Annotated in this window: 46 protein-coding genes (1 of these 46 running past the window's edge); 34 read left to right on the top strand and 12 right to left on the bottom strand. The window is 44.6% G+C overall.

What is annotated here, in order from left to right; all coding sequences use genetic code 11:
* Positions 1 to 218, bottom strand: partial view of a tRNA dihydrouridine(20/20a) synthase DusA gene (gene dusA, locus Q1B11_RS13725; protein ID WP_299733641.1) — the beginning only. Its footprint begins 778 nt before the window's first position; 218 of the gene's 996 nt are visible here — the first part of the coding sequence; it begins with the start codon at positions 216 to 218; its stop codon lies beyond the left edge, outside the window.
* 179 nt (positions 219 to 397) lie between these two features.
* Here dusA and Q1B11_RS13720 point away from each other — a divergent pair, with 179 nt between their 5' ends.
* On the top strand, positions 398 to 1474 hold the full coding sequence (locus Q1B11_RS13720) for a site-specific integrase (RefSeq protein ID WP_299733640.1): 1077 nt from the start codon (positions 398 to 400) through the stop codon (positions 1472 to 1474).
* Between the two features lie 69 nt (positions 1475 to 1543).
* On the opposite strand, the gene Q1B11_RS13715 is transcribed toward Q1B11_RS13720, so the two are convergent.
* Positions 1544 to 1822 (bottom strand): pyocin activator PrtN family protein, encoded by a 279-nt coding sequence (locus Q1B11_RS13715; RefSeq protein ID WP_299733638.1) that lies wholly within the window; start codon positions 1820 to 1822, stop codon positions 1544 to 1546.
* Between the two features lie 298 nt (positions 1823 to 2120).
* On the opposite strand from Q1B11_RS13715, the gene Q1B11_RS13710 reads away from it, so the two are divergent.
* From Q1B11_RS13710 to Q1B11_RS13690, 5 genes are all read left to right on the top strand, one after another.
* On the top strand, positions 2121 to 2609 hold the full coding sequence (locus Q1B11_RS13710; protein ID WP_299733636.1) for a hypothetical protein: 489 nt from the start codon (positions 2121 to 2123) through the stop codon (positions 2607 to 2609).
* Positions 2610 to 2758: 149 nt separating this feature from the next.
* Positions 2759 to 5101, top strand: coding sequence for a class I SAM-dependent DNA methyltransferase (locus Q1B11_RS13705; RefSeq protein ID WP_299733634.1), 2343 nt, complete (start codon positions 2759 to 2761; stop codon positions 5099 to 5101).
* A complete protein-coding gene (locus Q1B11_RS13700) occupies positions 5101 to 6423 on the top strand; it encodes a hypothetical protein (RefSeq protein ID WP_299733632.1) in 1323 nt (440 codons plus the stop codon). Before Q1B11_RS13705 ends, Q1B11_RS13700 begins: the two co-directional genes overlap by 1 nt.
* Before the next feature lie 13 nt (positions 6424 to 6436).
* Positions 6437 to 9490, top strand: a complete 3054-nt coding sequence (locus Q1B11_RS13695) for a DEAD/DEAH box helicase family protein (RefSeq protein ID WP_299733630.1) — start codon at positions 6437 to 6439, stop codon at positions 9488 to 9490.
* Positions 9491 to 9561: 71 nt separating this feature from the next.
* Complete coding sequence (locus tag Q1B11_RS13690; protein ID WP_299733628.1) at positions 9562 to 11775, top strand: AAA family ATPase; 2214 nt, start codon at positions 9562 to 9564, stop codon at positions 11773 to 11775.
* Between the two features lie 420 nt (positions 11776 to 12195).
* Here the strand turns inward: Q1B11_RS13690 and Q1B11_RS13685 are convergent, their stop codons facing one another.
* Positions 12196 to 13764: a plasmid recombination protein gene (locus tag Q1B11_RS13685; protein ID WP_299733626.1), complete on the bottom strand. Its 1569-nt coding sequence runs from the start codon at positions 13762 to 13764 to the stop codon at positions 12196 to 12198.
* A 209-nt stretch (positions 13765 to 13973) separates the two neighbouring features.
* Between Q1B11_RS13685 and Q1B11_RS13680 the strand changes: the two genes are divergently transcribed.
* The gene (locus tag Q1B11_RS13680) at positions 13974 to 14882 is read left to right on the top strand and encodes an AAA family ATPase (protein ID WP_299733624.1); all 909 of its coding nucleotides are present in this window, start codon (positions 13974 to 13976) and stop codon (positions 14880 to 14882) included.
* Positions 14857 to 15789: a replication protein C, IncQ-type gene (gene repC, locus Q1B11_RS13675; RefSeq protein WP_299733622.1), complete on the top strand. Its 933-nt coding sequence runs from the start codon at positions 14857 to 14859 to the stop codon at positions 15787 to 15789. The genes Q1B11_RS13680 and repC overlap by 26 nt, the downstream gene beginning before the upstream one ends.
* A gap of 608 nt (positions 15790 to 16397) precedes the next feature.
* Here repC and Q1B11_RS13670 read toward each other — a convergent pair.
* Positions 16398 to 17246 (bottom strand): helix-turn-helix domain-containing protein, encoded by an 849-nt coding sequence (locus Q1B11_RS13670; protein WP_299733620.1) that lies wholly within the window; start codon positions 17244 to 17246, stop codon positions 16398 to 16400.
* Between the two features lie 902 nt (positions 17247 to 18148).
* Between Q1B11_RS13670 and Q1B11_RS13665 the strand changes: the two genes are divergently transcribed.
* From Q1B11_RS13665 to Q1B11_RS13650, 4 genes are all read left to right on the top strand, one after another.
* Entirely contained in the window at positions 18149 to 18481 is a 333-nt protein-coding gene (locus Q1B11_RS13665) for a metalloregulator ArsR/SmtB family transcription factor (protein ID WP_299733618.1), read from the top strand.
* 21 nt (positions 18482 to 18502) lie between these two features.
* Positions 18503 to 19513: an ArsJ-associated glyceraldehyde-3-phosphate dehydrogenase gene (locus Q1B11_RS13660; RefSeq protein WP_299733616.1), complete on the top strand. Its 1011-nt coding sequence runs from the start codon at positions 18503 to 18505 to the stop codon at positions 19511 to 19513.
* Positions 19514 to 19577: 64 nt separating this feature from the next.
* On the top strand, positions 19578 to 20819 hold the full coding sequence (arsJ, locus tag Q1B11_RS13655; RefSeq protein ID WP_299733614.1) for an organoarsenical effux MFS transporter ArsJ: 1242 nt from the start codon (positions 19578 to 19580) through the stop codon (positions 20817 to 20819).
* A 55-nt stretch (positions 20820 to 20874) separates the two neighbouring features.
* The gene (locus tag Q1B11_RS13650) at positions 20875 to 21363 is read left to right on the top strand and encodes a hypothetical protein (protein ID WP_299733612.1); all 489 of its coding nucleotides are present in this window, start codon (positions 20875 to 20877) and stop codon (positions 21361 to 21363) included.
* A 16-nt stretch (positions 21364 to 21379) separates the two neighbouring features.
* On the opposite strand, the gene Q1B11_RS13645 is transcribed toward Q1B11_RS13650, so the two are convergent.
* On the bottom strand, positions 21380 to 22366 hold the full coding sequence (locus Q1B11_RS13645; protein ID WP_299733610.1) for an AraC family transcriptional regulator: 987 nt from the start codon (positions 22364 to 22366) through the stop codon (positions 21380 to 21382).
* Positions 22367 to 22505: 139 nt separating this feature from the next.
* On the opposite strand from Q1B11_RS13645, the gene Q1B11_RS13640 reads away from it, so the two are divergent.
* The 9 genes from Q1B11_RS13640 (at position 22506) to Q1B11_RS13600 (ending at position 32368) form a co-directional block, all read left to right on the top strand.
* The gene (locus Q1B11_RS13640) at positions 22506 to 23849 is read left to right on the top strand and encodes an NAD(P)-binding domain-containing protein (RefSeq protein ID WP_299733608.1); all 1344 of its coding nucleotides are present in this window, start codon (positions 22506 to 22508) and stop codon (positions 23847 to 23849) included.
* Entirely contained in the window at positions 23839 to 24759 is a 921-nt protein-coding gene (locus tag Q1B11_RS13635; RefSeq protein WP_299733606.1) for a bile acid:sodium symporter family protein, read from the top strand. The genes Q1B11_RS13640 and Q1B11_RS13635 overlap by 11 nt, the downstream gene beginning before the upstream one ends.
* Positions 24746 to 25690 (top strand): SDR family oxidoreductase, encoded by a 945-nt coding sequence (locus tag Q1B11_RS13630; RefSeq protein ID WP_299733604.1) that lies wholly within the window; start codon positions 24746 to 24748, stop codon positions 25688 to 25690. Before Q1B11_RS13635 ends, Q1B11_RS13630 begins: the two co-directional genes overlap by 14 nt.
* The gene (locus Q1B11_RS13625) at positions 25687 to 26508 is read left to right on the top strand and encodes an SDR family NAD(P)-dependent oxidoreductase (protein WP_299733602.1); all 822 of its coding nucleotides are present in this window, start codon (positions 25687 to 25689) and stop codon (positions 26506 to 26508) included. Before Q1B11_RS13630 ends, Q1B11_RS13625 begins: the two co-directional genes overlap by 4 nt.
* A 248-nt stretch (positions 26509 to 26756) precedes the next feature.
* Positions 26757 to 27365, top strand: coding sequence for a type IV pilus modification protein PilV (gene pilV, locus Q1B11_RS13620; RefSeq protein ID WP_299733600.1), 609 nt, complete (start codon positions 26757 to 26759; stop codon positions 27363 to 27365).
* 14 nt (positions 27366 to 27379) lie between these two features.
* Positions 27380 to 28168, top strand: a complete 789-nt coding sequence (locus Q1B11_RS13615) for a PilW family protein (protein ID WP_299733598.1) — start codon at positions 27380 to 27382, stop codon at positions 28166 to 28168.
* 2 nt (positions 28169 to 28170) lie between these two features.
* The gene (locus Q1B11_RS13610; protein WP_299733596.1) at positions 28171 to 28641 is read left to right on the top strand and encodes a hypothetical protein; all 471 of its coding nucleotides are present in this window, start codon (positions 28171 to 28173) and stop codon (positions 28639 to 28641) included.
* Positions 28642 to 28823: 182 nt separating this feature from the next.
* Positions 28824 to 31973, top strand: coding sequence for a PilC/PilY family type IV pilus protein (locus tag Q1B11_RS13605; RefSeq protein ID WP_299733594.1), 3150 nt, complete (start codon positions 28824 to 28826; stop codon positions 31971 to 31973).
* Positions 31973 to 32368, top strand: a complete 396-nt coding sequence (locus tag Q1B11_RS13600) for a type IV pilin protein (protein ID WP_299733592.1) — start codon at positions 31973 to 31975, stop codon at positions 32366 to 32368. Before Q1B11_RS13605 ends, Q1B11_RS13600 begins: the two co-directional genes overlap by 1 nt.
* A gap of 125 nt (positions 32369 to 32493) precedes the next feature.
* Here the strand turns inward: Q1B11_RS13600 and Q1B11_RS13595 are convergent, their stop codons facing one another.
* Positions 32494 to 33081 carry a DUF502 domain-containing protein gene (locus tag Q1B11_RS13595; protein ID WP_299733590.1) on the bottom strand — a complete coding sequence of 196 codons (588 nt, stop codon included), beginning with the start codon at positions 33079 to 33081 and terminating at the stop codon, positions 32494 to 32496.
* Between the two features lie 271 nt (positions 33082 to 33352).
* Between Q1B11_RS13595 and Q1B11_RS13590 the strand changes: the two genes are divergently transcribed.
* Positions 33353 to 34528 (top strand): hypothetical protein, encoded by a 1176-nt coding sequence (locus Q1B11_RS13590; RefSeq protein ID WP_299733588.1) that lies wholly within the window; start codon positions 33353 to 33355, stop codon positions 34526 to 34528.
* Between the two features lie 56 nt (positions 34529 to 34584).
* Positions 34585 to 35175 carry a DUF4329 domain-containing protein gene (locus Q1B11_RS13585; RefSeq protein ID WP_299733587.1) on the top strand — a complete coding sequence of 197 codons (591 nt, stop codon included), beginning with the start codon at positions 34585 to 34587 and terminating at the stop codon, positions 35173 to 35175.
* A gap of 156 nt (positions 35176 to 35331) precedes the next feature.
* Here the strand turns inward: Q1B11_RS13585 and Q1B11_RS13580 are convergent, their stop codons facing one another.
* From Q1B11_RS13580 to Q1B11_RS13565, 4 genes are all read right to left on the bottom strand, one after another.
* Complete coding sequence (locus Q1B11_RS13580; protein WP_299733586.1) at positions 35332 to 37356, bottom strand: ATP-binding cassette domain-containing protein; 2025 nt, start codon at positions 37354 to 37356, stop codon at positions 35332 to 35334.
* 72 nt (positions 37357 to 37428) lie between these two features.
* Positions 37429 to 40173, bottom strand: a complete 2745-nt coding sequence (locus tag Q1B11_RS13575) for a VCBS domain-containing protein (protein ID WP_299733585.1) — start codon at positions 40171 to 40173, stop codon at positions 37429 to 37431.
* Positions 40174 to 40184: 11 nt separating this feature from the next.
* Positions 40185 to 41315, bottom strand: a complete 1131-nt coding sequence (locus Q1B11_RS13570) for an HlyD family efflux transporter periplasmic adaptor subunit (RefSeq protein WP_299733584.1) — start codon at positions 41313 to 41315, stop codon at positions 40185 to 40187.
* A gap of 148 nt (positions 41316 to 41463) precedes the next feature.
* Positions 41464 to 41892, bottom strand: a complete 429-nt coding sequence (locus tag Q1B11_RS13565) for a hypothetical protein (RefSeq protein ID WP_299733583.1) — start codon at positions 41890 to 41892, stop codon at positions 41464 to 41466.
* A gap of 435 nt (positions 41893 to 42327) precedes the next feature.
* On the opposite strand from Q1B11_RS13565, the gene rpsP reads away from it, so the two are divergent.
* From rpsP to rplS, 4 genes are all read left to right on the top strand, one after another.
* Positions 42328 to 42576 (top strand): 30S ribosomal protein S16, encoded by a 249-nt coding sequence (rpsP, locus tag Q1B11_RS13560; protein WP_299733582.1) that lies wholly within the window; start codon positions 42328 to 42330, stop codon positions 42574 to 42576.
* Positions 42577 to 42598: 22 nt separating this feature from the next.
* On the top strand, positions 42599 to 43150 hold the full coding sequence (rimM, locus tag Q1B11_RS13555; protein WP_299733581.1) for a ribosome maturation factor RimM: 552 nt from the start codon (positions 42599 to 42601) through the stop codon (positions 43148 to 43150).
* Between the two features lie 68 nt (positions 43151 to 43218).
* Entirely contained in the window at positions 43219 to 43962 is a 744-nt protein-coding gene (trmD, locus tag Q1B11_RS13550) for a tRNA (guanosine(37)-N1)-methyltransferase TrmD (protein ID WP_299733677.1), read from the top strand.
* 16 nt (positions 43963 to 43978) lie between these two features.
* Positions 43979 to 44332, top strand: a complete 354-nt coding sequence (rplS, locus tag Q1B11_RS13545; RefSeq protein ID WP_299733580.1) for a 50S ribosomal protein L19 — start codon at positions 43979 to 43981, stop codon at positions 44330 to 44332.
* 500 nt (positions 44333 to 44832) lie between these two features.
* Here the strand turns inward: rplS and Q1B11_RS13540 are convergent, their stop codons facing one another.
* Positions 44833 to 45345, bottom strand: a complete 513-nt coding sequence (locus Q1B11_RS13540; RefSeq protein WP_299733579.1) for a cupredoxin family protein — start codon at positions 45343 to 45345, stop codon at positions 44833 to 44835.
* Between the two features lie 131 nt (positions 45346 to 45476).
* On the opposite strand from Q1B11_RS13540, the gene Q1B11_RS13535 reads away from it, so the two are divergent.
* From Q1B11_RS13535 to Q1B11_RS13510, 6 genes are all read left to right on the top strand, one after another.
* Positions 45477 to 45944, top strand: coding sequence for a hypothetical protein (locus Q1B11_RS13535; RefSeq protein ID WP_299733578.1), 468 nt, complete (start codon positions 45477 to 45479; stop codon positions 45942 to 45944).
* Between the two features lie 116 nt (positions 45945 to 46060).
* Positions 46061 to 47353: a TolC family protein gene (locus Q1B11_RS13530; protein WP_299733577.1), complete on the top strand. Its 1293-nt coding sequence runs from the start codon at positions 46061 to 46063 to the stop codon at positions 47351 to 47353.
* Positions 47353 to 49008, top strand: a complete 1656-nt coding sequence (locus Q1B11_RS13525; protein ID WP_299733576.1) for an efflux RND transporter periplasmic adaptor subunit — start codon at positions 47353 to 47355, stop codon at positions 49006 to 49008. Before Q1B11_RS13530 ends, Q1B11_RS13525 begins: the two co-directional genes overlap by 1 nt.
* 11 nt (positions 49009 to 49019) lie before the next feature.
* Entirely contained in the window at positions 49020 to 49355 is a 336-nt protein-coding gene (locus Q1B11_RS13520) for a hypothetical protein (protein WP_299733574.1), read from the top strand.
* A gap of 11 nt (positions 49356 to 49366) precedes the next feature.
* Positions 49367 to 52492 (top strand): CusA/CzcA family heavy metal efflux RND transporter, encoded by a 3126-nt coding sequence (locus Q1B11_RS13515; protein ID WP_299733572.1) that lies wholly within the window; start codon positions 49367 to 49369, stop codon positions 52490 to 52492.
* A 76-nt stretch (positions 52493 to 52568) separates the two neighbouring features.
* Positions 52569 to 53015: a DUF411 domain-containing protein gene (locus Q1B11_RS13510; protein WP_299733570.1), complete on the top strand. Its 447-nt coding sequence runs from the start codon at positions 52569 to 52571 to the stop codon at positions 53013 to 53015.
* Positions 53016 to 53297: 282 nt separating this feature from the next.
* Here Q1B11_RS13510 and Q1B11_RS13505 read toward each other — a convergent pair whose 3' ends face one another.
* Positions 53298 to 55670 (bottom strand): exonuclease domain-containing protein, encoded by a 2373-nt coding sequence (locus tag Q1B11_RS13505; protein WP_299733567.1) that lies wholly within the window; start codon positions 55668 to 55670, stop codon positions 53298 to 53300.
* A gap of 1144 nt (positions 55671 to 56814) precedes the next feature.
* Here Q1B11_RS13505 and Q1B11_RS13500 point away from each other — a divergent pair.
* Complete coding sequence (locus tag Q1B11_RS13500) at positions 56815 to 57606, top strand: hypothetical protein (RefSeq protein WP_299733565.1); 792 nt, start codon at positions 56815 to 56817, stop codon at positions 57604 to 57606.
* Positions 57607 to 57671: the final 65 nt, after the last annotated feature.

The following is a 57671-nucleotide window of genomic DNA, read 5'->3' as shown; positions in this document are numbered from 1 at the left end:
TGGCCGCCTAACTGAAGCGCGAGAGGGTACTCGAAAGCATTGTGTTTTAAAAATCGGTCTTTATCGCCGTGCACAAGTGCACCGGACGTCACCATCTCGGTGTACAGTAGAGCGTGCTCAGACAAAAGACGATGAAAGTAACGGCAATGTCGATCGGTCCAATCCATCATCGGTGCGACACTAAATCTTCGATCCAAGGTTTTATCTACATTATTCATAAAATCCAATATGTTATCCCGAATATCAAATAATCTTAATTCGCTTTATTTGGCCTTTTAATGCCGAATAATGCCTAATAAACCGTTTTGTTGCATTCATGTTGCACCATTCCAATTTGTTGCATTATACTTTCAATTAATATAATAGACTATTCATATAACAAACAAAGGACTTAAAAGTGATACGATCATACAAGAAAAAAAACGGTAAAATCCGCTATACAGCTACGGCAAGAATCAAAATCAATGGGGAGCCATACAAAGACACAAAGACATTCAATAGTGAAAAGCTTGCTAGTAAGTGGATAGAAAAAAGAAAAAAAGAATTTATAGATCTCGCCAAACAAGGAAAAACTCAATCCGCATCAGGCCATAAGGAACCCGACAGACTACTAGTTCCAGAGCTCATAGAGCTTTACATAAAAAAATGGCATGACGAACCAAAATTAAACATTGGTGGAAGCAAACTTAGTGCGCTTAAGTGCATCAAGCATCACCCACTACTCAGCAGGCTCAGAGTCACTCGGCTTAATAAAGATATCATTATCAAATACGCTGAAGAACGTAACAAGCAAGCCAAACCTCAAACTGTTGCTCAAGATATTTCATACCTGAGACAACCATTCAAGAACGCAAGGGAATATTTAAACATAGATATTGATGACATCGAATTCAAAAAAGCCTCTCCAAGTTTAAAAGCGAGAAGGCTGATCGATGACTCAATACCCCGCAGTAGAAAAGCCACACCCAAAGAACTCGACGATGTAATTGAGTACTTAAAATCATCTCCAAGGCGTAAAATTCCTACTCATGATATTGCAGAATTCGCTTATCGTTCTTGCATGAGATTGAGTGAAATATGCAACCTAAAATGGTCTGACATCGACGAGCACTTCCGTATAATTTTTATAAAACAGCGAAAAGACCCCTCGAACAAACACAGAAATGATCAAACCGTACCTTTCTCACCCAAGGCGCTAGAAATAATCAAAAGACAAAAAAGAAATAATGCACGAGTTTTTCCATATAATAAGGATTCAGTAAGAGCAGCATGGTCTAGAGCTTGTGAAAAGCTGGAAATTGATGACCTGCACTTCCATGACCTTAGGCGTACTGGCTTAAGCCAATTAGTAGAAAGTGGATTGACCTTCGAGCAGGCCATGGTTATTTCAGGACACAAAGACTACGATCAGCTAAAGCGCTACGTAAACCAAGATCCTCAAAAAATCTCTAAACGCCTAGCAGAAATAACCTAGGATTAGATTAGATACACGATGGCAGTGAAATAAAAACACTGCTACTTATCTTTAAGCGTAAATCATTCATCACAAATCATTATCGAATGTATCGAAGTCTTCTCTTACGTCACCAAAACACTCATCCATATATTTAGCCAAATCTTTCACATCAACAATATATGGTGATTTGCGATTATTAGGATGAAGTTTAGCCACAGGGAATGGCCAACTACCATTGCGTATCTGTTCGCAGGCTCTTTTATAACCCACTCCCGTTAACTCCTTACAACAATCTTCTAGGGGGATAAAATATCCTCCATATTGCTTAAATAGTCTATCTTCTGTTTGGCTTCCTGTTCTATTCATTTTTTCCTCGCACTTTACAAGGACTTAATGAATAAAAAAACAATCGTCAATATTTTTTTAACAAAAATTCAAGCCTGCTCTTAGAGCTAAAATAAGCCTTAAAATTTACAATATTTCTAAAAGCTGTAGCCCTACACACCAAAACCAAAAAACCAATATTTTTAAGGAAAAATTTAACGAGAACACATACTTCAAAAATCCTTAATTTTATCAAAAAATAAACAAAATTAATCCTTGCCATTGATTAAAAAAAACAATAAAACAATAAAACCCAATCAAAATAAAAAAGGAAATCACCATGGAATTCACTTTCGCAAAAGAACCTACAATCACTGAAGAAAAAGTCGGAAAAGAACAAAAAGAATTAATCAATAGCCTATTTAAAGATTTAGTTGATTCTAAAGAAGATGATTTTTATATACACACTATAAGAAGCAAAATATTTAACAAAGAATTATTCACAATAGGCTTCGAAGAAAATGATACCAGCCCATCAAACAAATTACTTCTTACAGCCATCTTCGAAATAGAAGCATCCCCTGACAAAAATGAATTCTATATAAAAGGTGTAATTTTCAAAGCGGAGAGTAATATAATTTCAAAAATACTCAAGACTCGCATTGATAAGGCTATTCTAATACAGTTAGCAATAGTTGTACTGAACACACACACTTTACATCAATACAACTACAATCTTTCTTTCGACAGATATGCCATGGTTCAATATGACTCTTACTCCGAAACCATAGCTTATGATCTATTAATGAATTACTTGCGTCTAAATTAATCGGGTTCTTATTCCCCCTCCGCCATCCGGCTGAAGGAACTCTACAGTAACCTCCTTCAGCTTGACTTGTACTTGCTGTACTTAACACCTCCCTCCCCTTAGAATCTCCCTATATTTATAGCATTTCGTCTTGTATCGTCAGGAATTCCATGGATCACTCAGTCCACAACAAAATCGTTAACTTCATCTGGTCAATAGCCGACGACTGCCTTCGGGATGTTTATGTTCGAGGGAAGTACCGTGATGTGATCTTGCCAATGTTCGTCCTTCGTCGTCTGGACTGCCTGCTGGAAGAAACCAAAGAGCAGGTGCAGGAAGAAGTCACCTTCCAGATGGAAGAATTTGGCGTTCCCGACCAAGATCCGGATGCCCTGAGAGAAGCTTCTGGCTATGTGTTCTACAACACTTCAGAACTAACACTTAAAGACATGACCGGCAACCCATCCCAGTTGGTCAGTAACTTCAAGCACTATCTGGATAGCTTTTCTGAAAATGTAAAGGAGATCATCCAGAAGTTTGACCTATACAACCAGATCAACAAACTGGCAGGAGCCGATAAGCTCCATGACGTGATTGAAAAGTTTGTCTCCCCAAACATCAATCTCAGCGCCAATCCAGCGAAAGACGCTGATGGTCGCACTTTACCTGCTCTTACCAACCTTGGCATGGGTTATGTCTTTGAAGAACTGATTCGTAAGTTCAACGAAGAGAACAACGAAGAGGCTGGTGAGCACTTTACCCCTCGTGAAGTGATCAAGTTGATGACTCACTTCTTGTTTCTGGAAGTGAAAGACCAGCTTCCACCGGTTATCACCATTTATGACCCAGCTTGCGGTTCTGGCGGTATGCTCACAGAATCCCAGAACTTCATCAAAGACTCGGAGGGGCAAATCGCTTCAAAATCGGCAGTGCATCTCTATGGCAAGGAGATAAATGGTGAGACCTATGCCATCTGTAAATCCGATATGATGATCAAGGGCAACAACCCGGAAAATATCCGGTTTGGCTCGACCATTGCCAGTAATGAGTTTGAAGGAACCCGCTTTGACTTTGCTCTTTCCAATCCTCCATATGGTAAAAGCTGGAGTACTGAGCAGAAGTTTGTGCTTGAGGGTAAAGAAATCCTTCAACCTCGTTTTGAAGTAAACCTACCTGATTTCAAAGGCATCCACAGCTTTCAGAAAGCCACACCCTCTTCATCTGATGGACAGCTTTTGTTCCTGATGGAAATGGTGGATAAAATGAAGACCGTTGGTCAAAACAACATGGGGGCTCGTGTTGCTTCCGTTCATAACGGTTCCTCCTTGTTTACTGGTCAAGCAGGCAGTGGTGAGAGCAATATTCGTCGCTACATTGTTGAGAATGACTTTCTGGAAGCCATTATCCAACTACCGAACAATCTGTTCTATAACACTGGAATCACCACCTATATCTGGATTCTGAACAACAATAAGCCTGACCACCGTAAGGGCAAAGTCCAGCTACTTAATGCTCAAAATATGTACCAAAAGCTTCGTAAGAATTTTGGCGATAAAAACTGTGAATTGACCGACGACCATATTGATGAGTTGACTAATCTCTATCACAAAATGGCTGGGGCTGATGAAAGCGATATTACAAAAGTCTTCGATAACAAAGATTTTGGCTACTACAAGGTTACGGTTGAGCGCCCTTTACGTAAATCTGCCCAGTTTACCGAAGAGCGTGTGAGTGAGCTTCGCTTCTTACCGGCTCTGCGGGATGAAATGAAGTGGATCTACCAAGAGTTTGGTGATGCTGTCTATAGCAACGAAACCCTCAAGGAACACCGACAAGCCATTATCCAGCACTTTGAAGATCAGGGTGAAAACCTGACCAAGAAAAACAGAGATAAGTTGCTGGCTCAAAAGACGTGGGATGACCAGAAAGAACTGATCAACTCTGCCCAACAACTGATGGCAGAGATTGGAACAGAGCAAACGAACGACTTCAACCAGTTCAAGGATGAGTTCATTAAAGCGTTGAAATCTCTTGGCCTCAAGCTTTCAGCCGGTGATAAAAACCAGATCTTAAACGCTGTAAGTTGGCGTGATGAAAATGCTGTACCAGTCATCAAGAAGGTTCATTCGTTGGCGCAGGTATCAGGTATTTTGTCTAAGACCCTTGAGCATCTGGAAGATGATAACGGCAATCTTCAGGATTATGGTTTCTGGCGCTTAAAGGGAAGCCAGTTCACTGAGTATGAACCCGATTCTGAGCTACGTGACACAGAAAACGTACCTCTGAAAGAAGATATTCATCAATACTTTGTTGATGAAGTTCGCCCCCATGTGGACGATGCTTGGATTGCTCTGGATAAAACGCTGATAGGCTGTGAAATCAGCTTTAACAAATACTTCTATCAGCACAAGCCACAACGCTCTCTGGAAGAAGTGACGGCTGATATTCTGAGATTGGAGAGTGAAACGGAAGGCTTACTGAAGAAGCTGGTCAGCTTCGGGGAGGCTAAGTAATGGAAGCTTCTATAGAGTTCCCAAAATACGAGAAATACAAGGCATCTGGAGTTGAGTGGCTGGGCGAGATTCCTAGCCACTGGTCAGTAACTAGGAATCTTGGTCTTTTTGATGAGCGGAAAGAAGTTAACCAACCTGAGATGGAGTTGCTTGCTGTCACCATTAAGAAAGGGGTTATCAAACAGTCCGAGATAACCACAAAAAAAGACTCTTCGAACGAAGACAAGTCAAAGTACAAGGTTGTTCGTAAAGGCGATTTGGCTTACAACAAAATGCGAATGTGGCAGGGAGCGATAGGGGAGTCGAAATATGATGGCATTGTCAGTCCAGCCTATATCATTCTCAATACAAGGAACAGGCTGTATTCACGTTACTTCCATTACCTGTATCGCACTGAGCAGTTCATCAAAGAAGCCAACAGGAATTCCTATGGGCTTTGTGATGACATGAATAGCCTACGATATGAGGATTTTAAGACGATTTACTCTCCTACTCCTCCAGCGAAGGATGTGTCACGAATTATTGATTTCCTCGACCACAAAACTGCCGAGATAGATACTGCCATTGTAAAAAAGCAGGAACTGATCCAGCTACTGAACGAGCAGAAAGCAATTCTGATCAACCGAGCTGTCACCAAAGGTGTTAACCCCAACGTTACACTAAAAGACAGTGGATTGGCATGGATTGGTGAGATCCCTGAGCATTGGAGTATTATTGCAAACAGGAGAATTCTGAAAAACATTGAGCAGGGAAGCAGCCCTTCAATCAAAAATGTAGCATACGAGTCTGGCTTTTCAGTGGTAAAACTCAGCGCTATAAAACAAGGGAAATTTATCAATGGGGAAGGCAAACCAATAAGTGTAAATGAGTTTGAACCAGCCTATGAGATAAAGCGTGGCGACCTTCTGATGACAAGAGGGAATACACCAGAGTTGGTTGCAGATGTTGCATACGTTTCATGCGAACCTGATAAGGGAATGATGATGCCAGACTTGGTTTACAGGCTGGCTTATGACCAAACAAAGGTATCTCACTCTTATCTTAGTTACCTACTGCAAGCCTCTTTCATGCGCCAGCAAGTTAAGGTGTCAGCAAGAGGCTCAAGTCATACAATGGTGAAAGTGTCACAAGATCATATTAAATCTTGGCTGATTCCAATCCCACCGACAAAGCAAGAGTGTGAGGAAATCAATCAGTATCTTGACGAAAAATGCAACGATATTTACAACGTTATTGATGCTATTAACAGAGAGATAGAGGCTTTAAAAGAGTTCAAACAAGTCACCATTACTAACGTCACTACCGGAAAGATAAGAGTCTAGGGAAGGAGTCAGCATGGTTAGCAATACCGGCGAAGATGCACTGGAACAGGCCATTGAAGCTGCGCTGACAGGCGACTGTCGTGAAAATCGTGGTTCAGCAGCACAGCCTCCTGCTTCCTACGGTCAGGCAAAGCACCGTGGTCAAGGTTATGTTGCAGGCAACCCTGCGGATTTTGACCGGCGGTTTGCTATCGATAAAACCCTGTTCTGGCATTTCCTGAAAACTACCCAAGCCGAAGAGCTGGCAAAGCTGAAAAACCAGCCTAACTGGGAACAACTTGTACTGGAGCGGCTGAGTAATAAAATCCGTAAAGATGGTGTGATTACGGTGCTAAAGAAAGGGTTGTCTATTAATGATGCCCATCTTAACTTGCTGCATAAAGGGGTTTACAACAGCCTGAACCCCAACCAGAAGACCCTGTTTGAACAGAATATCTTCTCCATTACCCGACAGGTGCATTACTCCGAAACGGAACCGGGTAAATCGGTGGATATGGTGCTGTTTATAAACGGCTTGCCGCTGGCGACTTTCGAGTTGAAGAAGCCTCAGACCAAGCAAACCGTTCACAACGCCATGAAACAGTACAGGGAAACCCGTGACCCAAAAACGACACTGTTCCGCTTCGGGCAGTGTCTGGTGCATTTTGCGGTAGACACTGACGAAGTGTTTATGACTACCCATGTGAATGGTCAGAGCACTTTCTTCCTGCCGTTCAATAAGGGGGTAAACCACGGAAAAGGGAATCCCGCTAACCCCGGTGGTTACAAGACTGCCTATCTCTGGAAAGAGGTTTTGGAGCCGCACTCGCTGGTTCAGATTATTGAACACTTTGCCAAGATGGTGGAGGAGAAAGACCCTAAAGGCAAAATCAAGAGAATCCTGTACTTCCCCCGCTATCATCAGATGGAAGTGGTACGCCGTATTCTCTCAGATGCCAAGACCAATGGTGCTGGACAGCGTTACCTGATTCAACACTCGGCGGGTTCTGGCAAGTCCAACTCCATTACTTGGCTGGCCTTCCAGCTTATCGAACTGTATGACCCTGCTGGACGGGAGAATGTGTTTGATTCCGTGGTAGTGGTGACAGACCGGAAGATTCTGGATCAGCAGCTTCGTAACAATATTCGCCAGTTCTCAGAAGTGAAAAATATTGTCGCTGCGGCTGAGAAGTCTGCCGAGCTAAAATCCCATCTGGAACAGGGTAAACGGCTGATTATAACCACCATCCAGAAATTCCCGTTTATTGTGGATGGTATTGGCGATCTCTCGGAGAAACGCTTTGCGGTGATTATCGATGAGGCTCACTCCTCCCAGAGTGGTAAGAGTGCTGACAAACTGAATATGTCCCTCGGAATGGAAGACGAGCAGACAGAAGACGTTATGCAGGACAAAATCCTGAAAGCGATGGAGGGGCGTAAGATGAGCAGTAATGCTTCGTTCTTCGCCTTCACTGCTACACCCAAGAAAGAGACTTTAGAGAAGTTTGGCAGGGAATCACCAAAAGACGGGAGATTCTACCCATTTCATCTCTACTCCATGAAGCAAGCCATTGAAGAGAACTTTATCCTCGATGTGTTGCAGAACTACACCACCTATCAAAGCTTTTATGAGATCCAGAAGCAGGTGGCAGATAATCCCGCCTTCAACAGCAAAAAGGCTCAGGCTACGTTGAAAGCATATGTGGAGAGTCATCCGGATACTATTGAGAAGAAAGCGTCTGTGATGGTAAACCACTTTATTGAGAGTGTGGTGAAAGGCAGAAAGCTCAAGGGTAAAGCTAGGGCAATGGTGGTGGCATCCAGCATTCCACGAGCCTACGAATATTATGTGGTGATCTCCCGCCTACTGAAAGAGGCCAATATGCCCTTTGGGGCGATTGTCGCCTTTTCTCAGAAAGAAGGGTTTGAGCACACTGAAGAATCCGTTAATGGCTTTGCCGGTAAGGATATTCCAGATCGATTTAAAACTGATGACTACCGGATTCTGGTGGTGGCGAAGAAATATACCACCGGCTTTGATGAACCATTACTGCACACCATGTATGTGGACAGAAAGCTGCAAACGGTTCAAGCAGTACAGACGTTATCCCGCCTGAATCGCTGTAACCAGAAGATGGAGAAGAACGACACCTTTGTACTGGACTTTGCTAATACCAGCACAGAGATCAAGGCGGCGTTTGATCCCTTCTACACCAGTGCTGTTCTGGAGGGTAAGACAGACGTTAATGCACTGCACGACTGGAAAGATGAGTTGGATAAGGTGGGTGTCTACGAGTGGAAGGAGGTTGACGAGTTTAACCAACTTTTCTGGAATAACCGCCCTGATGAAGAGCTTCATGTTATCGCTGACCCGGTTGCCGAACGCTTTGACAAACTGGGCGCAGAGCTGGGTGATGAGGATGAAGCCGACAAGCTGAAGATCGACTTCAAAATCAAGGCCAAACAGTTTGTGAAAGTATATGCCCAGCTTGCCTGTATCATGCCGTTCAACAATGTTGAGTGGGAAATGCTGCACTGGTTCCTGTTGTTCCTGATTCCCAAATTGAAGGTTAAAACTCCGGAAAAGGAAGATCTGAAAGAACTTCTGGAAAGTGTAGACATGAACACTTACGCCATGGCGAGGGTGAAGCTCAACGAGCGCATTGAACTGGATAGTAACGAAACCGTTGTAGAGCCGCAGAACCCAAACCAGAGAGGCTATCACGGAGAGGAAGATAAAGATCCATTGGATGTTATTGTCGAGAGCTTTAATGAACGGCACTTTAATGGCTGGGAAGCCACTCCTGAAGAAAAGAAGGTGAAGTTCAAGAGCATTGTGAAGCTTGTGCAAGGTAGCCCGGACTACGAGGCGCAGGTTCTCAATAACAAGGATGAGCAGAATCGTCGGATTGCTCTGGAGTCATTAATTCAACGGGCAGTGATGCTTCAGCGTAGGCAGGAACTGGATCTTTATAAGTTGTATGTGAAGGATGAGGACTTCCGCAGGACATTTGAGGGGACTATTGAGCAGATATTAACCGTGGAAGCTGCGAACACTCTCAAGCACGACACACAGAGACCTATTTAGTTTTCCAATTCAGACAATATGCTGCCTAACTTGTACTCAGGCAGCATTAAACCCTATAGAGCCAGAAAAGAATGCAAAACCAACATATCAGGATGAAAAATGTTGCCAGCTATCATGCCACAGAAGAGCAAGTACTGGACATATCAAAGCAAAACACGATTGTTTATGGAATGAATGGCGCAGGCAAGTCTACCATTTCAAACTTCCTTTATAGTCTGCAAAACGATCAGGCAGCTACAAATGGCGACTTTCGCTCATGCTCTATTCAGATTGATGGGGAAGCTCAATACTTCGTTTATAACCAAAAATTTATTGATGATGTCTTTGCTGATAAGGATCATCAACAAGGAGTGTTCACACTCAGCAAAGATAATGTAGATATTGAAAATAAGAAAAAACATTTCGAGTCGAGAAAAGACAAGTTTTCAGATCTATACAGCAAAACCAGATCAGATTGTAAGCAGCTTAATAAAGATATAAGCGATGCTAAGTCTATGATTGAAGAAGAAGTATTCAAAGTAAAAAGATCCGTAGAGCAGACTATTCTTTCCGAATTTCTTACTGGCTACAAATATAAAAATTCTTTTTACCAAAAAGTAGTATCAGTAGAACCTCTTTCAGACGTAACCTTAGATGAACTTATTACAGAAATTAAAAAACTAAATCAATACAAAGGCAATAAGATAGGAAAAATCAACTTACCTACTTTTCCTGCTATTCCAGAAAATATCCTTAAAATATTACGAGAGCCGTTCCTTACCTCAGACAACACCCAGTTTTCTGAATTCGTAAACCGTTTGGATAATCTAGCTTGGGTAATAAAAGGCAAGTCCAATTATTTAAATGAAGGCCAAACCACTTGCCCTTTTTGTCAGAAAGAGACTATCGATGATCAGCTTCGTCATGACATAGAGAGACTGTTTGATGACACATATAAGGACAACCTTAAGCTACTTGATGGGTTATTACAAAGTTATAGCGAACAGACAAGTACATATATTGGAAAAATCAAAACCGAATTTCAAAACTGCCCTGTAGATAAAACAGATATTGGAGAAATAGCGCCCAACCTAGAGGCGCTTACCATGTACTACAGAAGCAATCTAACTAAAATTAGAGAGAAGATAGATAACCCAAGCAGAGAAGTAGAGATTGAAGGCTCAGAACAATGGCTTGATCCAATTATAAAAAAATTCTCTCTTATTAATCATATCATTGATGAAATTAATGATAACATTAACCGTGTTGACGAGGTTAAGGGTAATATAGCTAATAAAATGTGGCGTGTTATCCATGCACAAACACATCATGCGATAAATTTATACAATACTCAAAATGATAAGTTAGCTACATCATTGAGGGACAATGAAGATAGACTAAAAAAGATTGAGCGTATTGGTAAAAAATTAAAAGTCAAGATTGAACTCTTGATAGGAATGACAACAAATATTGATGACACAATCAAAAGAATCAATCAAGACCTAGAAAAACTTGGTATAACAGGCTTTACTATCGAAAAAAACTCAGAAAATGATAGCTATTTCAGGCTATGTAGAGGTCAAACAAACCATAACTCAAAAATCTTCAAAAGTCTGAGCGAAGGTGAAAAAACACTAATTACATTTTTATATTTCGTTGAGATGTGCAGAGGTAGCACCAGTAGAGATAGAGCTGTACACGACAAAGAAAAAATCATTTTAATTGATGATCCTATCTCTAGCCTCTCGCAAAATTATATTTATGAAATAGCATCACTTATTCAGGCGAAATTGATTCTCGGAAAACCATTTAGGAAGGTTATTATTTTAACACACAGCTTGTTCTTCTATCAGGAGATGATTAAGCTTGCCTCAGGAGGAGATGAGAAATTTGAGAAAAACTATAATCTTTATCGCATAACAAAAAATAAGACAACAATTATTAAAAAAATCACAAAAAATGAAATGCAAAACGACTATGAGTCTCTATGGCAGATAGTGAAAGATGTTGTACAGCATGACTCAAACCCTGTCGTGTTACCCAATATAATGAGAAACATTCTGGAATACTACTTTGGATTCTTGAAAAAAAGTTCCAAACTGCATGAAGAAATAAACAAACTAGCCAGCCAAGAATCAGACCATGGATTCAAGGCTTTTTATAGATATATCAACCGAGAGTCTCATTCTGACCCAATAAATACTGGTTTTATGGTTGATGTCGCTCCTGATAGGTACATTGAGAAGTTTGAGGAACTTTTCAAGAAGCTTGATCAGCATGAGCATTTTGAAGCAATGTACCGGTAAGATTGAGAGGATGTTACCACCGCAGCATTTATGAATTACCGTCTAGGCAGTGACCGAAAGTGTTGACACACTGTTTCGAGCCTGCCGAGACGAAAGCGAACGTACTGACGTACGTAAACATCTTTCCGAATCATGCGCAAATCTCCATGATAAGTCCATGCTTGCCATGGACAACCCTCATTACCCAATGTAATAAGCTACTTTGGTCACTCAGGCGGAGAGTTACTTTGGTGGTAACACGACAATGTTACCTTACTAATTCTTTGCTTGTAAATATGCTGTTTATTTTACATTTCTGGAACTCTACAACCAAACCTACGTAAAAGCTCAACATCAAAAGCCAAAAGAATAGTACAGAAGATCACATAATTTATCAAAATACCACATATGACCTGAATAATATTCATTTTTACATTTCAATCAGATTGATAAATCGGATACCTTTTTTAAAAACTTCTGCAACTTTCCATATTTCTTATCGAAGTAGTCTTTACCACTTTCATACAAGAAATTGAATTTATCCACTAGTGCATTATATGTTTTTTCAAGTCTGGAAAATCGTAAATTAAGATCTTTGTTTTTTTGCTTTTCAACATTTAATTCTTTACGAGTATTAGATAGCTCAACCCCCTTTCTTCTATCCTTCATCATAAGATCAACATTTTCTTTCTCCAATTCATCTATATGCTTATTTTGAAGATGAAGAACACGCTTGGTTTCACTAAAAATAAACACGTTATTATTGATAGAATATGATAACTCTTTTAACTCATGCAAATTCTCTTCTCGTAATTCATCTTCAATTTCTAATTCAATCTCTGATTTTCTTTCTTTCCGATAGTTGGATAAGTGCTGATTGATTTTATTGACTTTTTCTTTCTTTAAAGCTTCCGCTTTTTTATTAAAATTACGCAATCTAGTATTAGCTGTCACCAAGTTCTCACTAGCCATCTTAAGCTCTTTCCTTCTACTTGATAATTCAGACTTAAGCTTTTCTACAGTCATAGATCGGACATGATCTTTAGCTTTCTGAACAAACAGCGTATTTTCATAAGACTCCTGATCATTTAACCACTCGAAATATTCAGCCCTACTACCAAACCTTTTTCTACCGGGGCCTAATCTTTGATGCCCATGAGAAGAAGAAACAGCATCATAATACCGGTCTTGGACTTTTTGCATAGCAGATTTATAAGCATTCTGTTTTAAGAGAATTTTATCTTTACCCTTAAGCATTTTTGCCTGCATCTCAACCTGCTTTTCTGCTCTTTTTCCATCATGGATCGTATCAATACCTCTGACCAAAGAGACAGTGTGTCCATCAATAGTTGCCTCATACACTTCAGGAAGGCAATAAAAGTGTATGTGGGGATGATTTTCATCAAGATGAACAACAGCAGTTTGCAATCGATCACCATATTCATTTTTAAGAAACTCTAAGCAGTCTAAAATCCACAAATCAACCATTTTCTTTGTCGATGGATTAGAGAAATAATCCGCCGAAAGCCTTGGGTTACTGGCAACCCCTGCTAATAATAATTTTTGATCCTCTCTGATTTTTCTAGTTGCTAAATCGCCATCTTTTTTTGCAACAAGATTTTTTGCCGATGAATAAATTTTATCAATCTTTTCTTCTAATTTAGGCAAGTCTATACCAAATATAAGCAATGGAGGCTGGGGAGCTAAGACATGATCACAATACCCATGAGATCGTTCCGCTTCATTTATAATTCCTCGGACTGTGCGCTGTTTTGATACTTTATCAGCCAGTCTGTTTCTTTTATTGGCATTTAAAGCACGACTAATATCTTTTGAGGTAGGACGACCACGCTTACTTTTTCTCTTACTCGTATTAATTGCAGAATTTTTATTTACTTTCTTTCCATACAGCTCGACATGGAAAAACTGTTGCCCTGTTGTCGTTTTTATGTTATTGATGGTCACTATAATTATTAAAAATTGATCGAAGAGAAATTTTTGGGGATTCAAGGGGCTTCCCCTTGACCGACGATTAGCTTGCTAATCATAGTCGGTTGCTATGTATTAACTACATAAATACTTATACACTCTAATAAATCTTCGAACAATTAATATCCTTTGATTTAATTATATCATGAATTAAAAAATATAAAAATTTAACATTAATCATTGACGATGAGGTGAAAATAATTATGTTCTTAATATAACGAAGGAAAAGTATGAATAAAAAAACAAACCAAATAGCAGACAATTCTGAATTTGATCTAACCAAGATAGACCTCACGAAGAAAAGAAATCACTACAAAGATAGTTCGAAAGAAATCATCCCCGGTCTAGACACCGGCACTTTTTCACTATTTTCAGGAAAAACGGGAACTGGCAAAACAAAAGCTGCAATACATGTTGCTTTGATTGTGTGTGGTATGGATCAGGAATTTGGATTTGAAATTTCCAGAAGCGAAAGTCATAGCGCTGTAATTATTGGCTGTGAAGATACAGTGCGCCAACTTCATGAACAAACCCTGACAATAAAAGAAAATAATATGGTTGATGATGATGAATGGTTAGAAATTGCAAAAAGAGTTGAAATATACTCTGCAACTGAGAAAGAAATTAACATCCTATCGCCAACATGGGAGATAAAATTAATCGAATTATTTAAAGGTAAGACCTTAGGCGTTATTGATGGTGTTTCAAATATATCTCTTCTAGATGAAAGCAATGAATCTTTGAAAATAATCTCGAACAAGGTAAGAAAAATTGCGAGCATTACCGGGTGTGCCATTATCCTAATCCACCATAACAAAAAACCAACTAAGGAAAGCCTAGAATTTGATCCCATCCATGACGTAAGAGGTGGAGGCTCTTTAGTTGCAGCAGCTAGAAGTACCTTTATTTTTTTGGATTATGACGATAATAGAAAAATATTTTCATCTCATGGGGGCAAGGAAGGCCAGATAGCCCATATAATGCCTCAAATCAACAACGGAGAAAAACGACTAGCACCAGTTTTTCTAGATAGAATTCCAGCGAAAAATAATCAAGAGGGCTATTCATTCATGATCTCAAAAAATCAAAAACCAAACATAAAAGGGTGTTCTCGTGGGAAAAGAAAGAAAATCAAATAATGTTGCTTTAGTTTCCGGTGACATATTTTTAGACACAGCATTCTCCTTGAATGAAATATTTAAGCCTAAACAGCGAAATAATAATAATCACCAATTGATAGAAATAAAGAAACAGATCGGTGATACTGAGATAAGAATCATATCTCCATATAGATTATCAAGCCCTGAACTACGAGTTTATCTTGCCCTGTTAGCTTTATGTTGTGACTTTAATTCTAGCTATGAGATAGAAAATTCCATTAAAGATGAGAACTATCTTAAAATCAGAGAAAGCCTTTACATCAACAAGATTGATAATGAGGAAACACTCATTGCATCAGAATGCTATATGTCAGATATTCTTAAAATCTCTGGGCTTCATACCGGAGGCGCTCAATATGAACAGCTCGAAGAAATTCTATTACACCTATTTCTTACGACGATTGTCGTAAATGATAAATCAAAGACAACACCTATGCGGCTTATTAGCTTTGACATCTTTAATAAAGAAAAAAAAGCAAAATCCAAGCTTAGATTTATTCTGAATTCTAGGGCATCGAACATCATTTTTGGCACTGACTTTTTTGGCAATAAACTCAAGAGAAGGTATATCAATATTAATGATTTCCAATCACTCAAAGAGTCGCAGTATTTTGTATATATTTTCCTGTCGTGGTGGATTTTTGAAGGTAATACTCAAACAATATACATCGATACTTTATGCGCAGCAATTTATCAAGACTATGATAGTCTTTCCTACTCAACTAAGAGAGGCCATAGATCAAAAATAAAAAATGATTTAATTTGTATCAATGCTATGAATGGTTGGTCAATAAAACTATCTGGTAAAGGGCAAGCATTGAAATCGACTATATCGAGAGAAAAATCTTCAGATAGGAAAAAAAGGCTTAGTGCATTATATCGGTAAATGATGGACATTGATTCGATATTTCTCAGACAGCTTTTCGTTATATAAGCAACAAAACTCCTCAAAGGTTTATGCATATGGAATTTATGAAAATAGACAAAAATCAAATCTATTTAGTTAAGTCTTAGATAAGATTTTAGGTTGTTTTATTGAAAGCAATAAATACAACCAAAGGTTGTAATAATTTGCTTTCATAAAATAATCTCCAAACACCAAACCTCTCACACCTTCCTTCTTTATTATATCTCAAGGTACTATACCTGACCATCAATCAGTCGGAGTCATGCACACATCATGATTCAAATAATATTTATTGTGCCATTATATCCATAGATAATTCTATTAGGGAAAACCTGAATCAATTAAAAAACAATATAATTTTAGAAATTTTATTATTTAATGGCTCAAAATTTGATGTTTTTTTTTACAAAGGCAATCACTGCAACCTTAGTAAAACCAGTACATCATTTCAATGGAATTGATTTTTCAAACCCCGTTCGCACTAACGACTTCGCTCAGGATTAACGTATCCTATCAAAAGCACTGAAATGATGAACTTGCCCACCACCCCCTCTAAAAAATATTTTATCAAATTTTGAGCAGTTAAGTTATTTAGTGTATTTAAACTTCTCCGCCTTAATATTTATAAGATTATTCGGCAATGCTCTCGTCAACATTGCTTCTAAATTATGTATCAAATGCTGATTCAGTTCATAGGCAGAAAAGTATGCAGCAACTTCTCTTAACTTGATTTTCTTATTTACAATTTTAATTGGATTATCAATAGAATCAAAAAGCAAATTAATTCCTATTTCTTGATCACTCGAATACATTTTATGACTTTCTCGCTCACCATTATATCTTTGATTTATCTCTGACCATAGGTTGTTTTCACTAGTTTTCCCCACATAGATTATCTTTCCTTCAGAATTATAAAAGAAGTAGATACCTTTAGATTTTAATAATTTATCTCGAAGATCTTCATATTCATTTCGACCTTCTGGTACAAATACATTCCATCCTTTCTTTTTAACTGAACTTCCCGGATTAATTTTTATAAATTCTGCAACAGGTTGTATCGAGTTAATAATACTATCTTTAACTAAATTTTCTTTAGCATCGTAAAAAACACTAGCAATTTCTGCTGCATCTAGATTACCATCGTTTCCATTCCACTTTTTCAATACCTTTTTCACAATCCCACTAGATTTTGAAAGTTCAGAGTCGTCACTTACATTAAAGACACCTTGAAGCATATTTTTAAAATCAGCCTTATTTACACCTGATTTCACCTTTATAACGCCATCAATTATTTTAGTTATTATTTTCTCATCAAACCCCTTACTTTTCCAGTTGCTAATAGTTGGCTGACTAACGCCAAGCATTCTCGCCATTTCGGTATCTGTTTTCACTTTAAATATTTCGTTTAATTTTTCGTGTATTTTATTCTTTTTCATTTTGCGCTCCTTGCTACTATACTTTATTCTGGGGGTCGTTTTTTTAAAAAAAACATTAATTAAAACTTTAGCACATGAAATATATCTTCTTTTTAGATTCTCTAAAATTTCAGCTCATACTTTCTGGTAATATTATAAAAATGCAACTTCATTTCAAAATTTATCTGCATTAACACCCCCGATCTTCTCATTAAAATCAATCCCTTATCCTTATATCAAGAACATCCACTTTCAGAAATCGTAATAACCTCAAAATTCAAACATTAATTATTTCAGCACCAAAACTAAAATGATTCGAAATACTAATGTATTGATGTAAATCATAAATATTGATTGCGCATTTAAAGCTAATATTGCCTGTCCCCTATTTTTGATAGCTGATACATATGGCTAGAAAATTGATTTACTTGCAACATTTGTGCAACAAGGATTTATTACAAACTAAATAAATCTAATTAATTCATAAACTTAATTGAATAAATCACCCCCATCCATCATGGGTGCCACAGAGAACCGGCGATCCAGAGGAGATCCATTTTTATCTTTCATTTCAGCTGGTTGCGTCATATACCCTTAACCAATAAACACATCAGCATCCTCTGTAAATTAACAAAGTATGCAAGTTACCCCTAAAAATAGCGGCTCAGTATGACAATCCTCCATGGAAAAGCAAAGTCAGGATATATGCGCTAAACGCAAGCCAGTGGCTTCCACCTTAAAAGATCAATACAGTCAACGCGCTTGATGTGAACCGCTAGACAGGAAACCTTCAAACTGTGAACCGCCTCACCAGAAGCAAGGTATTCACTTCAATGCATTGGTTACCGGATAAACAAAAATATTGACTTCAGTAAAAATAATATTAATATGCGGATATCCATATATACATATACTTGAACATCATGCTTCCACATCAGTTTTTTAAGTTACTGAGTGATGAAACCCGATTGCGATGTCTTTTGTTGATTGCCCGTCATGGCCCCATGCGGGTGAGTGATCTAACTGCAGCTCTGGAAGAATCACAGCCCAAGATCTCCCGACACCTGGCACAGCTGAGAAACCTTGGCGTTTTCAAAGATGAACGACAGGGGCAGTCAGTCTATTATGCTATTGCAGATAATATTCCCGGCTGGTCACGAAAAGTCATCGATGGCTTAGCCAAATCTAATTGCCTTCACGACAATTACGAAGCAGACATCCAGCGTCTTTTATCCATACCCAATCACTCTGATTAATCTCATCAGGAACATCTACCTATGCAAACCAAAATGAAAATCGGCATCAACGGTTTTGGACGTATTGGCCGCCTCGTCATGCGTGCTTCTTTTGACTGGCCAGAATTTGACATCATTCAGATAAATGACGTTGCCGGTAATGCGCCAACACTGGCCCACCTGCTCGAGTTTGACTCTGTTCAGGGGCGCTGGGCGCACGACATCTCGTCAACACAAGAGACCATTCAGGTGGATGGCAAAACCATTCGCTGCAGTCAGGAAAAAGCCATTTCAGCCGTGGACTGGTCCGAGTGCGATCTGGTAATCGAATGCACCGGTGTTCACAAATCCAGAGAGCATCTTGACCAATATCTTGCTCAGGGCGTCAAGCGCGTGGTGGTTTCAGCACCGGTTAAAGACGACTCTGTTCTTAATGTCGTTGTTGGTGTTAATGACCATCTCTACGATGCCAATAAACATACTATCGTGACTGCCGCCTCCTGTACGACCAACTGTCTGGCACCTGTCGTGAAAGTTATTCTGGAAAAGCTGGGCATTGAGCGAGGCTCCATGACCACGGTTCATGACATTACCAACACTCAGACCATTCTCGACGCCCCCCATAAAGACCTGCGTCGAGCCAGAGCTTGTGGCATGAGCCTGATTCCAACCACCACCGGCTCTGCAAAAGCGATTACCCAAATATTCCCTGAATTAACCGGGCGATTAAACGGCCATGCGATTCGGGTTCCTCTGGCGAATGCATCACTGACCGACATGGTCTTCGATGTGGCTCGAGATACAACCGCAGAAGAAGTGAACGCGCTACTAAAAGAAGCCGCAGAGAATGAACTTAAAGGCATTCTGGGTTATGAAGATCGTCCGCTGGTCTCTATCGATTACCGCGGTGACACCCGCTCTTCGATCGTTGATGCGTTATCAACCATGGTGGTTGATCGTCGTATGGTGAAAATCTACGCCTGGTACGACAATGAAATGGGATACGCCTGCCGTACTGCAGAACTGGCTTTAAAGGTTGGTCAAAGCCTGTAAACCTTCAAGAAAGTCTGCCGTGAAATCACGACAGGCATTCTTCAGCATCAGAAACACTGGATCCATGAAAGATATTTATCAGCGTTTTTCAGCTCTTGATCGCTCCATACGACAATATCTGCTGATCACATTTAATTACTGGAATTTCACCATCACCGACGGTGCACTCCGTATGTTGGTGGTTTTGCACTTCCATAGCCTTGGCTATACGCCATTGGAAGTCGCTGCCCTGTTTTTATTTTATGAATTGTTCGGCGTTATCACTAATCTTACCGGTGGCTGGCTTGGCGCTCGGCTCGGGTTAAACCGAACCATGAATATAGGCCTGGGCTTGCAGATTGTCGCACTGGGTATGCTGACTGTGCCGTCTACCCTGCTTTCTGTTCCCTGGGTGATGGCTGCTCAAGCAATGTCAGGCATTGCCAAAGACTTGAACAAAATGAGCGCGAAGAGCTCCATTAAAATGCTGGTCAAGGGCGATGATTCAAGCAAGAACGCCGGCAAACTTTACCAGTGGATTGCAGCCCTGACCGGTTCGAAAAATGCATTAAAAGGCCTTGGTTTTTTTGTCGGCGGTCTGTTATTGAACCTAGTTGGCTTTCGCTATGCCATGGTGATAATGGGATCAGTATTGCTGGTTGTGCTGCTGCTGAGCTTAAAGATGCTGGATCATGATTTGGGCAAAGCCAAACAGAAAGCCAAATTCTCAGAGCTGTTTTCAAAAAGCAGCCCCATTAATATTCTTTCCGCCGCCAGACTGTTTCTGTTTGGTGCGAGAGATGTTTGGTTCGTCATTGCACTGCCTATCTATCTGGGCAGCACCTTTGGCTGGAGCAGTTCTGAAGTCGGTGCTTTTCTGGCTCTCTGGGTTATTGGCTATGGTTTTGTGCAAGGTATTGCCCCTAAAATCACCAGAAAACACAGCGATGGTCGTGCAGCGATGTTCTGGGCTGCTGGCCTTGCAGTATTAACGGCAATGGTCGCTTATGGCTTGCAGGCTGGCCATTCGCCGCAACTGGTCATCATTGCCGGACTGCTACTGTTTGGCGCACTGTTTGCAATCAATTCATCTCTGCACTCCTACCTCATCGTTGCCTATGCCCGGGAAGATGGCGTGTCACTGGATGTTGGCTTTTATTACATGGCCAATGCCATGGGTCGATTATTAGGGACGGTGCTCTCTGGCTGGCTCTTTGGTCTTTCAGGGCTGGTCTTGTGCCTTTGGGTTTCTGCCAGTTTTATTGCTTTGGCTGCATTAATATCCATCGGCTTACCAACCTCCGAACAGGAACACGGACGGAACTAAGTTCGTCACTCTGAGGTCTGATAACGAGTCATCTACTTTTCTGGGAGAGCGTTGTATGAACTCGTCATCCATAAACGTACAACGCACTCAGGCAACACCTGAAACACAAAAAACCAATGACCAAGTTGGTACTCAAAAGCAGGTTACAGACAAGCCTGCAGCCGAAACTCAAGGCTGGACTATAAAAAGAGTGGTAAGCATTGTACTTGAGGTCGTTACTGTTATTACTGCCGCCGCAACGATTGCTTGCGCAGTAGCTGGTCTGGTTGGCCCTGCCTTGATCTTTGGAACCATCAGTGCTGGCTCATGGGCAATATCTGAGCTGTTAACTTCTGATGGGGCAGCTTACTGCGAACCAATATATCATCGCCGGGTCTACAGGCCACTCTATAGACCTTGCTCACCGGCATTCACCAATCATTACGCCACCCCATATACGACAGTTCGCCCTTTCTGCGACTTTCCTATTCAGTATCCTACTAGTATTCACTATCGCAATAACTGGGGTGACGTTTGTTACAGAAGACCTGCTTGTTATTGCTAACAGGCGTATTCAATTCTCAGCTGACAATCTGCAAAAACTCTCCCGGAGTATGGCCTGTCCATCGCTTAAAAGCTTTATTAAAAGCGCTTTCGTCATGATACCCAAGGCGATAGGCTACCTCATTCACAGGCAAGGAGTCTGACAACCATTCTCGCGCCATGGATAAGCGCACTTCATCCGCAATCAATTTGAACGTCACGCCTTCTCTCGAGAGATTACGGTTTAATTGTCTACCACTGATACCAAACTGTTCCGCTACCTTTTCCTTACCCCAGTTTGGATTCACCTTAATCACTTGCTCAACCTCAAAGCGAATACTGTGATCCTGCAACCCCTTCAGCGCTTCATCCGCCAACTGTCGCATATGTGAATAAAGTATTTTATTGGACTGCACCAATGGTTTTGCCAGCTGAGCTTTGGGAAATACCATGGCATCCGCTACCTGCTCAAACTGAACAGGACAACCCAACACCTGTTCATAGTGTTTATAGTCCATCAATGCCTTGTGCTGGAAAGAAACATACGAAGGGTTAAACGTGTTATCTGTCAGATAACTTGCCAACTGCATTAAGGTTGCCAACACCGCTTCAACTCGTATTTCACGGCAAATAGTATGGTAGGGAGAATAGATAAGGCTGCAACTGTTCTCGCCTTCCGTCATAAGAAACTCACCGCCCTCACCAACAATGGGATGGTAGGTCACCAGTGCTTCCAGCGCATCGTCCAGAGTATCGCAACTCATCAACAGAAACCCGACAATGTCCAGGTTTCCCGGTTGTACATAGTGGCCAAGTCGCAAACCCAAGTCCGGTTCAGGGTAGTCTTTTGCCATGGACAGCCAGAGTCGATCCTGCAGGGGCATGGGCACACGTTGATGCCGGGCAATTTCATCAATAATAGCCTGCAACTCTTCGGAAACGGGCAGCCCGGAATCCTCCCATGAGCGAACAATGGCTCTTGTGTACTGCTGTGTAACAGTAGGGTGATGTCCCGAATTAACCATAATACTGTCCCAAATAATCCAAGCATTTTCCCTGTTTGCGCGATACATTGTTTGTCAGATAAAAGTCACGCGTCAACGAAAAATAATAATAACCGTGCTGTCAGTATCAAAATCTCCAATGCAGCACTCAGGAGATAATATGCTTCCCTACGCCATCATTGGCGCCGGCCCCATGGGGCTGTGTACCGCAAGACGATTAAGCCAATATCAGATCCCCTGGATCGGCTTTGAAATACACGACAATGTCGGTGGACTTTGGGATGTCGATAACCCCACCAGCACCATGTACAACTCGGCTCACCTGATCAGTTCGAAAAAACAGACCGAGTTTACCGACTTTCCCATGAACGATGAGGTACCCACCTACCCTGCCCATCATCACTTGAAAACCTATTTTCAGGATTACGCCAGACACTTTGATCTTTATAAAGGTTACCGGTTTGGCCATAAGGTGATCGAGATCATCCGAAAGGATGACCATTGGCTGATCAAGGTTGAAACCAGTGGTCAGGAAACAAGTTACGAAGTGGCGGGGGTACTTCTGGCCAATGGTACGTTGCATCACCCAAATCACTCAGAAAACGTGGGTGATTTTGCAGGTCAGCAGATCCATGCTGCGCAATACAAAAATCCCGCCATTTTTAAAGACAAGCGCGTGCTCATTGTGGGTTGTGGTAACAGTGGCTGCGATATTGCTGTAGACGCTGTTCATCAGGCAAAAAGCGTTGATATGTCTGTACGACGGGGTTATTACTTTTTGCCAAAGTTTATTAAAGGCCAGCCCTCTGACTCTCTGGGTGGAAAAATCAAACTGCCCAAGCGCCTGAAGCAATGGGTAGACAGTTTTCTGATTCGGATGATTATCGGTAAACCCAGTGACTTTGGCTTGCCGGACCCTGACTATCGGATGTATGAAAGCCACCCGGTTATTAACTCACATTTCCTGCACCATATTGGTCATGGGGATATCAAACCACGACCTTCTATCAAATATGTGTCCGATAAAACGGTAGAGTTCAGTGATGGCTCCACAGGCTCTTATGATCTGATTCTGGAAGCCACCGGCTATAAGCTGGACTATCCCTTTATTGATCAGACACACCTTAACTGGCAGGGTTTTGCGCCACAGCTTTATTTGAACGTCTTTAATCCAGCACACAACCAGATCTTCGTCATGGGCATGGTGGAAGCTGCCGGCCTCGGCTGGCAAGGCCGGGATGATCAGGCGCACATGGTGGCACTTTATTTACGACAGAAGCTGGATAATCAGCCTTCTGCCCGCCGTTTGGAGCAAACCATAGAACAACAGTTTGCTAAACGCATTGTCGGTGGCATGGAATACCTTGAACTGGAGCGCATGGCTTATTACGTCGACAAGGCCACTTACCTGAAGTCCCTGCACCGTGAAATCAAGCGCCTGAAAAGCGACCTCACTCCTGCACCTACAAAAATGACAAATGCGGAGCCAGCGAATGTTAACTGATGTACAAATTCACTTTGAACCACAAAGCCTTTTATTGTTAAACGCCATTCTGGCATTCATGATGTTTGGGGTATCCCTTAACCTGAAACCCGATGATTTCTGGAAAATCCTGAAAACACCGATCGCCCCAACCATCGGGTTAGTTGCCCAGTTTCTGGTTCTGCCATTTCTAACGTCCATGGTCGTTTGGATATTCAACATTGATCCGGAGTTAGGGCTCGGCATGATTCTGGTGGCTTCCTGCCCCGGCGGTACTTTCAGTAATATCATGACGCATATTGCCCGGGGCAATGTGGCGGTTTCTGTATCAATGACCGCAGTATCCAGCCTGTTTGCCATTGTCATGACGCCATTCAACTTCTTTCTCTATGGCCAGCTGAACCCAGTCACCAGTCCTTTAATTCAAGAAATCGCGCTGCAACCTCTGGAAATTTTCCTGCTGGTGACAATGGTGCTGGCGGTACCATTGCTGCTGGGCATGATGGTTGGTCAAGTGTTTCCAAAGTTTGTTAAGCGATCCGATACCCCATTTCGCTTTCTGTCGCTACTGGTGTTTCTCGCCTTTATCATAATTGCTGTTTCCAATAATGTGGATGTCTTCCTTGAGCATATGGGCAGTTTTGCCATTCTGGTGGTTGCTCATAATGCGATGGCACTCAGTATTGGGGCAACCGCAGCCTATCTTGGCAAATTGAACTCTGCAGATCGTCGGGCGGTCACACTGGAAGTGGGCATTCAGAACTCCGGGCTTGGCCTCGGTATTTTGTTTACCTTCTTCCCTCAATACGGCGGCATGATGGTCATTACCGCGTTCTGGGGCGTTTTACACCTGGTGAGCGGGCTCGGGCTGGCATTGTTCTGGAATACCAGAACTGTGTCTTCTAAGGAGGCCAGTTATGTCAGCAACTAGTCGTATTCTCATTACTGGCGCTGCCGGCTATCTTGGTCATCAAGTCGGAAACGCCTTATCAAAAGAACACTATGTGATTGGTTGCGATATTCGACATCATGCTGATGCGGATTTCGCCATCTCACTCATGGATATTTGTGATGGTAGTCTCAGTGATTTCATGAAGGAACACCAAATCACCCATGTCATCCATCTGGCCAGCATCGTCGACCACAGTGATGATCGTGACCGTGATTACAAAGTGGATGTGGAAGGCACCCGAAACGTCATTGAGGCCTGCATTCAATCCGGCGTTCAGCATTTAACCGTCACCAGCAGTGGCGCAGCTTACGGTTACCATGAAGATAATGACCCCTGGCTGTCGGAAAGCTCCCCCATTCGCGGCAATTATGAGTTTGCCTACTCCTGGCATAAACGATTGGTGGAAGAAATGCTGGTGGAATACCGGATTTCACACCCTTCCTTACAACAGCTAATCCTGAGGCCTGGCACGATTCTGGGCAAACATACCCGCAATCTGATCACCAATCTGTTTATGAAGAAGCGGATTTTATCGGTGAAAGGTTCCGACTCGCCCTTTGTCTTTATCTGGGATGAAGATGTGGTTGAGATTATTTGTCGGGGTGTCAGTCACAACAAAACCGGCGCTTATAATCTGGCGGGTGATGGGGCAATGGCCATTAATGAGATTGCTTCTCAATTAAAAAAACCGCTCCTTTCATTATCACCCGCTCTGCTTAGAACGGCGCTCGCCATAGGACAAAAACTGAAACTGACGAAATATGGCCCTGATCAGCTGAAATTCCTGCGCTATCGTCCAGTGCTGGACAACAAGGCTCTGAAAGAACAGTTTGGCTATACCCCGAAAAAAACATCCTCTGAAGTGTTTGATCTTTTCTGCAGTCACTTAAATAAGGAGGCGACACCATGAACACAGGAAAAGTCGCCTTAATTACCGGAGCAGCCAATGGTTTGGGCTGGGCCCTTTCTCAGCAATATTGGCAGGCGGGTTATCATCTTTGCATGGTGGACCTGGATCAAGACGGTCTGGAAGGCCGTCAGCAAGAACTGGCTGTATCAGGCCGTGGCGATCAGACAGCGATTGTCTGCGCCATAGACCTTTTGCAACCAGATGCCATTGAAAACATTGAAAAAAAGGTGAATCAGCATTTTGACCAGCTTCATGTGCTCATCAACAATGCAGGCATCACCCATCGCTCTCTGGCCCAGAAAACACATAATAATGTCATCGCCAAAGTGATGGAGCTGGATTACCTGGTGCCCGTTAAACTGAGTCAGCAACTGCTGGGCTTACTTCACCGTTCTGGCAGCACAAAACAACCTTCCACCATCATCAATATCGGTAGCATGGCAGGCTGGCTACCCGTCATGGCTCGAGCCGGCTATTGCGCGGCCAAGTCGGCGCTGCACCAGTATTTTGAAACGCTGCGCGCAGAAACCGGGCATTTGCCAATGAATATTCTGATGGTCTATCCCAGCTTTCTGGCAACGGATATCGAGAAGAATGCGTTGGCCGGTGATGGCAGGCCTGCGCACCACGCTCGCTCAACCATTGGAAACATTAATAGTGCTGAGTGGATGGCGGACAAAATCTTGAAGGCTCACCAAACCGGCAAAAAACGCCTTTTCCCGGATAAAGCCATTATGCTGGCAGCGCTCCTTTATCGGGTACTCCCCTCTTTATACTTGAAACTGATGGGACGAAAATTTCGCTCGGAGCTGGCATAATGCCCAAAAATCGCTCAAACAGAACGTCATCGTTCTGACCATTCCTAAGACTTTCGTTTTAGCCTGAACACCATCGACGTTTCGCTGAACTGCCACGAGGCTCAGAGCGAAACGTCGACACTCTAAATGTTATCAATTCAATATGTTATCCAAACCTAACGGCTCCTTAAGAACGGCTTGATGAGTATTCATCAATTACACCCTAAGTCCGATAACTTTTTTATCAAGAATAGCCTTAGCTTAAGAGTATGGATAAAGAACACTTATTAATTGTTTTCAGAATACTGAGTGCGATCAGAGTTTTTTTAACGAAACATCGCAGCGTCCTATTTTTACAAGACAGTTATTTAAAAAACAATAGAACACCAACAAATGAACGCGGCTTTGGGCTGGTTGAAGTACTGGTAGCAACATTAGTTTTTGCAGGCAGCGCCTTAGCCATAATGAACATGCACAATCGCGCGTCACAATCAGTCCATGATACGGCTCAACGTTCTCAAGCCGTCTGGTTGGTCAATAGTGCTGTTGAGTTAATGCAGATCAATCCTGCAGGATTTGGGCAATATGAGAGTGAAGCCATTAGCGCATCAAGCAATTTATCCGCCTTCTGCTCAACGACACCCAAAGTATGCATTTCAACCAGTTGTTCACCCAACGAAATGGCCTCTTTTGATATGTATGATTTGATGTGCCAGCAAGCGCAACAGATTGCTGAACCTGAAATCGATATTACCTGCGCAGCCTCTCCCTGCAACACAAACGATTTAGTGAACGTAAAAGTATCCTGGTCATCAAGAGGGGCGCTTGATAAGTCCAATAAAAGACAAAAAGTGGCATTTCAATTTCTTCGGAATTAAAAGAACACAAAACAATGAAGAATAAACACGGTCGACAAAATGGATTTAACCTGATTGAGGTGATGGTAACCATGACCATAGGGCTTCTCATCACGGTCAGCGCTCTGCAGATCATGCTGGGAGGCAGCAAATCGAGTAAAACCAGTGAGCATACCGCCTACGCATTGGAACATGGCCGTCAAAGCCTGAGAATTTTAAGCCAGTCAATTAGGCGTGCTGGCTATAGAAGTCAGCCAAACCTTATTGCACCCGAACCATTTTACACAGGGCAATGCGAAGGGGAGTCTACCTGTACAAAAGATGGTGGAGGAATCAACAGTGACCGTTTGGCGATTCAATATGAACCGACTGTTGATAGCCTTGGAAGTATCGTGGACTGCACAGGCACTAAAGTACCCATAGGTGAGCTCACTGCAGATGTTTACTTTGTAGCGCCGGATCCAAGCAATCACAACATCAATACTTTATTTTGCCGTGGATATGACCCTATTAATGAAGTCGCCAGAGGTAGCCGTTCCGAAGCTCTGATCCCCGGTGTCGAGCGAATTCAGGTGTTGTACGGCTTAGAAGCATCCGGTAGCGGATTTGTTAATCGGTACATCACCGCTGATGATGTGACTGACTGGCGACAGATTCAAGTTGTTCGTGTGGCCGTATTGGTGGGAGCTGGCGTTAGGACACCACAATACGGGCTGAAAAGCCGTACTTATAATTTACTGTACAGTGGCGACCTGACTCTCAAGGACAAATCTCTCAGATACATCTTCAGCACGGCGACAAGAATTAATAACTCAGGGATATAGCAATGAAAATCAATACAAAGCGCCATAAAGAATCCGGTGCCGTATTACTTGTAACGCTGTTTGTGACGGTCGCTTTGTTTTTTTCTGGCATGCTTATTCTGGATATTTCCATTTTGAGAGAAACTCAAGTTGGTAACGAACAACGATCCACAGAAATGTTTCTTATTACAAAAAGTGAACTTGATCGACAGTTTGATTTTCTAGGAAAAAACCAAGACAACTTTGAGTCTGCAATAGAAGCTGATCAAATACTAACGGCATTTGGCCATTCGCCCACTTGTTCTTCACATGGATCAATTTGTCAATCTGTTGAATTAAAGTATTTATCAGAACAGGCACCACCTGCTGGATACAGCATAGATAGTTTTACCGGATTCGCTTATGAACTGGATGCAGAGGCCACCCAGCAAGGTACCAACGCAAGCTCCAGACAAATACAGGGAATCGTAATCGTTAATGGAGTTTCAAAATGAATATATTTCTAAAACTTCGAATGTGGGTATTCACAATACCCTGCCTATTTTCAATCTTGGCTCAATCTGCAGATACCGACCTATATCTACAAACACCCAGACCCAATATCGTCTTGTTGATGGATCTTTCCAGAGAAATGAACAGGACTATAACACTCCCCCCCCATGGAACTACTGCCACTATGCAGTCGATATCATGGTCAGCTGCTCGTCAATATGTTGCTACAGTAAAAGGCGTAAATCTGAGTTTAATGACACAAAATACTAAAAATGGGGGGCATGTTGGTAACTTTTCCATGAATGTAGCCAATGCAAGACAAAGTCTTTTAAATACACTCAGTCACTGGGTAGCTGGCACAGGAGCAGACCACGCTCCCATAACAGAAACACTATTCGAAGCTCATCGATATCTCACAGGATCCTCTTTACTATGGGGGCTTCCCAGTATGGCTGGAAGCTTTGAAACGGTAAGCAGCCGATATATTTCACCTATTCAACATCAATGTCAGGATACCAGTCTGATCTACATGATGGCTGGTCGACCAGGAGAAATCGAAGATAATGATGCTGATGGCGCAATTCGGTCACTGACCAGTGCTTCTTGTGGATTGACCATTGGCTCTAGCCTCACATTAGGAAGCTGTTTTGATGAACTGGCTTCATTAATGAATAACAGCGATCTCAGATCAACGATTCCCGGAACACAAAATGCATCTGTTAATGTAATTTCATTAACCTCAGGAAGTGAAACAGAGATTTCTTCTGCAGCAGCCAATGGTGGAGGACGCTACCTACAAGCAACCAACGTGAACGATATCGTAGATCGCCTTCACCTGATTACCAATGATGCATTGTCCAGTTCGGCTGATGCAATAGGCACTTCGTTTACGCAACCCGTCACATCGATCAGTGCTGACAGTATTTTTCGAAATGCTGAAGACGTTTATTACGCTTTATTTCAACCTGTTAATGGTGCGGGGTGGACTGGTAATTTAAAACGTTATCGAATCGGGACTGATAATCAGCTATATGATGCTCTTGGCGTCATAGCTATTGATCCTGCCACTGGCTTTTTTAACACTGGCATTCAAAGCATCTGGAGTAGCAGTGCCGATGGCAACCGGATTAACCAAGGTGGAATGGCAGAAAACCTAAGCCAGCATCGCCCCGTTTTTACTTACCTTGGCAGCAATACATTATTAAGCCACGGCAGTAACCGACTGAATGAGAGCAATTCATTAATAACTGCCGGTATGCTGGGGGTCGGCAGTGCAGCACAGACCAGGAATACGCTTCGCTGGGCAAGAGGTATTGATGTAGACGATGAAGACGGTGATACAAGCACCACCGATGACAGAACGACGATGGGTGACCCGTTACATACACAGCCAAAAGCCATTACCTACTTTAAAGACGTTTCCACCGCTGGAACAACTGTTGATAAAACCGTCTATCTCACAACCAACGACGGTTTTTTACATGGCGTTAATGCGGAAAACGGTGAAACTGAGTTCTCATTTATTCCTAGGGAGCTGCTACCAAACCTGGCTATTTATAAAGATGAACCCCCAAGATTTCCTCCAGGCGTCGTTTTCGACACTAATTTAATATCAAGAGCTAGTTGGAACTTGAACAATCCTTGGGGCTACAGTATCTCAAGATCTGGCGCAAGTATATTCTTTACCGGAACCCATGGGGCCTCCGCTACACAAACTTTGCGCCTGCAAAACACCGGCGTTTACGTTTTAAGCTTTAATACTCTTGGACCATCCGGCGCTAACACAGCAATGAACTGGTCTGTGCAAAATCCAGTGGGCAACATCGTCGCTTCGGGAGGCTTTAATAATATCCCAGGCTCGGCTAATGGCCGGGTCATAACATTTCAAGCCAGATCCACCGGAAATTATACGGTCACCTTTCGAGACAACACACCCTTAGTTGGAGCCCCCTCATTATCAGGAGTAGGCCTTTGGCAATTGTTTAACCTCTCTTTGGAAGCACCTTCTGCCCGTAACGATCACTTGGCAATAAATTACAAGATTTTTGGTATGGATGGCCCGATGACCGAATGGGTCAATGATGTTAATGGTGATGGCGATATTCTTCAGTCAAACAATGGTACAGCCGATCCGGGAGAACACGCTTACCTCTATCTGACAATGCGCAGAGGTGGCCGTTCTATTTATGCCCTTGATGTAACGAATAGACAACGGCCAAGATTTAAGTGGCAAATTAATGGTGGCACTGGAAGCTTCTCTAACCTTGGTCAGACTTGGTCAAAGCCTCAGATAGTCACTGTGAACTGGGATGGTTCTCCACGCAAAGTGCTGATGTTTGGCGGAGGTTATGACCCTGTTGTTGACGGTCATACAACCGTTATAAACGGAAGATTTGGTCATTCTATCTTTATGGTGGACGCCGAAACGGGCAGTTTACTGTGGAAAGCTTCTAACAGCGGATCAAACCTCAATCTTTCCAATATGGTACATGGCATTGCAGCAGACATCACACCGCTCGACCTCAATGACGATCAATTAATTGATGTCATCTATGCCGTTGACGTCGGAGGTCAAATTTTCCGCGTCGATATCAATCAAAATAATACCGGATCAAATAACTTTGCATATGGTGGCAGAATTGCCGAACTGTCCGCAGGCAGTGCAGCAAACGCCCGACGTTTCTTTCAGCCGGTTACCGTGGCGTTTGGTGGTGGTAGAGATCACATGTTCCTGGCCGTGGGCAGCGGCAATCGTACTTCCCCCACTAGCACCAGTGTCAATGATCGAATTTATGTGATAAGAGACCCAAATATTGATAAGCCGGTTAATTATGGGTACAACTCAGGATACGTCATTAGGGAGTCTGAATTATACGATGCCACCAGCAACCTTATCCAACAAGGCACTGCGCCTCAGCGTGATAGCGCATTACAAACACTAAAAAATAAACATGGATGGTTCATTCGATTAACGGACGCAGGAGAAAAAGTATTAGGCGGAGCAACTATCTATAACAGCATATTGTTTGTAAATACATTCAGACCAAACTCTGCGGCAATGTGCAGTGATAGATCAGGGACCAATTTTTCATACGCTTTAAATATAGAAAATGGTGGCGCGCGTTTTAATCATGATGGTACAGGGTCAACCAGCGCATTAATAAAAAGTGATCGCAGGAAGGCCTTAACACAAAGCTCTATTGCACCATCTCCGGCACTCATATCCTCTGGACCAAAAGGAGCAGAGCTATGTATCGGCACTGAATGTTTTGTAGACTACATAAGAAGAGCCGGCGCAGCGCCAATTCATAAATTGTTCTGGAGGGAATTCTAATGAGAAGCCAGCCAAATGGGTTTAGCCTTTTAGAGCTTATGATTGTGCTGGTTATTATCAGCATTCTAGCGAGCATAGTGCTTCCCAGCTATGGTCGATATGTGACTGAGTCCAGAAGAAAAGATGCGTCAACTATGTTGCTTCGGATAATGCAGCAGCAGGAGAGCCACTACAACGAAGAGCTCAGTTATACCGTCGATTTGACGGTACTTGGCTATGGTAGCATTGTGGAATCTGAAGGGGGGTATTACGTTATTACCGCATCTACCTGTGGATCAACCCCCATCACTCAGTGCGTTCTACTCACAGCAACGCCTCAGGGAGCCCAGACTGGCGATGGCGTCATTACCCTTAACAGCCGCGGTGCACGATCACCCTCTTCCCACTGGTCTTGAGTAACAACAACCGAATGAAACCCCATGAGCTTACGATTATGTAAGTGAGTGGGGTAAACGAACGCACTCTATCCTGATGGCCCTCTTTCAACTCACCTGAAAAAGCGCTCTGGAACACATTACATCTATTTTTTACCTGAGGTAACACCGCCTGATACGAGAAAAGACATCACCTCAGCACTGCTTTTATCCAACATTTTAATGCGGTCCGCAGGCACCAGCACCACTCTACCCGCGATACTGAAAGCCATGGGGAAATACACCGCAACATGCCCCTCAACACCAAAATCGGCAACTTCCTTTCGGGTCACAAAACCAGGCACCTGGATATCACCAATGGCGACCAGCACCGGCTGTTCAAACTCACGACGGTCACCAATAATGGCATTAACCCCATCCTTAATCGCCGCATACACTAATTTGACCAAGGGGATATGATTCAACAACTGATCCAGCAGCCGCAGTAGATGACTCCCCAACCACATGTGCGTCACGACGCCAACAAAAATGGTAAACCCCACCACCAGCAATAAGCTGATAGACACCACCTGCCATTCTCCCTGCAGAGTTAGCTCTCTTCCCAGATAAGAACCAACGGTCGCTGATAGCAACTCCGCCACCAGCGACATACCCTTAGAAAACAAATAGAAGGTAAATACAATGGGCACCAGTACTGCGAGTCCTTCCAGAAACCAGCCCATGATGCGTGACATGGAACATCTCCTCATTAATTATGGTCAGCTTTCATACTAAGTGAGGTGCGGTGGCGATGACAGTTTTTTTCTGAGACGATGTAATACCAATAGCGTTTTTAAATTGTGGAGTGAGCAAGTTATTTTGGGCGACTGGGCAAGGCGAAGCGACGAGTCATAGCCGTAGCTATGGCGAGGAACTTCAACGCCGATCCAGTCGGTCAAAATGGCTGCGCAGCCCATAATTTAAAAACAGAATTGGTATAATACAGTCATCAAAGGATCGATGATAATGAGCAACATCAGCCGTGTAGATTGGAATCATGAAATCCACGCCATTTGGTTAGCTGGCAAGCATCGGCTAGCCATTGAGAAAATGGCGGAAGAGATCAACCGTCATGGTGAGATGAAACCCAGAACGATCATTTTACAAATCTGCTACTACTTGTTCCTGATTCACGACTACGTCTCATGCATTAAACTATTAGGCAACGGTTTAATTCTGTACCCCGACGATACTGAGCTATTGACCAACCTTGCCTCCTGCTACAGCAGAAACCACCAATACCAAGAAGCTATTCACTTTGCGCAACTCGCGCTCAAAAAAACACCTGATGATTATTATCTTTGGGATACCCTAACCGTCAGCCATTTCAAACTGGGGCAATGGGAACAGGCAAAAATTGCCGGAACAGAATCACTCATACTGAAAGATCAACGTCATGGGCAAGTGCCTGAGCACTGGTATTTACCAGAAAAAACGACGGAAGAGCTGGTACTTAATAAAATATACGTCATTGCTTTCAGCTTATGGGGTGACAAAGAACGCTACCTGCACGGCGCCCTGAGAAACCTGCTGTTAGCACCAGAAATCTACCCAGACTGGGAAGTCTGGATCTATCTTGACGACACGGTACCGGCAAATTACCAACAACTCATGACGCATCTGGGTGCAAAACTGATTCATCGCACCAGTCACCAAAGCATCAAGCAGAAAACCTGCTGGCGCTTTGCAGTGGCCAGTGATTCGACCGTTGGCTACTTTTTGGTTCGGGATGCAGACTCTGTTATTAGTCCACGGGAGCAAAAGGCAGTGCTCGCATGGCAGAAGTCCGGCAAGCTGTTTCACATCATCAGGGATTGGTGGACTCACACCGATTTGATGTTGGCGGGCATGTGGGGTGGCGTCGCAGGTGTGTTACCGGATATACAACAGATGGTGTCCAACTATCAAGCCAACCACCTGGAAACGCCCAATGTAGATCAATGGTTTCTCAGAGATGTCATTTGGCAGCTGATCAAACCCAGTTGCCTGATACACGACCGCTGTTTCCAACCGCCAAATGCGTCACCCGTCCCAGGGGAATTACCGGAGGGAAACAACCATATTGGTGCCAGTGAACACGCTCTATTCCCCGAATACCAACAGACCATGCTGAAACCATGGCTGAATACTCTGAAAAGGTAACCTAACCCTCCCTGTCTGCCGATAGGCTTATAAGGCCATAGACTCAGACAGGAACCATGAGAAGGAAACTTTCTTTTCTTGCGTTAGGGGCAGCGCTAATATCGCCTTCATTTTCCAATGATATCAAGACATTTCTTCCGCCACCGATCATCAATTTATCGGAGTTTTACCAGTCGCCTTTTGAAACCGAAATGGCTGCGGTGATTGCTGCCACCAGCATTTACAACCCCACATCCATAAAAGACGACAGGGAATACATTGGCGGCATTTTTAAACACGAAGATAAAGACCTTTACTACTTTTCCGCCATCCCCGGTGTGCCAGGAAAAAATCAGATCAGTGCAACCCTGCAATTTCCAGATCATTTGAAATTGATCTCGGTGTGGCATACCCATGGCGCCGGTAAAGGCGGCTTTCTTTTTTTCTCAAGGCAAGACAAGCGTTTGGTGGAAAACCTAAATGTACCGCTTTATCTAGCCGACAGTTCAGGCTTTCTCAAAAAGCTCAGCCCCGGCGATCCAACGTTAACCCGAGGACAGGCTTATAAAAAAGGATTGGGCTACACAAAGGGCTATTCAAAAGGCAGTAAGGTGATCGATGAGAAGCGTAAATTCATTAAAATCCCAACAGCTCACGCTTCCCCTTAAGGACTTGTGCTGAAATAACTGCCATATTTCAATTAATGTTGTCCGTATTCCGAAAAAGCTTGAGCCACTCGCGCTTTACGGATTACGGATAGTGGGCAACGGTCTCAACGATGCTTCAATACCTCAGTAAATGTGGATCTTATTTCGGGGCGGTTCCTAGGTGTTACTGAGCTTCATAGGATACAACTGACCATTACTTAACGTCAGTGACTGATTACAGAACTGAGCAAAAGACTTCCGGTTACTGAGAATAATCAACCCTTTCCCCGATTCTTCGCAGAAGGCCCTTACCGACTGAACAAAGGTCAAACCATTATCGTCGCTCATGAACTCAAAAGGTTCATCCAGAATCACCAGATCCGCCTCTGTCAGAAAGACTCTGGCCAGCATAAACCGCTTACGTTCACCGGACGACAATGGAATGCTTTCATGGTTTTCGACTTTATAGTGGAGACCATCTTCAATTTGATTAATTTTGTCAGTCAATTGCACTTTATCCAACGCCATGGCGACCTGATCCGACGTCACCATGGTGTTACCCAAAATCAGGTTGTCGTACAAAGAACCGCTGAAGAATCGGTAGTAGGACGGGGAAAAATGAATATGACTGCGAATATCCCGATAATCAAAATGCTCAATGTTCAGGTTATTGACCAGCAAACTCCCTCTGGCGGGATCTTCGATACCCGCCAGTAAATTAAACAGGCTGGTTTTTCCAGAACCGGGGTGACCATATACATACAGTGACTCTGGCAAATTCAAATCAAAGCTGATGCCTTTGAGCTGAAAATAGCGATTCTCTGCATAAGTAAATTCAATCTGTTTCAATTCCAGGTGCTTGATGCGGGTTAAGCAAAAAGAAGCGCCCCGCTCTTCCACGGGAATCTCATAGAATTGATTCAGATTATCAAACAGCATCCGAATCCGATTAATATTAAACAGCAGATTCGTAATCGACGCACTGGTAATGGCTTTTGATGACAACAACGAACAGGCAACAAGCTGCCCCAGAGTCATCATCCCTTCTGACACCTGCCAGGCGCCATAACCGGTGACGGCAATCAATGAGAGAAACAGCACCAGCATGGAAATATGATTAATATGGGCGGAGATTGAAAAGTATTGCCGGTGATCAGGCCGATCATTTTCAATGACTTCCGTAAAATACCGTTCCATGCCCGCTAATTTGATAAACGGCAATGACTGCATGATTTCGTATTCAAACTTCCGCTTACGCCCTTCAAATTCATAACGTTCGTTGATGTAGCGCTGAATCCGTGGCTGAAGTAACAAGTTCAGCGCCACCACAAAGAGAATGGCCACCAATGGGATAAACACCATAGGGCCACCAAAATAAGCAATCAACCCCAGAGACAGCAACATAAACGGTGAATCCACCAGCGCCATCAAATGAAACGCACCCAGCATCTGGCTAAGAGAACGACCATAGGTTACCAGCTGAGTCATAAACGCCGAGGACTTGGGCATAGCCGATGGTTTCAAGTTACACAAACGGTAGGAAAACTCTCGAGCCATCTGTACTTCCAATCGGAACACCCGGTCGCTTAACAAATAAGACAACGCAGAGCGATTGACAAACCAGATCAACACCAGAAAGACAGCAATCAGTACCAACGATGACAAGATGCCCGTAAAGCCGTTGGGCAACACCTTGTCAAACACATTCATATTGTAGATGGGCACAACATAGGCAAGCAGGTTGGTAATCAAGCCAGTGAGCATTAGATAAATGCCGTCTTTCTCTGTTAGTCGTTTAATAAACCAACGCATATTCCGTTTACGGACACCGGATTTTTCGGCTCTTGGGGTTAGTTTTTCTGTGCTGATGATCAGTATGGGCTGCTCGAGATCCTGCTTTCCCCGGGTGCGATTAAAATCACTGTCGTGACGAAGAATGATAATGTCCTGCTCATGATCAAAGCAGAACAGCAGATGGTCCTCATCCAGCTCCACCATCTCAAGATGACTAATGGACGACACCTTCACCAGAAAACCCAACTCTTCCAGATACCCTTTGGTTTTATGTATATTGATTTCAGCGGTTTCACGGAGCTGATTGGAAATAAAGGCAAGTCGGCTGTATAACACGTAGTGCCGATTCAAATGATCCAGCGCATTAATCAAACTGGCGGTATTAATCTGACAATTGTCGCCATTCATAGAGTGCAGTCCATCGCTGTTCAATCAGTGCGTTTCAATCAGAGCTTTTCCATCAGAGCTTGTCAAAAAACCTTATAATCCCTGAGTCTGGCTATCATCGATAATTTCATAAAAGCCCAGTTCAAAATAATCCAAACCCAATGCCATCAATTCCATTCCCTGTAAACCATCGCCACCCTGAGCCACAATAACCTCGCCGGCTTCGGTGGCAGCCTGCTCAAAATCAAATGTCTGACTGTTTACCGATACGCCATCGTCGTTGATTTCATGGAATACCAGTTGCAGCTCATCAAGAGTCAGGGTTTCCAGAGATTCATTGCCGATGGTAACGCTGATTTCCTGCTGATGATTGTCATCTGAAAACTCCAGTTGCCCCTGCCCTACCCGCACATCATCGTTAAATATTTCGTAATAGAGGGCATTATCAGGATCGACCATATTAAGGTCATTATTTACTACGGCCAGTGACAGGATTCCTTCAGTCTGGTCATAGGTTTCACCGGTAATGGCGGCATTCTGCCCGGGGTCATCGGGCAAAGTCGCCACCGTCGTGTTGCCCGACAGGGTCACACTGTATTCATGCTCGCCACTGGTGATACCCGGAAAGTCCAATCCACTTTTCACGCTGCTTTCATCAAACCCTTGATTACCAACCACCAGCTGATAGTGCCCTTGCGGTAAATCACTGAAGGTGATGACCTGCAAAGAACCACCAGAGGGCGACAACAACGCTTCAAACTCGCCAACCTCAAGACCGATATCACCACGGCTATTACTCTGATAAAGTCGTATACCTGCCTCCCATTGATTACCACCAGAGGCATCCAGCGTGACCAAAAACTCACCTCCTTCATGATTCAGATGCCATTTATCCAGCGTTGTATAACCATTCTGCTCAACAATCTGACCGGACACTTCAGTCCCCAGCAAATCACCATCAACAATTTGAAAGAAGCTGCTATCGATGCTCAGACTGCCCTCATCAGTTCCTGCAGACTGAGGAAGATCAATAACAATCTGGGTGTTATCGATGGCAGTGCCGTAATGGCCTGCCCAATATTCTGTATCTTTACCGCCGTGCTCTACGTAAATAAAGCGAACGCCTGCTCCATAATCGGTAAACTGATGAGCGACTTCCTGCCACTGGCCATTTGCGGTCAGTATTCCGGTATCAAAGCTATCAATCACCTCATCATTGGCACCGCGGAGCTCCACTTTAAAGTAATACTGGTCACTGGTAGTTTGAATGCCTTGATACCACTCACTGGCATTGATATCCGGAGCAGAGTCCAGGTCGTCAAGTGAGAAGCCTTGAGCTTCAAGATCGATGATTTGAGACTTCCTGCCCCAACCATAAGAAGAGATAAAGCTTTGACTTCCTTCCTGACCAACACCGGTGACCGCCCAACCATTGCCACCGTTTGCGGTAATGGTCCAACCGTTGAGCGTGCCATTTTCAGCGGATGAATTGACCACCAGGTTGTCGCCAAAAGGTGCATCCACGGCACCATTGACCGTTACCTGAACCGTTGCGGTATCTTTATTGCCATCTACGTCCGTGACTGAATAGGAAAAAGAAACCTGCTCCGACTCTCCGGCGTTCAACGTTTCAAAATCAGCCCCTGTGACAAAACGGTATTGACCATCCTCATCGACAGTCACAAAACCTTTATCCGGCCCCGAGATCAGCTCATAAGACAATGCATCATTATCACCATCCATCGCCTGAAGCTGACCAATGGTATAACCACTGTCTTCTGAAACCTGAAGGCTGCCTTCCTGAGCCTGCGGCGCATGGGAGAGACTAATATCCAAAGAGCCCGTGGCCGAGGTGCTGCCATTGGTAACGGTATAATCAAAGTGTTCCGTCAACGGCTCTGAGGGTGTTTGCAATGCATCTTCTGATAATGCTGTCGCTTTATAACTCCAGTCACCGGCGCTATTAACACTCAGTTCACCGTACAATCCTTGAAACGTCACGGTTCCCAATGCGTTTAACGGTTGACCATTGACCGACGCAATGGTTGATGCCTCATCGCCGGAATCAGACAACAACTCTCCAGCCTGCCCAACCAGAATGGCGGCGCCATCACTTTCTTCGGTAATGATGGTTGTTGAAGCAAAGTCCTGAGCCTCGACCTGAATGGGTGGCTCAGGTTCAACAACAGCTTCTAAAGGAATAGGTTCTAAAGGTATTGGTGGTAATGCTGGAGTTGAGATTTCAAAACGATCTTGAGTGGTGACGTCGTCTACGATGAAAGAGGACAGCAAGTCAGGTTCACTGGTTACCGTACCATCGTCAGACGGTTCTGAGTCAGACGCCTCCTCTTCAACTTCATCGATAACCTCTTCTATAAGGTCTTCGCTGTCTGTCAGTTCATCTTCGTCAGTACCATCCTGTGCGGACTCATCCTCGTCACTCGCTACAGAAGTGCCTGAAGAAATAGCAGCATCCGTTGCAATGCCTGCCGGCGCTGAACGCCCTTGTGATAGCTCTGGCGCCACAACAGCACCGGGCGCATTCATGATGGAGGTGCTGCTGTCAAAAAGCTGAGTTTTAGCATCAACACCGGCAGCAGCTTTCGCCTTTTCTGCCCCTTCAGCTTCTTCCAGAGCCTCTTCTTCATCAAGCTCCAACAGCAGCGCTTCGAGCTCTTCCGGGGTAAGGTCGGCGATATCTTTTCGCTTCGAGGGGTTTTCAGCAGCCTGACCTTCCATGATCAAGCCATCGGAAGCCCCCAGCACGGTACTGGTCTGCACCGTGGCACTGGCATTGTCATTCCCCGAAGAAGGTTTGGGCTTGTTGACATCACTCATAGCGGCACCGGTTAGATATGGCCGATCTGGTGGAAGTGTTTGATTACCGGGCTCATCAGATAGCTGATCAAAGAAATGCGCCCTCTTTCAATGGTGCCAAAAAGGGTCATACCGTATTTCAATGGAAAACGTTGCTCTTTATATTCCAGATAGGACTGTTTCGGCACCACCTCCACACGATAGAAAAACTCATTGCCGGATTCTTCAAGGCGATCGACACTGACATGACTGATCACCCCGTCCAGATAACCAAACACGGTATGGTCATAAGCATCCAGCAGAAGTCGGACTTCTTTTTCCGCTTGAATCATCCCGATATCTTTGGCTGAGACTTTCAACGTAATTTTGAAGGGCTGCGGTGTGTCTTCGATGATTTCCGCAAAGGTATCGCCTTGACTGATAAACTTCCCTTCCTGGGAAAAATTCACATGGCGGACGACCCCGTTTACTGGCGAGCGAATATAAGAACGCTCCAGATAATATTGATAAAGGCGAATACTGCTCAGCACTTCCCGACGCTGTTCTTCATAGCGCTCAATCTCAAATACAATCCGCTCTTCAAAATCCTTTTTCACCTTCAGCAAATCTTTTCTGGATCGGAGCACCTTCTGCGTGGCGTCCATGGATTGCACAGAACTCACCGCCTTACGGTTAAATAGCGATAAAATGGCCTGACTCTTCTGATTATCGATGGCCACAAGCTCCCGCAAATTCTGCAAACTCTCATAATAGTTATTACTGATCTGTAGAAACCGTTCGACCTGCCTTGCCAACTTCTCTTCACGCTCACTGCCTGGTTCAAGATCGTCAAAGCCATCCAGCGCCTGTTCGTCCAGAAGTGCGTTCAATATTGCTATTTTCTTATCCAGCAACTGGGCTTTACCGGTGAGAATCTCAAGATTGATCTTTTGTTCGGCATGATCCAACTCAACGAGAATTTCACCTTTTTTGACGAAATCCCCTTCAGACGAATAAATGTGCTGAATCATGCCATCGTCAGCAAAATCCACATGAGCAGGAGGAAGAAAGGAGGACACTTCACCATCGGCGCGGGTGAACACTTCCACTTCAAGAAAGGTACTGATCAGCAGCAGCGCTGCAAACAGAAAACCAGAGAGAATAAGCCCTTTTTTTGCGTCCATGCGTTTTCAAACCACCCGATACTGAAGAAATCGCCAAACTGCACAGACTGGCTTCTATCAGTATAGGGAGTGGATCAAAAGCCCTGACAGGAGGGCGTTAAACTTGACGCTTGAGAATACCTTTAACCCGACTGCCTTAACCCCTCAGTCATATTCTGACATCTTTAAGCCTTTCCTTCTGCACTTCAAATCTGTCCAATGCACGGCCAGCACGGCGGCGATAATCATTGGGATCCGCGTCTTCCTCAGGTGTACTAGCATCATATTTCAATGAAGTACAAGCCTCGATAAGTTTATAAATGACTGAACGCAAACCTAGACCTCGTGTTTGAAGTTCCGATGGTTCAGTAGCCCTATCAGCAACCTTTTGAATATATTCGTTAACAGCTGGCTGTACGGAAGCCTCAAACCTGTTGAAGGTTCCAGTATCTATTAAGTGGTCGTACCTAACATGCGCTTTAAGAGCACGCTTTTGCAAGGACTCTGTGCGCCCTGCAGCTAACAGAAGCTCATCACTCATATCATTAAGTGCTTGCTGACACATACACAAAGGTGCCGGTGATTCAACTCTAGCCATAATGTTACTCCTACGATGATGGAAAGAGCTTTATAGTGTATCCACAACACCCAAAGAGTCACTAACCAGTGAGTCAGCAGGGCAAACAATTTACTCACTGATGTTACGCACTTTTATCGAAGGAATAAGGGCTGCAGAGCAATGGTCTCTTCTGGAAACCTAGATGATTCGTAGGGGGCGTAACTCCAGTTACTCAGAAGTATTACGGTTATATACCTAAGAACTGTATATTGCCCCCACCGCCAGTTTCCCCTACAATATGCGGCCTTTATGATTGGCATAAATCCGATCATGGATGAGTTGACAGCCTGGAAACGGAGCAATCCTCAACCAAGGCTGTCAGGACTCTTCTGAATTTTGTCGAGTGTCTTGCACACAAGGCAGAGGTAAATTCAGAAATCAGTTGCCGGAAACAACTATAGGAAAACCTATTCCATGGTAACCATTCGTTTAGCTCGTGGTGGCTCCAAAAAGCGCCCATTTTACCACCTGACCGTAGCTGACAGCCGTAATGCTAACGGCGGTCGTTTCATCGAGCGTGTAGGCTTTTTCAATCCTACTGCTCGTGGACAGGAAGAGCGTCTGCGTGTAGACAACGAGCGTGTAACATTCTGGCTGGGCCAGGGTGCTACTGCATCTGACCGCGTTGCCCAGCTTCTGAAAGAAGCTAACAAGGCTGCGTGAGGTTTGCGAGGTTAAAGAGTCAGTGACAAAGGCAGTAGAGGGCGCTGTAAAGCGCATAACGTTAGGCCATATTTCCGCCGTTTACGGCGTCAAAGGCTGGCTAAAGATTCACTCTAACACCAGCCCGATGGAAAACATCCTCAACTACCCAAGCTGGATCTTAGACCGCAACGGTGAATTAAAAACCGTTGAAATCGATCAGGCCCGCCAACATGGTAAAGGACTGGTCGCCCATATCGTCGGTTGCGATGATCGTGAAATCGCCCGCAGTTACTGCGGATACGAAATCACCGTCAATCTCGACGAATTGCCCGAACCGGAAGATGACGAAATATACTGGCATCAACTGGAATCGCTGGATGTTTTCTCTCGCAACGCTGAGGGAGACAACGTACTGCTGGGCAAAGTCAGCCACCTGATGGAAACCGGTGCCAACGACGTTCTGGTCATTCGCCCCTCAAAAGGCAGCATTGACCGTAAAGAGCGTTTGGTGCCCTGGCTTGTCGGAACGGTGGTATTAGACGTAAACCCTGAGAAAGGGTTTATCCGGGTAGATTGGGACCCGGAGTTTTAGTGACTATGACGACTCATGATGAACTTGATGAACATCAGGAAGACAACAAGAGCGCCATAGACACCGAAATGTGGTTCGGTGTCGTCAGCTTATTCCCGGACATGTTCCGGGCCATTACCGAGCACGGTATTACCGGCCGCGCGGTAAAGGACAAGCTGATCGAGGTAGAAACCTGGAATCCCAGGGATTTTACCCACGATAGACACCGAACCGTGGATGACCGACCTTATGGCGGTGGTCCCGGCATGTTGATGAAAATTCAACCTCTGCGTGACGCCATCCAGGCAGCCCGCAAAACTGCAGGAGCCGAGGCCAAAGTGATCTACCTCTCACCCCAGGGTCGTGTACTCGATCAACAAGGTGTAGAGGAACTTGCCCAAAGCAAGAAACTGATCCTGGTCGCGGGGCGATATGAAGGTATTGACGAGCGCGTAATCCAGACCGAGATTGATGAAGAATGGTCTATCGGTGATTTCGTGTTAAGTGGTGGTGAATTAGCCGCCATGACTCTGATTGATGCAGTTTCACGCTTTGTACCGGGCACCCTTGGTCATAAGGATTCCGCAGCAGAAGACTCATTTGCAGATGGTCTTCTTGATTGTCCGCACTACACCCGTCCGGAGCTATTCGAAGGACAGGAAGTGCCGCCGGTATTGCTCTCAGGCAACCATGCGCACATCGAGCGCTGGCGACTGAAGCAATCCCTGGGCAGAACCTGGCTGAGACGACCTGAACTCTTAGAGAACAGGACACTGACCAGCGAGGAAGAGAAGTTACTATCGGAGTTTCAAGCCGAGCGGAACATTGACTAACTGGGAGCATTTTTAAATGAGCAAAAACAAAATCATTGCACAGCTCGAAGCTGAGCAGATGAACAAAGAAATCCCGGCCTTCGGCCAGGGTGACACTGTTGTCGTACAGGTTAAGGTAAAAGAAGGCACTCGTGAGCGTCTTCAGGCGTTTGAAGGTGTTGTCATCGCCAAGCGTAACCGTGGTCTGAACTCTGCTTTCACCGTTCGTAAGATCTCTAGCGGTGTAGGTGTTGAGCGTACTTTCCAGACTTACTCTCCGCTGATTGCTTCTGTTACTGTGAAGCGTCGTGGTGACGTTCGTCAGGCTAAGCTGTACTACCTCCGTGAGCTGAGCGGCAAAGCTGCTCGCATCAAGGAAAAGCTCAACTAAGATTCAGTTAATTTTTCCGGCAACTGATCTCACTGAGTTTATTGAAGAGCGGTTTGAAGGACTTTCCTCCAGACCAAAAAAAAGCGGCGAAAGCTAGGCTGATAAGCTGTGAGGGACCTAAAATGACTTAGGTCCCTTTTTTAATGCTTAAAAATCAATAAGATAGAAAAATAAATTAGTGTAAAAAACGTACGGTGATGTAAAATAGTCTTTTAAAAACAGAAGGTTATACAGCTAACTAAAAAAATATCAATATGATATGCTATCCAATTGCAGCCATCATTACAGCGAAAACTCCTAATTCCCCTGATTTTTTCCGCTTTATCAAAAAATAAAGGAGGACAGCAGTGACTATTGCATCAAGTTGTTTTAGTGGTGATTTAATAAGTCAACAGGACGTAGACAATCAGCCCCTCAAGATGAGTCAGTAAGAGCCTCTGCATGTAAGTGAGGCTACTGCCAGCTCAACGGATCAGAATGAAGTGTGTATTCTTGCCAAGTTATTTTAAATGCTGCACTTGAACAGCAAACTTCATCCCTGCTTCATAATGCCCCGGTATCAAACAGGCGACCTGTATATCTGAGGCATGCCCAAACGTCCAGATTAACTCACCAAACTTGCCGGGATTCAGAGTGATCGCATTATCTTTTTCGTGATGCATATCTGGCATTTTCCTCATCATATCCCTGTGTTGCAGCAATGATTTCCGATCCCCGATGGTGAATTCATGGGGAATTTTGCCTTTGTTGGTGATCATGAAGCGAATGGTCTCTCCGGCTTTTACCCGTAGCCCGTCAAGGCTGTAACGCATGTTGTCGTGCATGGTAACAGAAATCGTTCGGTCAACGTCTTGCTGAGTGCCAGGCTTGCCTGCACCTTGCCCGGTGTTGTGCTCCATCTTATGACCATGATGGTGATTGTGTGTACTTGCTGTGTTGCCCGCTAGCGGTAACAGCAGACTGATAAGACCAACGACTGAAACAACCAAGTTTTTTACTTTGTCTATTGTCATCACAAAGTCCTTTTTTAACGCTGACCTTTCCCAAGATAAGCCTGTGTTCATCAATGGTAAAACTCATTGTTGACGCATGGCGGTCGAGATGCATATAGTGTGCGGATATTAAACCATTATCTATGATAACCATGCTGGTAAAACTTTCCTATCAACACAGTCGCTCAATCAGCGCAGCTTTATTAGCTGTAATGATTCTGTCTGTGCTGCAGTTTTGCATGATGTCGATGGCACAGGGCCAAACGATGTCTCATGGTAATAATCATCAACAGTCTGCCAGCCACCATGAAATGATGGCGGAAATGGTTCATGAAGTCGTCCTCGCAGGGGATGTGCATGACTGCTGTATTTCCGATTCATCCCTGTCTCATACTGTGGGTGATAGGGAAATGGCCTGTCCGGATTGTGAAGACAGTGATCCGGCACTGCATCTCAGCAGCCTTTCCGATCTAAAACCTCTGTATGCCTTGCTTTATGTAGTGGTGCAGGAAGCGTTAAACCATGCAACGCAAACCCGTACCTGGCAGGTGTTTACTGAACCCAATATTCTCTCCTCCCAGCCCGAAATCTATCTGGTGAAAGCCTCCTTCCTAGAGTAAGCCGTTGGTGCAATACCGTATCTATCACAGTTATTGCTTTTGAATTGTCGTGTACTGCTGCTCGTCTGTAATGGCTAACAGCGTTGCAACACACAGTTCTCCAACGGAGAAAAAACATGTTTTCCTATAGTCGCAGAAATGTGACGGCGCGAAAGCGTCTGGCAGCCCTGCCTCTGAAGGTCATTGGCCTGACGACTTTTGCCGCATCGCTACAGGCCGGAGTGCTGACCCTGCCAGAAGCTGAGCAGCGGGCACTGGCCGCCGATTATGGTGTGCAGGCATTAAAGGCGAAGAGCAGTGCCTTTGCGGAGCAGGCCATTGCTGCCGATACCTGGATGGATCCGACCCTGTCCATCGGCACGATGAATCTTCCCGGAAATAAACCCGATCCTTTTGATCAGGGAATGATCGAACTGAAGGTGGAGCAAATGTTGCCAAGGGGCGACAGCGCCCAAATTCAGCGCCGAAAAAGTGAATTACAGGGCGAAACCGCTAGGGTGGCTGCGTCTGATCGGCAACTGACCATACTGCGGGAAGTGCGCCTGGCCTGGCTTGATGCCTGGTATTGGCAGCAGGCGTTGCAACAGTTACAGGATGATCGCCATCTGTTTGAAAGTCTGCAGTCAGTCACTGAATCCATGTATAGCCAGGGACGCAAGAATCAGCAGGACTTGCTGCGTGCCGAATTGGAACTGTCCCGGCTGGAAGACCGCATCGTCAGTTTCAGCTCTGAACTGGCACAAAGCCGGGCGCAGCTAGCACGCTGGCTGGGACAGGCTGATGTGGGAAACATCAGCACTGAACTGCCTGACACCCCCTCCATAGCGGAAATCAATGACCAGAAGCTGTTACAGCACCCTCTGGTGCAGAATGCTGATCTGGCGATCACTCAATCCGAGCAGGATATTGCCCTGGCCAAAGAAGGCTACAACCCTCAGTGGGGCTTTGAGTTTAAATACGGGCGTGAAATGGCTGATATGAGCGCCATGGGTACTAGCGACAGCCGCAATAAATTTTCCGCCATGGTGATGCTGGATATCCCACTGTTCACCGCTAACCGTCAGGAACGTCAGCTCGCTGCCAGCCAGTATCGTCGTGAAGCCAGCGCAGCACAGCGGATGGAAACCCTGCGGCAGTTGCAGGGACAGTTACAGACCGAAGCTGCCCGCTATCAGGGGCTGAAAAATCGCCTTTCCTTATTCCGTGCACAGCTGGTGCCAAAGGTGATCAGTCAGTCGGAAGCCTCGCTAAAGGCTTATCAGGCCGATGCAGGTGATTTTACCGATGTGATTCAGTCCTATAAAGCCCGATTGGAAATGACCCTTGAATACACGCGGCTTCAGGCAGATACTCTGCAAAGCCATGCACGCCTGCGTTACTTGCTGCCAGCCAAAGGAGTGAAACGGTAATGAAAAAACTCACACTGACCCTGCTGGCTTGTGCCGTCGCCTTTTCTGCGGGCATGGTTTCCCAGCGTTATCTGAACAGTCACAGTGGAATGTCCCATGGGACTTCTCATGCGAGCATGACCACCATGGCTATTGGTACAGGGAATAAAGAGCCTTTGTACTGGGTAGCCCCTATGGACCCAAACTATCGTCGTGATAAACCGGGCAAGTCGCCCATGGGGATGGATCTGGTGCCGGTTTATGAAGAACCGGCTGGTGCTGATGAGGCACCGGGCACCGTAGTGATTTCTTCTGCCGTGAAAAATAATTTGGGTGTGCGATCTGCCTCAGCCACGACGCAAACCCTTGAACCGCGCATTAATACGGTGGGTCTGATTGGTTACAACGAAGATAGCCTGTATCAGGTCAACAGCCGGGTGGAAGGCTGGGTAGAAAATATTCAGGTGTCGTCCAGAGGCGAGTTTGTACGCAAGGGCAGCAAGCTGTTTGATCTGTACTCTCCCGCTCTGGTGAATGCCCAGGAAGAACTGCTGTCGGCATTGCGTTCAGGCAATCAGTCGCTGATCCGGGCATCGAAAGAACGCCTTGAATCATTAGATGTTCCGGCCAGAACCATCAACAAAATCGTTGAGCGTCGTCAGATTGAACGCACTCTTTCTTTTTATGCGCCCAGTGATGGTTATGTATCTCAGCTGAACACCCGTGATGGTGGTTACATCAATCCCTCAAAAACCATTATCGAGCTGGCCAGCTTGGACAATGTCTGGGTGGTTGCCGATGTGTTTGAGCGTCAGTCACAACTGGTCAAACCCGGGCAGAAAGCCACCATGACCATGGAGTATCTGCCGGGACAGGAATGGCAGGGAATGGTCGATTATGTGTATCCGGAACTGGACCCGCAGACCCGCAGCCTGAGAGTACGATTGAAGTTTGATAACCCGAATGCGCGCTTGAAACCCAATATGTATTCGCGCATTCGCATCAACACTGACTCGTTCACTGCCCTCAGCGTTCCCCATGAAGCACTGATTCGTACCGGTGAGCAGGAACGGGTGGTGAAAAACCTTGGTGGTGGTAAATTCCGCTCGGTATTGGTGCAGACAGGTCGTCGTGTCGGGGACCGAGTTGAGGTCCTCAGGGGCTTATCTGAAAACGATAAAGTAGTGACTTCTGCACAGTTCCTGCTGGATTCTGAATCCAGTATCACCGCTGACCTGAGCCGGTTTGAAGAACCGGTGAGCGATACAGTCTGGATTGAGGGCATTCTGGAGCAAGCCAGTTCATCGGCCCTGAGTATTACCCATGCCCCGGTTGATGAATGGGGCTGGCCTGCCATGACCATGGATTTTGAACTCAGTCCGTCAGTGGATATGACAACCTTTGACCAGGGACAGGCTATTCGCTTTGAAGTGGAAAAAACGGCAATGGGTGGTTATCAGATATTGGCGGTTGAAACGCTGGATCAGGCTCCTGCCAGATTGTCTGGCTCTGGTATGAACCATGAAGGCATGGACCACTCTGGTCATGATATGTCAGGCATGAACCACGAAGGCATGGATCACTCCGGTCATGATATGTCGGGTATGAACCACGAAAGCATGGATCATTCCAGCCACAACATGCCAGAAACCGATCACAGCAAAATGGGTCATTAAGGAGCACCATCATGATCAAGGTTATCAATAACGGACTGAAGAACAATCGCTTCCTGATGGCTCTGGCGGTGCTGGCGGCATTAGGTACACTGCAGCTGTTCAGCTCTCCGGCACAGGCTGAAGAGAATGAGTACCACAAAGGTATGAATCATTCCGATCACAGAATGAACCATAAAGATATGAATCATTCCGATCACAGAATGAACCACGAAGGCATGGATCACTCCGGTCACAATATGCCTCACCAGCCCATGAATCACGGAGATATGAACCATAAAAAAATGGATCATTCCGATCATCAGATGAACCACAACGGCATGGATCATTCCCGTCACAAGGGACACTGAGGAGTATTACCATGATCAAGGCGATTATTCGCGGATCGCTGGGAAATCGCTTCCTGGTGTTACTGGCAGCATTGGCGCTGCTGTTTGCAGGTGTTTGGGTCACGAAAAATACGCCTGTTGACGCTTTGCCTGACCTGTCCGATGTGCAGGTGATTATTAAAACAGACTACCCCGGTCAGGCACCGCAACTGGTGGAAGATCAGGTGACCTATCCCCTGACCACGGCCATGATGGCCGTGCCAGGTGCTGTGGATGTGCGTGGTGCCTCCATGTTCGGCAGCTCTTACGTTTATATCCTGTTTGAAGATGGTACTGATATGTACTGGGCACGCTCCCGGGTGCTGGAATACCTGAACCAGGTACAGTCCAGCCTGCCTGCCGAAGCGACTACCGCTCTGGGGCCTGATGCCACTGGTGTTGGTTGGGTGTTTAACTACGCCTTGGTGGATCGCACCGGCCAGCATGATCTGGCCCAGTTGACCAGCCTGCAGGACTGGTATCTGAAGTTCCAGTTGCAGTCAGTGCCCGGTGTCAGTGAGGTGGCTACTGTTGGTGGTATGGTGCGCCAATATCAGGTGATTGCTGATCCCGACAAATTGCGTGCCTATGGCATTCCTCTGCAACAGCTGCGTATGGCACTGGAACAAGGTAACCGCGAATCCGGGGCATCGGCCATTGAAATGGCGGAGGCGGAATACATTGTCCGCATTACCGGCTATCTGCAAAGCATGGAAGATATCCGTCAGGTGCCGTTAATGGTCACGCTTGAAGGGACACCTCTTACTGTGGGTGATGTGGCTGAAGTGCGGGAAGGTCCGCAGATGCGCCGAGGCATTGCCGATCTGAATGGTGAAGGTGAAGTGGTAGGCGGCATTATCGTAATGCGCTTTGGTGAAAACGCCCAGAAGGTGATTGATACCGTAAAGGTAAAACTTCAGGAGCTGGCGCAGGGACTGCCGGAAGGTGTTGAAATTATTACCACTTATGACCGCTCTAATCTGGTGGCAAACTCCATCAACACCCTGACCAGCACATTGGTCATACAGTTGCTGATTGTGATGGCGATTTGCGCACTGTTTCTGCTGCATTTTCGCTCGTCGCTGGTGATACTTATCAGCCTGCCGCTAGGCATTCTGGGTGCCTTTGTCATAATGTACGCTCAGGGGCTGAACGCGAACATTATGTCTTTGGGCGGGATTGCCGTTGCCATTGGTTCGATGGTGGATGGCTCAATCGTAATGATTGAGAATTTCCACAAACATTTGCAAAAGGTCAAAGTCACTGCCGCTAACCGCTGGGAAGTCGTACGACAGTCGTCTCTGGAAGTCGGGCCGCCGTTGTTTTTCTCCCTGCTGATTGAAGCCATCAGCTTTATGCCGGTTTTCAGTTTGCAGGCACAGGAAGGCCGAATGTTCTCACCGCTGGCCTTTACCAAGTCCTACGGCATGGTCGTTGCCGCCGGTCTGACCATTACCCTGGTGCCGGTACTGATTGGATATCTGGTGCGTGGCAAGGTGATGCCGGAACAGCGTAACCCGGTGAACCGGGCGATGATGGCGGCGTACCGCCCGTTTGTAACACAGGCTCTGAACTGGCCAACAACCGTGGTGGGTGGCGCATTGCTGCTGATGATCGTCGGTTTCTGGCCTGCCTCAAAGCTGGGTAGCGAGTTTATGCCACCGCTGGATGAAGGCGATCTGATGTATATGCCGACCACCTATGCCGGTCTTTCTGTCGGTAAGGCAAGGGAGCTGCTGCAACAGACGGATCGCCTGATTAAAACACTGCCGGAAGTGGACACGGTATTTGGTAAGGTGGGGCGTGCGAATACCGCCACTGATCCTTCACCCCTGACCATGATCGAAACCGTGGTTCAGCTCAAGCCCCGCAATGAATGGCGTGATGGTATGACACCGGGAACCCTGCGAGCAGAGCTGGAAGAACTGGTGAAACTGCCCGGTGTCAGCAATGCCTGGGTGATGCCGATCCGTACCCGTATCGATATGCTCTCAACCGGCATTAAAACGCCGGTGGGTATTCAGGTCACCGGACCTGATCTCAAGGTCATAGAAGACCTTGGTCGCCAGCTTGAGCAGATTCTGCAACCGGTGCCCGGGACTTTATCCGTATATGCGGAGCGGGTTGTGGGTGGTCGTTATATCAAGGTGGATATTGACCGTGTCCGGGCTGCCCGTTTTGGCCTGAATATTAGTGATATTCAGGCGGTAGCATCCTCTGCTATTGGCGGTATGAATGTCACCAGCACGGTGGAAGGGCTGGAGCGTTACCCGGTAAATCTGCGTTATCCGCAAAGCTACCGGGATTCCGTGGAAAACCTGCAACTGCTGCCACTGGTAACCCCTGCTGGCCAGAGCATTGCCCTGGGTGATGTGGCGGATATTTATATTGAAGACGGCCCCGGTGCCATTCGTTCCGAAAATGCCCGACCCGCCGGCCGTGTGCTGATTGATATTGAAGGGCGTGACCTCGGCTCCTATGTTCGTGAAGCTCAGGCGGTAGTGCGCGAATCTCTTGATCTGCCTGCCGGTTACTCGCTGGACTGGACCGGTCAGTATGAATATATGGAGCGTGCAAATGAACGACTCTCCATTATCATTCCGGTAACTTTGTTCTTTATTACCGTGGTGCTGTTCCTGACCTTCCGCCATATTTTTGAGGTACTGGCCATCCTTGGCACATTACCATTTGCCCTTATTGGCGGTATCTGGCTGATGTTCCTGCAGGGCTACAACATGTCGGTGGCCGTGGCTGTTGGCTTTATCGCACTGGCGGGTGTCACCGTGGGAAATGCCATAATGATGCTGGTCTATCTCAACCAGTCGCTAGACGAGCGTCGTGCGCTGGCGGTGGATCAGAATCGTAGTCTGTCACTGGTGGATATCCGCAATGCTGTACTCGATGGAGCAGTTCTGCGCCTGCGGCCTATTATGATGACCGTCTGCACCATCCTGTTTGGCCTGGTGCCGGTAATGCTGAATGACGGCACGGGTGCTGAAGTGATGCAGCGTATAGCGGGGCCGATGATTGGCGGTATTACCAGTTCACTAATTGTGACTCTGATGCTGGTGCCAGCTATTTATTACCTGCGACACAGTTTCAGTGTTCGTAAATCATAACCCGTAAGCAGCCTCATTCCGGTGGGGCTGCGCAACAATAAAGAATCACCGAATCATGCAAACGGAGTTCATATCCATGACAACAGTGAAACAGCTAATGCTCGGATCAGTACTGACCTTTACATCCCTGTCGGCACTGGCAACAGAAAATCTCCCGACCATTATGGTCTATAAATCGCCTACTTGTGGGTGCTGCACAGAATGGGTTAAGCACTTGGAAGACTATGGCTTCAAGACCATGAGCCACAATGTGCAGGATGTGAATAAATATAAGCAGAAAGCCAATCTGCCCCACGGAATGGGTTCATGCCATACCGCGTTTGTGGATGGGTATGCCATTGAAGGCCATGTTCCTGCGGAAGACATTAAACATATGCTGACTGCGAGACCGAATATTCGGGGCATCGCAGTGCCGGGAATGCCTATGGGTTCACCCGGTATGGAGTATGGTAATAGAAAGGATGCTTATAACGTAATTAGTTATACAAAAGATGGAAGCACAGAAGTGTTTTCCAGTCATTAATCTTAAAAACCTTATTCTTGAAAGCTGATAATGGCCGCATATTGCGGCCTCATGCTTAGCAGGTGTTAAAGAAATATTACCTATAACCTTCGACTCTTCTTCACGCTTACAACAGTTAAACTACAAGCTCTTGGTCTTGAAGTTCATAGATTCCCAGAGGGCCAACGCTTTCCAGCATGCTATAGAGGTTCAACAGATCATCACAGTTGGCAAAGGCGTAGTTTCCTGCCATCTGTATGCGGCTTGCTTGCCGGTATTAACACCTTGCTGTAATTGTCTTGACTAATGGTAGTTTTCCTTGAATTCCTTGAACGCGCTGAAGCTCAAAATATCCTGTATTGAGTATCTTTTTTCGGCCAGGCCGAGTTTCTGAGCGGGAGTTAATGGCTTCTGTTTGCTGCCTTTGTTCTTCAATTTTTTAGAGTCGGTAATAATATAGTTGTTGTAAACCCGTAGAATCTCTACAAGCATGACACTCCATTTAGGGTTGTAGGATGCGTAGCCATTCCAGCGATGACCATTGGTCGCTGAGGTGATCGGGCGTTCGAGTACATTGATTCTTCTGCGAATCATCTGAAAGTAGTTGTCTACGCCTTGAGTAGAGCTATCAAACAAACTTTCAGCCACATCAAGCCATTGATCTTTTCCGACACCAACCAATGGCTTTAACTGAATAGAATGTTGTGATTTTGGAAAAGGATGAACCAGCCATTCAGAGCGACTATGACCAGCGTTATGTAACTGGTGCTCCAAATTTGCTGCCCAATACTTCTGGGCTAATTCTCTCTTTTCCGCAAGGGTGAGATTGTCCTTACCTTTACCGCTAAACTCCACCCCATGCTTCCTTAAAACCTGCTCTGCCCAGGATCTTTTGTCCTGCATTTGGCTCGCATTATTCCTGTCAGCACGAATCAGAACAGGGTAAATTTTCTTATTCTCAATCAATTCCCGAAGCACCAGACAAATACCCAACTCAAACCCTTCATCGTCATCTGCCATCAAGTACGAGTAGTCAATGACATCATAAAATGGCTTCATTTGCTCCAGGTGGGCCATTAATGAGTATGTTTGCTGCACCAGGAGCCCTTTTTGAGGTGCTTTCAGTGATAATTCATCATTGACATCATCTCCTTGAACTTCTCTATCCTTGAGTACATATTGAGCATGACGCCGCTTCCATTCAGGTTTTTCAAAGTCTCGACGCATGGCGCTGTCTTTTTTGATGGCTTCCCAGTCACTGGTAAAATCGAAATTTAATGTACTGGCAAAGACAAATCGACTCTGGTTATCAACAGTGCTCGTATTTACCAACTTTGTAGGTCTGGCATCCTCTTTTTCTGTCCAATTAACAAGATAGTGCTGACGATCCATGCTGAGAGTTAGCCGTTTTCCGTTAAGGGAATTCAGGTTTTGACTGATATGCCACTGATCAAACTGAATGCACTGCTCATAAAAGAATTCGAGTTTGTGGTAAATCAGGCTCATGGATATATCCAGTTGCTCCGAGAGCCTGTTCAAAATTCCTTTGTTGACCAACCCCTTTAACAGCGCCACATTGACATCTTTTCGTGCTTGCCCCATTTGCGGGTTCAGCGGAATGGTGAACTGGTTTTTACAAGCCTTACATTGAATACGCTGAGAAGACATCTCCTCTTGCCTCTTGGTGGCTGAAGCTCGTGTGCCTTTCAATGTGTATCTCTTGGGGTGTTTATAGAGATTGACTGCTGCGTTTCGGCAAGGCCTTTTGCGCCTATTTGAGGTTTGAAGCTTCACATCAGGGCATGAAATATCTCTTAACCTGAAAATCGCATTAAGTCGGAGTGATTCTAATACAAATGCTTTATTGTTAATGAGCTTTGTGCTCGATCCACATAACTTGCAGGTTAGCGACTTACCAACATTGCTATTAGTCAGCTTGTAAGCGTTGCCTAAGCTCTTCTTGGGCTCACCGGATTTTTTCAGTTTTGGGTTCAGTGCTGGCACACCATAGTTATTACAACTGGGGTTTTTACAATGGTTAAGCTGTATCAGTTGACCCGATTCCGGGTGTTTGAACGCCCTCGGTATTGGCCGGATTTCTTTTTCCTCTCTGGGTTTCTGGTGAGGAGTTCGGTTGAGAGGCCTTTCATCGTCATAATGAAATTTGACGTATAAGTGAGCTGTTAACTCTGCGTCAATCGCAGCACCATGCACCTTTCTTTGAGATATATCGATACCATATCTAATACAGGCAGAATCCAACTTAACGTATTTGCCGTTGTTTTCTCGGTTGGCGAAATCAACCATCAAGCACGATGACTCGAAGTCTCTGCTCAATACAACATCTATACCGCTTCGATCCAATTCAGATTGGATAAAGGGCATATCGAAGTTTTTTGAATAAAAAGAGAGCCTAGCTCCAGAAATGAACTCCAGCAGAGGTGTGGCAATTTTAGAGAATGTGGGCTGTTTTGAAAGAAATTCAGCCGTTAGTTTGTGAACCTTAAAGGCTCCAGGCTGGCTCTTCTTTCCTTCGGGGTTGATAAACGAGTGAAAGGTGTTGCCCGTAACCTCTCCATCAATGATTTCCACCGCCGCAATATTGATCACACGGTGTCCACCTTTGGATGGCGACAGCCCTGTAGTTTCCGTATCTATAACAATAACTCTGTCCATAAAAACCAACTGAAAGCTGACTTGTTATAACTTAATGATAGATTATTTTTTCAGTTGGACAGATAAGTAATTGTTTTTATAGTATTATTTTACATCATCGTACGAATTTTTATATATTTAAAAACTATAACCTATTGATTTTTAACCATTAAAAAAGGGACCTGAGTCATGCTCAGGTCCCTCACAGCTTATCAGCCTAGGCGAAAGCCGCTTTTTTTATACCAGCAATAACATCATTCGTAGTGCTTAGTTTCTAACAGAGCTCCGAACTAGACAATATTGCAAGCTTGAGAGTTTTTAGATCTTTGTAACAATCAAATCTGTCTTGTTTTGCATTGGAAGTTTCTTTGCATCCTACAGCCTGGATGGCAATCCCCCGAAAATTAACAGCACGAAAATAAGGTCTTCACTATGGCTGCGCTCTGCAAAATGGGTGTACTTAAAAGTGTTCCCGAGGTGGTGAAAATTTAAATTTCATCAGCTGTTATCCCGCATGAATGCTCGGTATCAAAAATAGAAAAATCACAAAATTACAGACTGCGGAACACTTTTAATTACACCCCTGCAAAACACTAAACATTATGATCTATCAGCAAATAGCCCAGATTCTGCTTTATTCATCAATTCAAGATTCATTAACTCGAAGCCTTTACGAGTTTGCACGCTACAGAAAACCTGCACCCTTCCCCACCATAAACCGCACGTTCGAGAAATTTAAAAACGTTCCCAGTATTCCTTCCCCTGCCAATATGGGTATTGCAAGATGCCGTATATGATCACTATACGGCTACTCAACAGAAACGTTAAGGCGAGCCGATAAACCGATAATAGTTAATATCAATTGGTCAGGACAGGTTCTATAAATGCGAAAAATTCCAGAAAGTCACCCAATAAGATTAGACGAAAATCAACAGCCCATACCATCTGAAAGTTCTGAAGACGAAACAACAGGCTCAGTGGCTGGACGAGAGGTAAAGACGCACACAAGAGCAGAAAAGAAAATAGCGGGCTACGATCTTCCAAAGAAAATCCTTCTCTAGCATCACGGACAATTCAACCGATTGAAACAAAGCAGAATGATGCGCAAATTGAAGAAAAAAAAGAAATTATACAACATTGTAGACTCGTTTATCAGAGAGCAACTATGGCAAGCTCTTATGATGACTTCTATAGACACGCAGTGGCAGGGGTGGAAAGTTTAAATAAGGCCCTCAAAAAGTTAGGAATAGAGGAACACGATGCAGATGGTAAATATACAGATATATTTGCCCTATCCATTGACAGCTTGAACAAGGCTATTGAAGTCAAAAACCCACATCATAACTTTGATAAAACCGATCCGCTAAAACTAACTGGGGATATCCAGAATTTCATTGCAAGTAACAAACAACATGCAGCATTTATCTATTCAGATTATTCTATAGCAAGTGGCCACCCCATTTTATGCATATTAGCACGTATCCCGAACACGATAGATAATACCAAAATAAGGTTAAGCTTAATCGATTCTATCGGGAATCCAATTGACAACCCTCCTAGAATAAATGATTATTATAGTCTTCTGCTCCAACAACTGGAGCCTTACCTTATAAATCATAAGAATGTTGAGATTGAGGCGGGTCTGCTAGGGGTACATAGTCAGTATGACAAAGATACTTGCAAAGCTTGGTTAGCAGAATTTATCCGAAAAACACCCGATATTTTTTCATTAGATGATACTCTTTGGGAAAATGCTGCCGATTTGGAAAGCTCCGTTGAAAAACTTTACGCTTGTAAAAGTGCAGGCAATTTGAAATTGTATTCATTGACCCAGCTTCCCCCAAAATACATGATGGCCGTTCAAAACCCCAAGGTTATTCGCAAGTATATCGAAAGCTATCAAGGGAGCTCCCCTGATATAAAAAAACTGGAAACATTACTAGAAACTCGACTTTAGATTTTCCATAAAACGGAAGTTTGGTCAGATTGCATAATTTCAAACAAACCAACATCGACGAACTA

The organism is uncultured Endozoicomonas sp. (assembly GCF_947495845.1).
Taxonomy (GTDB): Bacteria; Pseudomonadota; Gammaproteobacteria; order Pseudomonadales; family Endozoicomonadaceae; genus Endozoicomonas.
This window is presented reverse-complemented; position numbering and strand designations above follow the sequence as displayed.

What these genes read in the sequence shown, in the direction of transcription:
- Q1B11_RS13715 (WP_299733638.1), bottom strand. Translation starts at nt 1,822, where the DNA reads ATGAATAGAACAGGAAGCCAAACAGAAGATAGACTATTTAAGCAATAT.
- Q1B11_RS13710 (WP_299733636.1), top strand. Translation starts at nt 2,121, where the DNA reads ATGGAATTCACTTTCGCAAAAGAACCTACAATCACTGAAGAAAAAGTC.
- Q1B11_RS13705 (WP_299733634.1), top strand. Translation starts at nt 2,759, where the DNA reads ATGGATCACTCAGTCCACAACAAAATCGTTAACTTCATCTGGTCAATA.
- Q1B11_RS13700 (WP_299733632.1), top strand. Translation starts at nt 5,101, where the DNA reads ATGGAAGCTTCTATAGAGTTCCCAAAATACGAGAAATACAAGGCATCT.
- Q1B11_RS13695 (WP_299733630.1), top strand. Translation starts at nt 6,437, where the DNA reads ATGGTTAGCAATACCGGCGAAGATGCACTGGAACAGGCCATTGAAGCT.
- Q1B11_RS13690 (WP_299733628.1), top strand. Translation starts at nt 9,562, where the DNA reads ATGCAAAACCAACATATCAGGATGAAAAATGTTGCCAGCTATCATGCC.
- Q1B11_RS13680 (WP_299733624.1), top strand. Translation starts at nt 13,974, where the DNA reads ATGAATAAAAAAACAAACCAAATAGCAGACAATTCTGAATTTGATCTA.
- Q1B11_RS13670 (WP_299733620.1), bottom strand. Translation starts at nt 17,246, where the DNA reads ATGAAAAAGAATAAAATACACGAAAAATTAAACGAAATATTTAAAGTG.
- Q1B11_RS13665 (WP_299733618.1), top strand. Translation starts at nt 18,149, where the DNA reads ATGCTTCCACATCAGTTTTTTAAGTTACTGAGTGATGAAACCCGATTG.
- Q1B11_RS13660 (WP_299733616.1), top strand. Translation starts at nt 18,503, where the DNA reads ATGCAAACCAAAATGAAAATCGGCATCAACGGTTTTGGACGTATTGGC.
- arsJ (WP_299733614.1), top strand. Translation starts at nt 19,578, where the DNA reads ATGAAAGATATTTATCAGCGTTTTTCAGCTCTTGATCGCTCCATACGA.
- Q1B11_RS13650 (WP_299733612.1), top strand. Translation starts at nt 20,875, where the DNA reads ATGAACTCGTCATCCATAAACGTACAACGCACTCAGGCAACACCTGAA.
- Q1B11_RS13645 (WP_299733610.1), bottom strand. Translation starts at nt 22,366, where the DNA reads ATGGTTAATTCGGGACATCACCCTACTGTTACACAGCAGTACACAAGA.
- Q1B11_RS13640 (WP_299733608.1), top strand. Translation starts at nt 22,506, where the DNA reads ATGCTTCCCTACGCCATCATTGGCGCCGGCCCCATGGGGCTGTGTACC.
- Q1B11_RS13635 (WP_299733606.1), top strand. Translation starts at nt 23,839, where the DNA reads ATGTTAACTGATGTACAAATTCACTTTGAACCACAAAGCCTTTTATTG.
- Q1B11_RS13630 (WP_299733604.1), top strand. Translation starts at nt 24,746, where the DNA reads ATGTCAGCAACTAGTCGTATTCTCATTACTGGCGCTGCCGGCTATCTT.
- Q1B11_RS13625 (WP_299733602.1), top strand. Translation starts at nt 25,687, where the DNA reads ATGAACACAGGAAAAGTCGCCTTAATTACCGGAGCAGCCAATGGTTTG.
- pilV (WP_299733600.1), top strand. Translation starts at nt 26,757, where the DNA reads ATGGATAAAGAACACTTATTAATTGTTTTCAGAATACTGAGTGCGATC.
- Q1B11_RS13615 (WP_299733598.1), top strand. Translation starts at nt 27,380, where the DNA reads ATGAAGAATAAACACGGTCGACAAAATGGATTTAACCTGATTGAGGTG.
- Q1B11_RS13610 (WP_299733596.1), top strand. Translation starts at nt 28,171, where the DNA reads ATGAAAATCAATACAAAGCGCCATAAAGAATCCGGTGCCGTATTACTT.
- Q1B11_RS13605 (WP_299733594.1), top strand. Translation starts at nt 28,824, where the DNA reads ATGCAGTCGATATCATGGTCAGCTGCTCGTCAATATGTTGCTACAGTA.
- Q1B11_RS13600 (WP_299733592.1), top strand. Translation starts at nt 31,973, where the DNA reads ATGAGAAGCCAGCCAAATGGGTTTAGCCTTTTAGAGCTTATGATTGTG.
- Q1B11_RS13595 (WP_299733590.1), bottom strand. Translation starts at nt 33,081, where the DNA reads ATGTCACGCATCATGGGCTGGTTTCTGGAAGGACTCGCAGTACTGGTG.
- Q1B11_RS13590 (WP_299733588.1), top strand. Translation starts at nt 33,353, where the DNA reads ATGAGCAACATCAGCCGTGTAGATTGGAATCATGAAATCCACGCCATT.
- Q1B11_RS13585 (WP_299733587.1), top strand. Translation starts at nt 34,585, where the DNA reads ATGAGAAGGAAACTTTCTTTTCTTGCGTTAGGGGCAGCGCTAATATCG.
- Q1B11_RS13580 (WP_299733586.1), bottom strand. Translation starts at nt 37,356, where the DNA reads ATGAATGGCGACAATTGTCAGATTAATACCGCCAGTTTGATTAATGCG.
- Q1B11_RS13575 (WP_299733585.1), bottom strand. Translation starts at nt 40,173, where the DNA reads ATGAGTGATGTCAACAAGCCCAAACCTTCTTCGGGGAATGACAATGCC.
- Q1B11_RS13570 (WP_299733584.1), bottom strand. Translation starts at nt 41,315, where the DNA reads ATGGACGCAAAAAAAGGGCTTATTCTCTCTGGTTTTCTGTTTGCAGCG.
- Q1B11_RS13565 (WP_299733583.1), bottom strand. Translation starts at nt 41,892, where the DNA reads ATGGCTAGAGTTGAATCACCGGCACCTTTGTGTATGTGTCAGCAAGCA.
- rpsP (WP_299733582.1), top strand. Translation starts at nt 42,328, where the DNA reads ATGGTAACCATTCGTTTAGCTCGTGGTGGCTCCAAAAAGCGCCCATTT.
- trmD (WP_299733677.1), top strand. Translation starts at nt 43,219, where the DNA reads ATGTGGTTCGGTGTCGTCAGCTTATTCCCGGACATGTTCCGGGCCATT.
- rplS (WP_299733580.1), top strand. Translation starts at nt 43,979, where the DNA reads ATGAGCAAAAACAAAATCATTGCACAGCTCGAAGCTGAGCAGATGAAC.
- Q1B11_RS13540 (WP_299733579.1), bottom strand. Translation starts at nt 45,345, where the DNA reads ATGACAATAGACAAAGTAAAAAACTTGGTTGTTTCAGTCGTTGGTCTT.
- Q1B11_RS13535 (WP_299733578.1), top strand. Translation starts at nt 45,477, where the DNA reads ATGCTGGTAAAACTTTCCTATCAACACAGTCGCTCAATCAGCGCAGCT.
- Q1B11_RS13530 (WP_299733577.1), top strand. Translation starts at nt 46,061, where the DNA reads ATGTTTTCCTATAGTCGCAGAAATGTGACGGCGCGAAAGCGTCTGGCA.
- Q1B11_RS13525 (WP_299733576.1), top strand. Translation starts at nt 47,353, where the DNA reads ATGAAAAAACTCACACTGACCCTGCTGGCTTGTGCCGTCGCCTTTTCT.
- Q1B11_RS13520 (WP_299733574.1), top strand. Translation starts at nt 49,020, where the DNA reads ATGATCAAGGTTATCAATAACGGACTGAAGAACAATCGCTTCCTGATG.
- Q1B11_RS13515 (WP_299733572.1), top strand. Translation starts at nt 49,367, where the DNA reads ATGATCAAGGCGATTATTCGCGGATCGCTGGGAAATCGCTTCCTGGTG.
- Q1B11_RS13510 (WP_299733570.1), top strand. Translation starts at nt 52,569, where the DNA reads ATGACAACAGTGAAACAGCTAATGCTCGGATCAGTACTGACCTTTACA.
- Q1B11_RS13505 (WP_299733567.1), bottom strand. Translation starts at nt 55,670, where the DNA reads ATGGACAGAGTTATTGTTATAGATACGGAAACTACAGGGCTGTCGCCA.
- Q1B11_RS13500 (WP_299733565.1), top strand. Translation starts at nt 56,815, where the DNA reads ATGGCAAGCTCTTATGATGACTTCTATAGACACGCAGTGGCAGGGGTG.